This is a genomic window from Allokutzneria sp. NRRL B-24872, assembly GCF_002155965.1.
GTDB lineage: Bacteria > Actinomycetota > Actinomycetes > Mycobacteriales > Pseudonocardiaceae > Allokutzneria.
The window spans coordinates 111,857-166,979 of record NZ_MUMH01000085.1 but is presented as its reverse complement, the minus strand read 5'-3'; the positions used below and the strand labels follow the sequence as shown (position 1 = coordinate 166,979).

57 protein-coding genes and 1 pseudogene (2 of these 58 cut by a window edge) are annotated in these 55,123 nt (G+C 70.0%); 33 read left to right on the top strand and 25 right to left on the bottom strand.

The annotated features are described in order from the left end of the window. Window positions 1-254, top strand: the 3' portion of a protein-coding gene (locus CCN37_RS22610) for a hypothetical protein (protein ID WP_210408154.1). 10 nt of this gene lie to the left of the window's left edge; the window shows 254 of its 264 coding nt (coding positions 11-264); the start codon falls outside the window, past its left edge; its stop codon occupies window positions 252-254. Here CCN37_RS22610 and CCN37_RS22605 read toward each other — a convergent pair. Then, window positions 244-690 (bottom strand): hypothetical protein, encoded by a 447-nt coding sequence (locus tag CCN37_RS22605; protein WP_086824320.1) that lies wholly within the window; start codon window positions 688-690, stop codon window positions 244-246. The genes CCN37_RS22610 and CCN37_RS22605 overlap by 11 nt on opposite strands. Window positions 691-721: 31 nt before the next feature. After that, window positions 722-1,066: a hypothetical protein gene (locus CCN37_RS22600; RefSeq protein ID WP_143261745.1), complete on the bottom strand. Its 345-nt coding sequence runs from the start codon at window positions 1,064-1,066 to the stop codon at window positions 722-724. A 192-nt stretch (window positions 1,067-1,258) separates the two neighbouring features. Here CCN37_RS22600 and CCN37_RS22595 point away from each other — a divergent pair, with 192 nt between their 5' ends. Continuing rightward, window positions 1,259-2,734, top strand: a complete 1,476-nt coding sequence (locus CCN37_RS22595) for an RICIN domain-containing protein (protein WP_168200800.1) — start codon at window positions 1,259-1,261, stop codon at window positions 2,732-2,734. 26 nt (window positions 2,735-2,760) lie between these two features. Here the strand turns inward: CCN37_RS22595 and CCN37_RS22590 are convergent, their stop codons facing one another. Further along, on the bottom strand, window positions 2,761-3,087 hold the full coding sequence (locus CCN37_RS22590; RefSeq protein ID WP_086824365.1) for a cupin domain-containing protein: 327 nt from the start codon (window positions 3,085-3,087) through the stop codon (window positions 2,761-2,763). Window positions 3,088-3,157: 70 nt separating this feature from the next. Here CCN37_RS22590 and CCN37_RS22585 point away from each other — a divergent pair, with 70 nt between their 5' ends. Both CCN37_RS22585 and CCN37_RS22580 read left to right on the top strand, forming a co-directional pair. Next, window positions 3,158-4,108: a helix-turn-helix domain-containing protein gene (locus tag CCN37_RS22585; protein ID WP_086824314.1), complete on the top strand. Its 951-nt coding sequence runs from the start codon at window positions 3,158-3,160 to the stop codon at window positions 4,106-4,108. A gap of 87 nt (window positions 4,109-4,195) precedes the next feature. Then, entirely contained in the window at window positions 4,196-4,534 is a 339-nt protein-coding gene (locus CCN37_RS22580) for a hypothetical protein (protein WP_086824312.1), read from the top strand. Here CCN37_RS22580 and CCN37_RS22575 read toward each other — a convergent pair. Further along, window positions 4,512-6,983 carry an excinuclease ABC subunit UvrA gene (locus CCN37_RS22575; RefSeq protein ID WP_246843228.1) on the bottom strand — a complete coding sequence of 824 codons (2,472 nt, stop codon included), beginning with the start codon at window positions 6,981-6,983 and terminating at the stop codon, window positions 4,512-4,514. The two genes, CCN37_RS22580 and CCN37_RS22575, sit on opposite strands and share 23 nt — an antisense overlap. 76 nt (window positions 6,984-7,059) lie before the next feature. Between CCN37_RS22575 and CCN37_RS22570 the strand changes: the two genes are divergently transcribed. Continuing rightward, the gene (locus CCN37_RS22570; protein ID WP_086824308.1) at window positions 7,060-7,389 is read left to right on the top strand and encodes a helix-turn-helix transcriptional regulator; all 330 of its coding nucleotides are present in this window, start codon (window positions 7,060-7,062) and stop codon (window positions 7,387-7,389) included. Next, on the top strand, window positions 7,386-8,009 hold the full coding sequence (locus CCN37_RS22565; RefSeq protein WP_086824306.1) for a cation transporter: 624 nt from the start codon (window positions 7,386-7,388) through the stop codon (window positions 8,007-8,009). Before CCN37_RS22570 ends, CCN37_RS22565 begins: the two co-directional genes overlap by 4 nt. A 52-nt stretch (window positions 8,010-8,061) precedes the next feature. On the opposite strand, the gene CCN37_RS22560 is transcribed toward CCN37_RS22565, so the two are convergent. Next, window positions 8,062-8,499, bottom strand: coding sequence for an ester cyclase (locus CCN37_RS22560; protein WP_210408153.1), 438 nt, complete (start codon window positions 8,497-8,499; stop codon window positions 8,062-8,064). Window positions 8,500-8,608: 109 nt separating this feature from the next. Here CCN37_RS22560 and CCN37_RS22555 point away from each other — a divergent pair, with 109 nt between their 5' ends. After that, window positions 8,609-9,016: a MarR family winged helix-turn-helix transcriptional regulator gene (locus tag CCN37_RS22555; RefSeq protein WP_210408152.1), complete on the top strand. Its 408-nt coding sequence runs from the start codon at window positions 8,609-8,611 to the stop codon at window positions 9,014-9,016. Between the two features lie 102 nt (window positions 9,017-9,118). Next, window positions 9,119-10,099 carry a BtrH N-terminal domain-containing protein gene (locus tag CCN37_RS22550; protein ID WP_086824304.1) on the top strand — a complete coding sequence of 327 codons (981 nt, stop codon included), beginning with the start codon at window positions 9,119-9,121 and terminating at the stop codon, window positions 10,097-10,099. An 11-nt stretch (window positions 10,100-10,110) separates the two neighbouring features. On the opposite strand, the gene CCN37_RS22545 is transcribed toward CCN37_RS22550, so the two are convergent. Then, the gene (locus CCN37_RS22545) at window positions 10,111-10,524 is read right to left on the bottom strand and encodes an Imm1 family immunity protein (RefSeq protein ID WP_143261744.1); all 414 of its coding nucleotides are present in this window, start codon (window positions 10,522-10,524) and stop codon (window positions 10,111-10,113) included. A 169-nt stretch (window positions 10,525-10,693) separates the two neighbouring features. Here CCN37_RS22545 and CCN37_RS22540 point away from each other — a divergent pair, with 169 nt between their 5' ends. From CCN37_RS22540 to CCN37_RS22525, 4 genes are all read left to right on the top strand, one after another. After that, window positions 10,694-11,362, top strand: a complete 669-nt coding sequence (locus CCN37_RS22540; RefSeq protein WP_371504763.1) for a Crp/Fnr family transcriptional regulator — start codon at window positions 10,694-10,696, stop codon at window positions 11,360-11,362. Between the two features lie 93 nt (window positions 11,363-11,455). Then, the gene (locus CCN37_RS22535; protein WP_143261743.1) at window positions 11,456-12,340 is read left to right on the top strand and encodes a hypothetical protein; all 885 of its coding nucleotides are present in this window, start codon (window positions 11,456-11,458) and stop codon (window positions 12,338-12,340) included. Further along, window positions 12,337-14,316, top strand: coding sequence for a hypothetical protein (locus CCN37_RS22530; protein ID WP_143261742.1), 1,980 nt, complete (start codon window positions 12,337-12,339; stop codon window positions 14,314-14,316). The genes CCN37_RS22535 and CCN37_RS22530 overlap by 4 nt, the downstream gene beginning before the upstream one ends. Beyond that, entirely contained in the window at window positions 14,313-15,566 is a 1,254-nt protein-coding gene (locus CCN37_RS22525; RefSeq protein ID WP_086824296.1) for a hypothetical protein, read from the top strand. The genes CCN37_RS22530 and CCN37_RS22525 overlap by 4 nt, the downstream gene beginning before the upstream one ends. A 91-nt stretch (window positions 15,567-15,657) precedes the next feature. On the opposite strand, the gene CCN37_RS22520 is transcribed toward CCN37_RS22525, so the two are convergent. Both CCN37_RS22520 and CCN37_RS22515 read right to left on the bottom strand, forming a co-directional pair. After that, window positions 15,658-17,424: a carboxypeptidase-like regulatory domain-containing protein gene (locus tag CCN37_RS22520; protein WP_086824294.1), complete on the bottom strand. Its 1,767-nt coding sequence runs from the start codon at window positions 17,422-17,424 to the stop codon at window positions 15,658-15,660. A gap of 107 nt (window positions 17,425-17,531) precedes the next feature. Next, the gene (locus CCN37_RS22515) at window positions 17,532-18,512 is read right to left on the bottom strand and encodes a PHP domain-containing protein (RefSeq protein ID WP_086824292.1); all 981 of its coding nucleotides are present in this window, start codon (window positions 18,510-18,512) and stop codon (window positions 17,532-17,534) included. Window positions 18,513-18,781: 269 nt separating this feature from the next. Here CCN37_RS22515 and CCN37_RS22510 point away from each other — a divergent pair, with 269 nt between their 5' ends. Further along, window positions 18,782-19,030 carry a hypothetical protein gene (locus CCN37_RS22510; protein ID WP_143261741.1) on the top strand — a complete coding sequence of 83 codons (249 nt, stop codon included), beginning with the start codon at window positions 18,782-18,784 and terminating at the stop codon, window positions 19,028-19,030. A 229-nt stretch (window positions 19,031-19,259) separates the two neighbouring features. Here the strand turns inward: CCN37_RS22510 and CCN37_RS22505 are convergent, their stop codons facing one another. Next, a complete protein-coding gene (locus CCN37_RS22505) occupies window positions 19,260-21,116 on the bottom strand; it encodes a Na+/H+ antiporter (protein ID WP_086824287.1) in 1,857 nt (618 codons plus the stop codon). A 28-nt stretch (window positions 21,117-21,144) separates the two neighbouring features. Here CCN37_RS22505 and CCN37_RS22500 point away from each other — a divergent pair, with 28 nt between their 5' ends. Continuing rightward, entirely contained in the window at window positions 21,145-21,837 is a 693-nt protein-coding gene (locus CCN37_RS22500) for a leucine-rich repeat domain-containing protein (protein WP_210408151.1), read from the top strand. On the opposite strand, the gene CCN37_RS22495 is transcribed toward CCN37_RS22500, so the two are convergent. Both CCN37_RS22495 and CCN37_RS22490 read right to left on the bottom strand, forming a co-directional pair. Next, on the bottom strand, window positions 21,824-22,312 hold the full coding sequence (locus CCN37_RS22495; RefSeq protein WP_086824355.1) for a DinB family protein: 489 nt from the start codon (window positions 22,310-22,312) through the stop codon (window positions 21,824-21,826). The two genes, CCN37_RS22500 and CCN37_RS22495, sit on opposite strands and share 14 nt — an antisense overlap. 145 nt (window positions 22,313-22,457) lie before the next feature. Further along, the gene (locus CCN37_RS22490) at window positions 22,458-23,819 is read right to left on the bottom strand and encodes an MFS transporter (RefSeq protein WP_086824285.1); all 1,362 of its coding nucleotides are present in this window, start codon (window positions 23,817-23,819) and stop codon (window positions 22,458-22,460) included. Between the two features lie 54 nt (window positions 23,820-23,873). Between CCN37_RS22490 and CCN37_RS40945 the strand changes: the two are divergent. Further along, window positions 23,874-24,230, top strand: a pseudogene (locus CCN37_RS40945) (MerR family transcriptional regulator); the annotation flags it as partial. A gap of 683 nt (window positions 24,231-24,913) precedes the next feature. Here the strand turns inward: CCN37_RS40945 and CCN37_RS22480 are convergent. After that, the gene (locus tag CCN37_RS22480) at window positions 24,914-25,117 is read right to left on the bottom strand and encodes a cold-shock protein (protein ID WP_086824353.1); all 204 of its coding nucleotides are present in this window, start codon (window positions 25,115-25,117) and stop codon (window positions 24,914-24,916) included. A 345-nt stretch (window positions 25,118-25,462) separates the two neighbouring features. Between CCN37_RS22480 and CCN37_RS22475 the strand changes: the two genes are divergently transcribed. Continuing rightward, window positions 25,463-25,879: a DUF6292 family protein gene (locus CCN37_RS22475; RefSeq protein WP_246843226.1), complete on the top strand. Its 417-nt coding sequence runs from the start codon at window positions 25,463-25,465 to the stop codon at window positions 25,877-25,879. A gap of 3 nt (window positions 25,880-25,882) precedes the next feature. Here CCN37_RS22475 and CCN37_RS22470 read toward each other — a convergent pair whose 3' ends face one another. Next, window positions 25,883-26,101, bottom strand: coding sequence for a hypothetical protein (locus tag CCN37_RS22470; RefSeq protein WP_086824281.1), 219 nt, complete (start codon window positions 26,099-26,101; stop codon window positions 25,883-25,885). Between the two features lie 548 nt (window positions 26,102-26,649). Between CCN37_RS22470 and CCN37_RS22465 the strand changes: the two genes are divergently transcribed. The 6 genes from CCN37_RS22465 to CCN37_RS22440 are packed head-to-tail and all read left to right on the top strand — an operon-like array spanning window position 26,650 to window position 33,529. Next, entirely contained in the window at window positions 26,650-28,296 is a 1,647-nt protein-coding gene (locus CCN37_RS22465; RefSeq protein WP_143261740.1) for a hypothetical protein, read from the top strand. After that, the gene (locus CCN37_RS22460; RefSeq protein WP_086824278.1) at window positions 28,293-29,540 is read left to right on the top strand and encodes an amidohydrolase family protein; all 1,248 of its coding nucleotides are present in this window, start codon (window positions 28,293-28,295) and stop codon (window positions 29,538-29,540) included. Before CCN37_RS22465 ends, CCN37_RS22460 begins: the two co-directional genes overlap by 4 nt. Window positions 29,541-29,542: 2 nt before the next feature. Continuing rightward, window positions 29,543-30,268 (top strand): ABC transporter ATP-binding protein, encoded by a 726-nt coding sequence (locus CCN37_RS22455; RefSeq protein WP_086824351.1) that lies wholly within the window; start codon window positions 29,543-29,545, stop codon window positions 30,266-30,268. Further along, window positions 30,265-31,050: an ABC transporter permease gene (locus tag CCN37_RS22450; RefSeq protein ID WP_246843225.1), complete on the top strand. Its 786-nt coding sequence runs from the start codon at window positions 30,265-30,267 to the stop codon at window positions 31,048-31,050. The genes CCN37_RS22455 and CCN37_RS22450 overlap by 4 nt, the downstream gene beginning before the upstream one ends. A gap of 8 nt (window positions 31,051-31,058) precedes the next feature. Next, a complete protein-coding gene (locus tag CCN37_RS22445; protein WP_086824276.1) occupies window positions 31,059-32,225 on the top strand; it encodes a hypothetical protein in 1,167 nt (388 codons plus the stop codon). Next, window positions 32,222-33,529: an FAD-binding oxidoreductase gene (locus tag CCN37_RS22440; RefSeq protein WP_086824274.1), complete on the top strand. Its 1,308-nt coding sequence runs from the start codon at window positions 32,222-32,224 to the stop codon at window positions 33,527-33,529. The genes CCN37_RS22445 and CCN37_RS22440 overlap by 4 nt, the downstream gene beginning before the upstream one ends. A 64-nt stretch (window positions 33,530-33,593) precedes the next feature. On the opposite strand, the gene CCN37_RS22435 is transcribed toward CCN37_RS22440, so the two are convergent. The 4 genes from CCN37_RS22435 to CCN37_RS22420 all read right to left on the bottom strand — a co-directional run bounded on the left by CCN37_RS22435 (window position 33,594) and on the right by CCN37_RS22420 (window position 35,998). Then, window positions 33,594-34,226 (bottom strand): GGDEF domain-containing protein, encoded by a 633-nt coding sequence (locus CCN37_RS22435; RefSeq protein ID WP_086824272.1) that lies wholly within the window; start codon window positions 34,224-34,226, stop codon window positions 33,594-33,596. A gap of 234 nt (window positions 34,227-34,460) precedes the next feature. Continuing rightward, complete coding sequence (locus tag CCN37_RS22430) at window positions 34,461-34,913, bottom strand: hypothetical protein (protein WP_086824270.1); 453 nt, start codon at window positions 34,911-34,913, stop codon at window positions 34,461-34,463. Window positions 34,914-35,150: 237 nt separating this feature from the next. Then, a complete protein-coding gene (locus CCN37_RS22425; RefSeq protein WP_086824268.1) occupies window positions 35,151-35,582 on the bottom strand; it encodes a hypothetical protein in 432 nt (143 codons plus the stop codon). An 11-nt stretch (window positions 35,583-35,593) separates the two neighbouring features. Further along, entirely contained in the window at window positions 35,594-35,998 is a 405-nt protein-coding gene (locus tag CCN37_RS22420; protein WP_086824266.1) for a hypothetical protein, read from the bottom strand. A gap of 136 nt (window positions 35,999-36,134) precedes the next feature. Between CCN37_RS22420 and CCN37_RS22415 the strand changes: the two genes are divergently transcribed. From CCN37_RS22415 to CCN37_RS22390, 6 genes are all read left to right on the top strand, one after another. Continuing rightward, the gene (locus CCN37_RS22415) at window positions 36,135-38,339 is read left to right on the top strand and encodes a sensor histidine kinase (RefSeq protein WP_086824264.1); all 2,205 of its coding nucleotides are present in this window, start codon (window positions 36,135-36,137) and stop codon (window positions 38,337-38,339) included. Between the two features lie 14 nt (window positions 38,340-38,353). Next, entirely contained in the window at window positions 38,354-38,998 is a 645-nt protein-coding gene (locus CCN37_RS22410) for a response regulator (RefSeq protein ID WP_086824262.1), read from the top strand. Window positions 38,999-39,185: 187 nt separating this feature from the next. Further along, window positions 39,186-39,530: a hypothetical protein gene (locus tag CCN37_RS22405; RefSeq protein WP_086824260.1), complete on the top strand. Its 345-nt coding sequence runs from the start codon at window positions 39,186-39,188 to the stop codon at window positions 39,528-39,530. Beyond that, window positions 39,527-40,852 (top strand): SGNH/GDSL hydrolase family protein, encoded by a 1,326-nt coding sequence (locus CCN37_RS22400; RefSeq protein ID WP_086824258.1) that lies wholly within the window; start codon window positions 39,527-39,529, stop codon window positions 40,850-40,852. The genes CCN37_RS22405 and CCN37_RS22400 overlap by 4 nt, the downstream gene beginning before the upstream one ends. Before the next feature lie 97 nt (window positions 40,853-40,949). Then, window positions 40,950-41,507, top strand: coding sequence for a hypothetical protein (locus tag CCN37_RS22395; protein ID WP_086824256.1), 558 nt, complete (start codon window positions 40,950-40,952; stop codon window positions 41,505-41,507). A gap of 64 nt (window positions 41,508-41,571) precedes the next feature. Then, the gene (locus CCN37_RS22390; protein ID WP_086824254.1) at window positions 41,572-42,186 is read left to right on the top strand and encodes a glyoxalase; all 615 of its coding nucleotides are present in this window, start codon (window positions 41,572-41,574) and stop codon (window positions 42,184-42,186) included. Here the strand turns inward: CCN37_RS22390 and CCN37_RS22385 are convergent. Next, complete coding sequence (locus CCN37_RS22385) at window positions 42,137-43,192, bottom strand: bifunctional NAD(P)H-dependent oxidoreductase/GNAT family N-acetyltransferase (RefSeq protein WP_086824347.1); 1,056 nt, start codon at window positions 43,190-43,192, stop codon at window positions 42,137-42,139. The two genes, CCN37_RS22390 and CCN37_RS22385, sit on opposite strands and share 50 nt — an antisense overlap. A 55-nt stretch (window positions 43,193-43,247) precedes the next feature. Here CCN37_RS22385 and CCN37_RS22380 point away from each other — a divergent pair, with 55 nt between their 5' ends. After that, on the top strand, window positions 43,248-43,697 hold the full coding sequence (locus tag CCN37_RS22380; RefSeq protein ID WP_086824253.1) for a MarR family winged helix-turn-helix transcriptional regulator: 450 nt from the start codon (window positions 43,248-43,250) through the stop codon (window positions 43,695-43,697). Here CCN37_RS22380 and CCN37_RS22375 read toward each other — a convergent pair. Then, entirely contained in the window at window positions 43,686-44,594 is a 909-nt protein-coding gene (locus tag CCN37_RS22375; RefSeq protein WP_086824251.1) for an NAD-dependent epimerase/dehydratase family protein, read from the bottom strand. The two genes, CCN37_RS22380 and CCN37_RS22375, sit on opposite strands and share 12 nt — an antisense overlap. Before the next feature lie 76 nt (window positions 44,595-44,670). Here CCN37_RS22375 and CCN37_RS22370 point away from each other — a divergent pair, with 76 nt between their 5' ends. Next, window positions 44,671-45,588 carry an AraC family transcriptional regulator gene (locus tag CCN37_RS22370; RefSeq protein WP_086824249.1) on the top strand — a complete coding sequence of 306 codons (918 nt, stop codon included), beginning with the start codon at window positions 44,671-44,673 and terminating at the stop codon, window positions 45,586-45,588. A gap of 8 nt (window positions 45,589-45,596) precedes the next feature. Beyond that, window positions 45,597-46,100 carry a GNAT family N-acetyltransferase gene (locus CCN37_RS22365; protein ID WP_086824247.1) on the top strand — a complete coding sequence of 168 codons (504 nt, stop codon included), beginning with the start codon at window positions 45,597-45,599 and terminating at the stop codon, window positions 46,098-46,100. An 18-nt stretch (window positions 46,101-46,118) separates the two neighbouring features. On the opposite strand, the gene CCN37_RS22360 is transcribed toward CCN37_RS22365, so the two are convergent. Beyond that, window positions 46,119-47,375 (bottom strand): Zn-dependent hydrolase, encoded by a 1,257-nt coding sequence (locus tag CCN37_RS22360; RefSeq protein WP_086824245.1) that lies wholly within the window; start codon window positions 47,373-47,375, stop codon window positions 46,119-46,121. 4 nt (window positions 47,376-47,379) lie between these two features. Next, window positions 47,380-48,423: a pyridoxal-phosphate dependent enzyme gene (locus tag CCN37_RS22355; protein WP_210408150.1), complete on the bottom strand. Its 1,044-nt coding sequence runs from the start codon at window positions 48,421-48,423 to the stop codon at window positions 47,380-47,382. Between the two features lie 101 nt (window positions 48,424-48,524). Here CCN37_RS22355 and CCN37_RS22350 point away from each other — a divergent pair, with 101 nt between their 5' ends. Further along, on the top strand, window positions 48,525-49,406 hold the full coding sequence (locus CCN37_RS22350; protein ID WP_086824345.1) for a LysR family transcriptional regulator: 882 nt from the start codon (window positions 48,525-48,527) through the stop codon (window positions 49,404-49,406). Window positions 49,407-49,410: 4 nt separating this feature from the next. Here CCN37_RS22350 and CCN37_RS22345 read toward each other — a convergent pair whose 3' ends face one another. After that, a complete protein-coding gene (locus tag CCN37_RS22345) occupies window positions 49,411-49,812 on the bottom strand; it encodes a hypothetical protein (RefSeq protein WP_086824241.1) in 402 nt (133 codons plus the stop codon). 126 nt (window positions 49,813-49,938) lie between these two features. On the opposite strand from CCN37_RS22345, the gene CCN37_RS22340 reads away from it, so the two are divergent. Further along, a complete protein-coding gene (locus CCN37_RS22340) occupies window positions 49,939-53,283 on the top strand; it encodes a glycosylhydrolase-like jelly roll fold domain-containing protein (RefSeq protein ID WP_086824239.1) in 3,345 nt (1,114 codons plus the stop codon). Here CCN37_RS22340 and CCN37_RS22335 read toward each other — a convergent pair. The 3 genes from CCN37_RS22335 to CCN37_RS22325 all read right to left on the bottom strand — a co-directional run. Beyond that, on the bottom strand, window positions 53,280-53,774 hold the full coding sequence (locus tag CCN37_RS22335; RefSeq protein ID WP_086824238.1) for a hypothetical protein: 495 nt from the start codon (window positions 53,772-53,774) through the stop codon (window positions 53,280-53,282). The two genes, CCN37_RS22340 and CCN37_RS22335, sit on opposite strands and share 4 nt — an antisense overlap. A 75-nt stretch (window positions 53,775-53,849) precedes the next feature. Then, complete coding sequence (locus tag CCN37_RS22330) at window positions 53,850-54,707, bottom strand: alpha/beta fold hydrolase (RefSeq protein ID WP_143261738.1); 858 nt, start codon at window positions 54,705-54,707, stop codon at window positions 53,850-53,852. A gap of 4 nt (window positions 54,708-54,711) precedes the next feature. After that, window positions 54,712-55,123: the 3' portion of a TetR/AcrR family transcriptional regulator gene (locus tag CCN37_RS22325; RefSeq protein WP_086824234.1), read on the bottom strand. 107 nt of this gene lie beyond the right edge of the window; the window shows 412 of its 519 coding nt (coding positions 108-519); its start codon lies off the right edge, out of view; the stop codon is at window positions 54,712-54,714.

Sequence of the window (55,123 nt, the reverse complement as noted above, 5' to 3'; positions counted from 1 at the left end):
GCTTCACGCTCACCGACCGCGCCCTGACCACCCCCGATCTGGGCCAGGATGCGGTCGACGCCGAGTCCGCGAAGACGCCGACGCTGCGGATCTGCACGCCCGAGGACGTCGCCGCCGTGACGGCGTTCCTCGGCTCCGCCGCCAACGGCACGTCAACGGCGAGACGGTCTCGGTCGCGGGCGGACGGCACCTCACCCGGTGAGGCGGTGGCCTCCCGATCGCCCGGGAGGCCACCGCGTCAGCTCACTTCGTGAAGCACCTGGGCTGCGATCCCCAGACGTTCACGCAGAGCGCGACGGCCTTGATCTTCACCCACTCCCCCGCCTTGAACGGATGCTCGTTGACCTTGAACGAGCGGTCGAAGGTGATCGCGTCGACGTCCTGACCACCACCGAGGACCGGGCTCATCGAGTCCGGCCGCACCGAACGGCTCTCGCACCGCCAGTTGCGGCTGAGCACCTTGCCGCCGGTGTCGCGGACGGTGCACGTCGTACCGCCGCTCTTGACGATCGAGGCGATGCGCAAGGTGAAGGTGGTCTTGTTGAACGCGTGGCCGCACCCGATGCCGAAACCACCGATGTTGATCTTGCACTCCCCCGCCGACGCGGTCGCTCCGGCCAGTCCGGTGAGGAACGTGGTCGCGGCGACGACGACGGCGAAGCGACGTGCCCGTGCTGCCGTGCTGGACATGTGCCTGCCCTTCCCTTCGAGGCGAGGTGGATCAGTTCGGGTTGTAGACCCAGCCCGACGCCGGGCCCTTGTCCTCGACGACCCGGACCTTCGCGATCCGCGAGCTCCAGCAGGTCGTCGGCCCCCACTTGCCGTCGGAGCCGCTGCCGTCCCACACCGAGAAGTGCGTGCCGTCGACGAGGTGGACGTCCGCGTAGACCCCGTGGCCGTCGCTCTCGCCGTCGAAGGCCGCCGCGCAGTGCTGGTTCGCCCGGACGAGGTTGCCCCCGGACTGGGCGATGGCCGCGTTCGCCGTGCCGGTCGCGATCATCGTCAGCGCGGTCGCGAGTGCGACGGTCCCGGTCGCCAGGACGCCGGAGCGCGAAGACTTCTTCATGTCGATCATGCCTTTCGTGAGGGCCCCGACGACTGCCGGTGCCGCCCTTCCTGGCTAACGTCTGGCGCTGTCCCACGAACAGGTGTTGACCTTGGTTGAGACAGTGGGACACGCTGAGACACAGGTCAGCCGGGGTAAGTGGGACCGCCGACGGTTGGACCGACGCACAGGGGGAATCAGATGCTCGGGCCGGTGAAGCACGAGAACGAGAGCGGCGCGGGACCCGTTCCACCCGATCCAGCGACGGCGACGGACCTCGCGCAGTACGTCGCGCTGCTGGACGGGCTGCGCGCCGTCGCCGGGTGGCCGGACGCGCCGATCGGCTTCAAGAAGCTCGACGACATGGCGCGCGCCAATCCGGCCGTCGGCCACGGAATGCTGTCGAAGGCGACCGCGCACCGGCTGCTGACCGGTCGCAACGACCTAGCGCTCAGTCGCGATCCGCACCGCTTCGTCAGCGCCTACGTCACGACGCTCGGCATGGACCCGGCGCCGTGGATCGCCGCGCTCGACGTGTTGTTGGAGCAGACGCAGCTCCCCTCGGCCCCGGTTCCTCCGGTCGTCGTCGCCCCGACGCAACAACGGCGACGGCGGCGGTGGCCGCTCGTGACCGCCGCCGTCGCCGGGCTCGCGGTGATCGCGCTCGTGACGTGGCTCGTCGTGCAGCCGGAACCGCCCGTGGAGCACATCGACCTCGCGAAGCCGTCGGTGATCGAAGTCAGCGGAACAGGTCTGCGGCTGGCCATCGACCGCGCGACCGACAACCCCGGCGCGGGCGCTGTGGTGCTCAACGGTGGCTCGGCGCCGGGCGCCGTGTGGGAGTTCGCCACGCCCTACCGCGACAATCCCGAGTTCGTGCAGATCCGCCCGCAGGGCAAGCTCCTGATGTGCCTGGAGGTCGTGAGCGGCAGGCACGACGACCGCGCTCCCGCGCAGCAGTGGGGGTGCAACGGAGAAAGGCACCAGTACTGGCAGGTGCAGCCGCACGGCCCGGGCGCCGCGCAGATCGCGAACCTCAACAGCGGCCTCTGCCTGAGCATGGCCGGGGCCTCGGCTCATGCCGGGATGAACCTCGCTCAACGCCCGTGCGAGAACGGCAAGCGCACGCAGCTGTGGAAGGTCGCCGCGGCTCCTGCCCCGATGACCACGACCGGTGCGGGAGCCGCGCGGGTGAGCCAGGGCGGCGTCGTCGGCACCGATGCCGCCGAGTACCCCGGTGGCGGTAAGGACCGCCCTTGCGACGACGGCCGCGCGGACGTCGACGTCACCGCCGTCGCGTGGGCGGGGCCCCGCATCTTCATCCGCGACACGGACGCCGCGCGCGGGCAGGTGAGCATCGGCCAGGGCACCGCTGGCGCCGCTCAGCTCTTCCGCGACTCGCGCAGCACCGCCGATGGCCGGCGCGAGGAGTTCTACTGGGCCGAGGGCTACGTGAAGTTCAGCCCCGAACGGTTCACCGTCGCTCTCCAGTGGACCGATTCGCGCGTCGAGGGTCGCTGGCACACGTGCTCGAAGCCGTTCCTCCGCGAGCACGAGCGCTCCGTCACCGCGGCGGTCATCCGCGACGCCGACGGCGACGGCAAGGAGGACACGTGGTTCCGCGCCTGCCTGATCCACCTCCCCGAGCGGTCCACCACGCCCGTCGCAGCCTGCACCGGCCGCTACTAGCGCCTGTGCTGCGAATGCGGTGCGGGTCAGCCCTCGGGGTAGAAGAGGAAGAGGGTGCAGCCCGAGGTGGTCTGCGGGACGTGCGACGAGCCCGCGGGGGCGTGGATGAACGAGCCCGCCGGGTAGTCGCGCTCGCCGTCGTTGAAGACCCCGGAGACCACGAAGACCTCCTCCGGGCCGGGCTCGTGCACGTCGATCCCCTGCCAGCTCGTGCGCGGGTCCATCTGGAGCACGTACGCCTTCGCCCCGTTCTCCCCCTGCCACAACGGGCGCAGGCGGATTCCGGGGAAGAGCTCGTGCACCGGGGCGTCCTCGACGGAGGACCACGTGTAGCCAGCCTGTTCGGTCGTCATGGGCCCAGCCTGCTCGGCGACCGGAAGCACGCCGAGTGTCTGGAAAGACATCCTCAGGTACTTTCTGGCCATGCACCGCGTCGTGGCCCTCGTCCGCGCCCCGCAGTCGACCTTCGAGCTGGGCTGCGCGGCACAGGTCTTCGGCGTCGAGCGCCCGGGGCTGCCGACCCGCTACACGTTCAGCGTGTGCGCGGAGGACCCCGGTCCGATCAGCACCCTCGCCGGGTACGACATGCTCGTGACCGAAGGGCTTGACGCGCTCGACCGAGCGGACACCGTGCTCGTCCCCGGGTGGCTTCCCGTGACCGAACCTCCGAGCGCCGCGGTCGTGGAAGCGTTGCGGCGCAATCATTCCCGGGGTGCACGGGTGGTCAGCATCTGCTCAGCGGCATTCGCGCTCGCGCACGCGGGACTGCTGGACGGGCGACGGGCGAGCACGCACTGGAGGCTCACCGACCAGCTCGCCGCGAGCTTCCCGGAGATCGAGGTCGACGCCGACGTGCTCTACGTCGACCACGGCGACGTGGCGACCAGCGCGGGCGCCGGAGCGGGCATCGACCTGTGCCTGCACCTCGTCCGCGGTGATCACGGAGCCGCCCACGCCGCGCACATCGCGCGCACCATGGTCATGCCGCCGCACCGCGAGGGCGGGCAGGCGCAGTACGCGGCGCCGTCGCACCCCGCGCAGATCGAGAGCACGCTCGCGCCGGTGCTGGAGTGGATCACCGAACGCCTCGACCAGGACGTGAGTCTCGATCGCGTCGCCGCGCACGCGGGGGTCTCGCCGCGCACGCTCACCCGGCGCTTCACCGACCAGCTCGGGACCAGCCCCGGGCAGTGGCTGCTCGCACGGCGGATCACCACCGCCCGGGAGCTGCTGGAGTCCTCCGACCTGCCACTGGAGGCCGTCGCCCGCCGCGTCGGGCTGTCCTCGGCGACCAACCTGCGCAGGCGCTTCCTCACCGCGCTGGGCACCACTCCGGGCGCGTACCGGAGAACTTTCCGCGCCAAGCCGCGATGACGAGGGCTTTTCCGTTATGCGCCAAGGCATCGGGGTTTTAGCGAACGGTCAGCGGAGTGCGCGCGGGCTAAGTGATCATCTTCGGCCATGAAGCTCTGGAACGTCCTCACGGCGGCTGCCCTCACGGTCGCCTCGCTGGTCCCGTTCGCCCCCTCCGCCGCCGCGAGCGAGGAGTGCGGCTCGGGGTACTACTGCATCCGCCTCCCCTACGGCCACGAGGTCCGGCTGTACTACATCCCCAAGGACTACGTCTCCGGCCAGGACACCTTCGACAAGTGGGTGTGGCTCGACCGCTCCTCCGACGGCGGCAGGACCTGGAAGCAGATGGGCGGCGGCGCGGGCAACACCGCGAGCTACAAGCACGAGAACTACAAGTGGCGCGCCTGCATCAACGACGGCGGGTTCAAGTGCACGGGCTGGCACTGAGCAGCGGTTCGCCCGCGGCGTAGCGGCGCAGGAACACGGCGGTCGGCGTGTCGGCCTTGGCGACGATCTCGGGCGGGCCCTCCGCGAGGACCGCGCCGCCGTCGGGACCGGCTCCGGGGCCGAGGTCGATGACCCAGTCCGCGGACGCGGCGACGGGGATGTCGTGCTCGGCCACGACGACGGTGTTGCCGGAGTCGAGCAGCACGTCCAATGCGTCCACGACCCGCTGGACGTCGGAGGGGTGCAGGCCGGAGACGGGTTCGTCGACGATGACGAGCCCGGCTCCGCGCCCACCGGCTCCGCGCTGGATCGCCGACGCGAGCTTCAGCCGCTGGGCTTCGCCGCCGGAGAGCTCGGTGGCGCTCTGGCCGAGCTGGAGGTAGCCGAGGCCGACCTGGTTGAGCGCGCCCAGGGTCTCGGCGAGCTGGCGCGGCTCGGTGAAGCGCTCGACGGCCTCGGCGACGGTCAGCTCCAACACCTCGTCGATGGCCAGGCCGAGGTAGCTGATCTCCAGGGCCTCGGGCCGGTAGCGGCGCCCCTCGCACGCGTCGCAGACCACCCACACGTCCGGCAGGAAGTGCATGTCGACGAGCTTGCGGCCGTAGCCGGTGCAGGTGTCGCAGCGCCCGCCGCCCGCCGTGTTGAAGCTGAACCAGGACGCGGTGAGCCCGCGCTCGCGCGCCGCGTCGGTGGCGGCGAAGAGCCCGCGCACGACGTCGAAGGCCTTGCTGTAGGTGGCCGGGTTGGAGCGCGGTGTCCGGCCCAGTGGCTCTTGGTCGACGACGGCCACCCAGCCGAAGCCGTCGAGTCCGCGCACGGAGCGCACCACGTCGGTCGGGGTGTCGTCGAGCGCGGCCTCCACGCCCGTTGCGAGCGCGCTGAGCAGGCTGCTCTTGCCGCTACCGCTCACTCCGGTCAGGCACGTGAGCCGCCCGACGGGAAAGCGCACCAGGTCCGCGACCACGTTGTGCGCGCGCAGACCCCGCAGCTCCACCCAGTCGGTTTCCCCGACCGGGCGCGGGATTCGACGCAGACGCGGACCGGCTCCGGCGAGGTAGCGGCCGGTCAGCGACGAGGGGTGGGCCGCGATGTCGGCGGGCGGGCCGGACACCAGGACCTCGCCGCCGTTGCGGCCCGCGCCGGGACCCATGTCGACCACCCAGTCAGCTCGGGCGATCAGCTCGGGGTCGTGCTCGACGAGCAGCACGGTGTTGCCCGCCTCGCGCAGCTCCAGCGCGATGTCCAGCAGCTGCGCCTTGTCCGCCGGGTGCAGTCCGTTGCCGGGTTCGTCGAGCACGAAGATGATGCCGCTGAGCTCGGTGCTGAGCTGCGCGGCGAGCCGCGTCCGCTGCAGTTCGCCGCCGGAGAGCGTGGCCGCGCTCCTGGACAGTTGCAGGTGCGCGAGGCCGAGCCGGTCGAGGATGCCGAGCCTGCGGTCGAGGTCCTGGACCAGCGGCTCCCCCACCTCGCGCTGCCGCTCGTCCAGCTCGTCGGCGACGCGCCGCGCCCAGTCGCGGACCTCGCGCACCTCCACCTCGATCAGCTCCGGGTAGCTCAGCCCGCCGAGCCGCACGGATCGCGCCGCCGCGTCGAATCCGCTTCCGGCACAGGCGTCGCAGGGCCGCTTGCGCATGTAGCGGAGGTACCGCTGCTTCGCGCTGGAGGTCTTGGCGTTGACGAAGACCCGCTCCACCTCGGCCAGCGCACCCTTCAGCGGCTGGTTCCAGGTGAAGGTCATCTGCGCCGTCTCGTTCTTGTTCGGGACGTCGACGGTGGCGACGATCTTCTCGTCACCGGTGCCGTGGAGCACGCAGCGCCGGAACTCCTCCGGCAGCGACCGCCACGGCTGGCCGAGGTCGACGCCCCGCTTCCGCGCGAGCGCGGGCACGAACGCGTGCTCGCCCGAGCGCCACTTCTCGAACCACGGCGAAGCGCCCTCGAACAGCGGCAACTCGGGGTGCGTGACGATCAGCTCCTCGCGCGCCTGCCAGCGCCCGCCGACGCCGTGGCACTCCGAGCAGCCGCCTTCCGGCGTGTTCCGGTCGAAGTGCGAGGTCGTGAGGTGCGAGTCGCCGTCGATGCCGGGCAGGCGCGAGTACAGCAGCCCCAGGTGCCCGTCGATGCCGGTGATCGTCGCGACCGTGGAGCGCGGGTTGCGGTTGAGGCGGCGCTGGTCGACCGCGAGCGTCGCGCCGAGCCCGAGCACGCGGTCGACCTTCGGCCGGTTCCGCTGGGTGATGTACTGCCGCACGAACGGCGAGAGCCCTTCCAGGTACCGCAGCTGAGCCTCGTTGTGCAGCGTGTCGACGGCGAGCGAGGTCTTGCCGCTGCCGCTCACGCCGGTGAAGGCGACCAGGTGTCCCTTGGGGATGCGCACGGACACGTCACGCAGGTTGTTCGTGCGAGCACCGATCACGTCGATCGTCCCGCTGTTCTCCACGCTTCTCACGGAGGTCATCGTCGACGCGAAACCTGACAACCCGTGTCAGCGTTATTGGTTCAGTTTTCGATGTACTGTTGCGCCTATGCTGAAGTGTGAGACGCGGGAGGACGCGCTCGCCCGCCTGGGCCGGGCACTGGCCGACCCGACGCGCTGCCGCATCCTGGTCGCCCTGCTCGACGGCGTCGTCTACCCCGCGCAGCTGGCCGACCGCCTCGGGCTGAGCCGGTCGAACGTGTCCAACCACCTGTCCTGCCTGCGCGGATGCGGCCTGGTCAGCACGACCTACGAGGGCCGTCAGGTCCGTTACGCCCTGGCCGACGAGCACCTGGAGCGGGCGCTGACCGAGCTGGTGAAGGTGGTCCTCGCCGTCGACACCGCTGAGCCGTGCGTCGATGAGCGGGTGTCGAGGTGAGCTGCGCCGACGCGCCAGCTCTCGATCCGCAGCGCCGAGCCGAGCTGACGCGGCGCGTGCGGCTGCTGGTCGCCGCGACGATCACCTACAACGTCGTCGAGGCCGTGATCGCGTTGGCGGCCGGGACGATCGCCTCGTCCACGGCGCTGATCGGCTTCGGCCTGGACTCGGTGATCGAGGTCGCCTCGGCCACCGCCGTCGCCTGGCAGTTCTCCGGCCGCGACCCGCAGGCCCGGGAACGCTTGGCGCTCAAGGTGATCGCCGTATCGTTCGTCGCGCTCGCCGGCTACGTCACCGTCGAGTCCGCGCGCTCGCTGTTCGGCGCCGAGCCCGCTGAGCACTCCACGGTCGGGATCGTGCTCGCGGCGGTGTCACTGGCGGTCATGCCGTTCCTGTCGGCCGCGCAACGCCGTGCTGGACGCGAACTCGGCTCGGCCAGCGCGGTCGCCGACTCCAAGCAGACGCTGCTGTGCACCTACCTGTCCGGCGTGCTGCTCGTCGGCCTGCTGCTCAACTCCGCTTTCGGTTGGCACTGGGCCGATCCGCTCGCCGCCCTGGTGATCGCGGCGGTCGCGGTCAAGGAAGGGCGCGAGGCCTGGCGGGGCCGGCACTGCTGCTGAGCGCAAGCGACCGCCCGCGCCGACGTGGCACGGGCGGCTCCTCGGGGGAAGATCACTCAGCGGTGATCTGGTGCATCAGATTGCCCATGTCGGGCGCGACCCACTCCTCGGCGACCTTGCCGTCGACGAAGCGGTAGTACTCCACGCTCCAGAAGTCCACCGAGCGCCCAGTGGCCGGGACGCCGCCGAACTCGCCCTTGTGCGTACCGCTGAACCGAGCCCGGACGGCGACCTGGTCCCCGTCTGCGGCCATGTGCTCGACGTCGATCCGCAGGTCCGGGAAGCCCTTCAGCATCGCCTCGGCCCCCATCCGCCACACCTCGCGGCTGCGGACCGGCTCGGGCAGCCCGGGGAGGTTGGCGACGAAGTCCTCGGTCAGCATCTCCACGCACGCGTCCAGGTCCCCGCTGACCAGGGTGGCGTAGGCGGTCCGCATCGCGGCCATGTTCCGCTCGGCGGTGCTGTTGGTGTTGGCGGTGTTGGTGCTCATGCCGATCCCTCCTTCACGACCACCACGCGGTAGCATGGTGAATATGGAACATGATGAATACAGTACATCATCCCCCGGCAAAGGCTTCTCCGAAGCGCTGTCACCCCGTGTGACGTTCAACATGCTGATGCGCGCGACGGAGCTGATCACCGAGGACATGACGGCGGGGCTGCGCGCCGATGGGCTCACGGTGGCCAGGGCCGCGGTGCTGTGGCAGCTCGCCGCCAGCGAACCACGCACTCAGCGCGAACTGGCTGACGCGCTCAACGTCACGCCGCGCAACGTCACGGCCCTGGTCGACGCGCTGGAGGAGGCCGGGTTCGTCGCGCGCGACCCGCACCCCGACGACCGCAGGGCGATCTTGGTCAGCCTCACGGAGAAGGGCGGCGCCACCGTGGCGCGCTTGGACGAGTCCGCCGACGCGCTGGCCGACCGGCTCTTCGACGGGCTCCCGGCCGACGAGCTGGCCGTGGTGACCCGCGTGCTCGCCGATGTGGCAGAGGTCTTCAGAACCTGAGGAGCCGCTGCGCTGGTCAAGGTGCGGGTGTTGACTCTCTCCCGGTGGGAGGGTCGAGCCTGGTGCCCGTCGGACAGGCGCCACGAGCAGAGCAGGAAGCACATGATCATCGAGAACGTCTCGTTCCCCTCCGGGCAGCACTGCGAGACCACCGCGCTCGGCGCGCTGCTGCGCCACGAGGGGATCGAGCTGTCCGAGCCGATGCTGTTCGGCCTCGGCGAAGGGCTCGGCTTCGTCTACTGGGACGCGAAGAACATGGACTTCCCGTTCCTCGGCGGGCGCTCCAAGCCCGCCATGATCACCCGGACCGTGGCCGAACGGCTCGGGCTCGACCTGCGCGTCCAGGAGACCGGCTCCACCCGCAAGGCGTGGCAGAACGTCACCGACGCCCTCGCCGCCGGGCGCCCCGTCGGGCTCCAACTGGACTGCTACCACCTGGAGTACTTCACGTCGAAGGTGCACTTCGGCGGGCACTTCGTCGCGTTGTACGGCCACGACGACACCCGCGCGAACCTCATCGACACCGCTCAGCAGGGCGGCGCCGTGACGACCTCGCTCGCGAGCTTGGAGCGCGCCCGTGCCGAGCGCGGCCCGATGACCGCGCGGAACCTCTCGTTCACCGTCACCGCGCCGGGCCGTCGTCCATCGCTGCGCTCCGCCGTGCTGGAGTCCGTGCGCAACAACGCGCGCGACTTCCTCAACCCGCCCATCGCCAACCTTGGCCACCGCGGCATCGGCAAGGCCGCACGCCAAGTGCTCGGCTGGCTCGACCGCTCCGACGCGCCGTCACGCGATCTCCCTCTCGCCGCGACGCTGATGGAACGCGGCGGCACCGGTGGCGCCCTGTTCCGCGCCCTGTACCGCGACTTCCTCGCCGAGAGCGCTTCGCTTGTCGACGACTCCACCCTCCGCGCCGGGCATCGGCTCTACGCCGAGATCGCTCCACTGTGGACGGAGGTCTCCGCGCACATCGCCGCGGCCGGTTCCTCCGGCGACGCCTCGCACCTCACCCGCGCGTCGAAGCTCCTCACCGACCTCGCGGCACGGGAGCACCACGCCATGCAGGTGCTCAGCTCCGTGTGACCTGGGCTTGGTCAGCGGATCGGGTGCCACACAACAGTTTCCGGGCGCTTTCCAGTAGCGGCGAACTCGTGCAGCACGGCGCGGACCTGAGCCTGCGGGATGACTGCGCTCGCGGGGAGGTCACGTCTGCTCTCCACGTAGTCGTAGGACACTGCCCCTCCCTCAAAATCCCCCGCGCTGCCGCAATGCATTCCATCGCACTGCACGACCCCACCGTCCAAGCCACCGCCGAGGCCGACCAGCATCTCGACCTGCGGCGGGAAGACGTGCAGGTCTTCCGCGCGGAACAACGCCGCCATGACCGCTCGCTCGCCTTCGGCCAACCGGTTGAGGAACGAGTCAATGGCTTCGACTCCGTCGAGCATTCCCTCATCGCGCCTGTCGCTGTGCCCGTTGACGCAGTACCAGAGGCGCAAGTCACTCATGGCGCCATCCTCGCAGAAGACCTGCCACACCGCGGCGATGCGCTTGCGCCCCGTGACGGGTGCAACCTTGCTGGGCACGTGCCTGAGACAACGACATCAGCTGCTCTCTGATCGAGTGATCATCGGCCAGACATCTGGTCAGCGCGCACCGATCCGGTAGGCAGAGCCGATGGACGGCATGTCGTCCCGAGGAGCGCGGGGATTCCGCGCACTGCTGGGAGAGGCGAAATGGCGGGAGCTGCTGAAGCGGGGAGTTGAGCGGGTTCATCGCCGCGGGTCTCTCTTGCTGCAGCAGGGGGAACCCGGCATGAGCGTGCTGGCGTTGATCCGCGGCCGCGTCAAGGTGTTGGGCGCTGAGCCCGACGGAGGGCAGTTGTTGCTGACCTTACGAGGGTCGGGTGATCTGCTCGGTGAGATCGCCGCACGCTCGTCCGCTCCTCGAACGGCGACCGTGCAAGCCGTTGACGAGTGCACGACGCACTCCATCTCGGCGAGATCGTTCAATGCTTTTCTCAGCGAGATCGACGGCCATGCCGCGCTCGCGGACTACGTCGTCTCCAAGTTGTCCCAGACAGTCCCCTATCAGGTTCAACTCATCCACTTCAGCCCTGATCGCAGGATTGCACGCCTACTGTTGGAGATTGTCTCTCTGGCGGAACTCACCGCAGACCCAGCGCGCGTGCCTTTTTCTCAGCAAGAGGTCGCTGACGCTTTGGGCATGGCGCGCAGCACGGTGGCCCACCACCTCCAGCAGCTCAAGGATGCAGGAGCACTGCGCACTGGCCCGCGCATTGTTGTCGCCAGCATTCCCCTGCTCAGACAGGTCGCCGGAGTGTGACACCCATCACCCTCAAACTGTCCGGCGGCGGACAGAACGTCGCGGCGCTGACTACCAAGCTTCTCCTCGCAAGCCGATCGAGGAGGAATCACCGTGGCGCACACCGTCTCAGAACTGCCCCCGTACCACTCGCTACTCGTTGTAGACGTCAAAGACTTCAGCGGTCGCGTTGGGCGTGATCACGCCCAAATCACCGAGGCAATCCCGGTCATTCTGCAGAGTGCTTTCCAGCGATGCGGCCTGACCGACTCGGTGTGGCGGGATCGCCGTTTCGAGGCCACGACGGGCGACGGTTACGCCCTGGGCTTCCCGTCCGCCGTCCTCCCGTTCTTGCTCAACCCCTTCCTGCGCGCCTTGCAGGACGAACTGGACTACCGCGAACAGGTCGCCGCACAACCGGCGGCGCTGCGCATGCGCGTCAGCATCAACGTGGGACCGATGACCAGTTCGACCGCACAGGCCATCAGCGACGGCAGCGGTACGTCCCGGGTTGAGAACCACCGTCTGCTGGACGCGAAGCCGGTCCGCGATCTGCTCGCACGCTCGGGTCCAGCTACCCGGGTCGCCGCAATCGTCTCCGCGCGTGCCTTCCAGGACGCGGTCCTCAGCGGATACGCCGCAGAACCTCCCGAGTTCTACATCGCGGCGCCTGTACAGGTGAAGACCTTCGCCGACACGGCCTATCTTCGTGTCCCCTCCCCTACCGGCGAGCTTCTCCGCACCGGCTTCCTTCCGCCGGAGGCTCACAACCTTGAAGGCTCGGACCAGGAAACCAAGCCCGCAGCAGGCAGCTCCCGCAGCGGCCGGTCGGTGAACAACCGCATCGCCGATGTGCACGGAAATGCCATCCAAGGCGGCGACTACGTCCAACACGGCGATACCACCACCAACCACAACCACGGACCCACCAATACCGGCTCCGGGAACCAGTTCAACGGCGACAGGGTTCGCTACAACGACAAGCGTCGGTCGCAGTGACCTTTCCTGACCCCCCTGAAGGCATCCCAGGAGCGGACAACAGCGCGGCGGACGTGTACGGCGCTGCCGTGCAGGGCGGCGACTACGTCCAACACGGCGATACCACCACCAACCACAACCACGGACCCAGCAACACCGGCTCCGGAAGTCAGATCAATAACTTCTTCAACGAGACACAGCGACGCCGTCGTGAAGCGCGCCGCGTGGCCAACGAGCACGTCCGGTGGCTGGCTGAGCGATTCGTCGCTCCGCAGAGATACCCCGAGAACGCCCTGCAGAGGCCGGGCTCCATCGTCCTGATGGGGGCGAGGGGCACAGGACTGCGCACCGCCGCTCTGATGGTTCTCACCCAGCGCGGCAAGATCGGCCTGGAGCAACTCAGGGAACTGTCCGACGTAGCCGATGGCCCTGGCGAACAAGCACTCGACCAGGGCGGCCTTCGCGATGACGAGCGCCTGCTGCTCGACCTGACCAACACCGATGACGCGAAGATCGTCCTGCTGCGAGCGGAGTTGGACGCCTACCGCGCCGCGGTTGAGAGCAAGCGGGCTCGTCTTGTCGTGGTGATCCGGCGAGATCAGGAACACCTGTTGAGAGGGTCCTTCACCGGTCTCATTGTCGATCTCGAGCCACCGAACGGCAGTCGCCTACTGCAAAGGCATCTTCACGCCGCGAAGATCCACGTGTCGCTTCCCCTGCCTGCCGAGACAGGGACCGAGACCACGCTCGAAGACTATCTCGCGACTGCCTCCGTCCGTGACATCGTCGGTCTGGCACGCCTGACGACGGAGGCCTGTGCCACACAGCCGCGTGGCACGCCGGACACGTGGTTGCAGGCAGCGCTCAACGCACGGTCTGCGCAGGGAGGCAAGGCGGCCGAGCTGTTCCAGCAAAGCAGTGACGGCAACGACCGAGCGTTGTTGGTGGTGGCCGGTTTCCTGGCGGGCAGGCCATTGGAAGCCCTCATCGACGCGGAAGCGAGCTTCCAGCGCCTGGTAGGGCTTCCACCCGACAAGACACACGTCCTGAACGGCCGCTACCTCGCGCAGAGGATGCGCGACATCGGTCTCCGCGCCGAAGGCGAGCGGTCGGTGACCTTCGCCGAATTTGGCTGCGATGGCGCTGTGCGCCACCACTTCTGGACGTACTTCGCCGAACTTCGCCCTCGGATGCCGGACTGGGTCGCGCGCACCGTGGCGCTTCCTGGGTTGACCGCCGTTGACACCTGGACGCTCGTCGATCGTTTCGCCCAGCAGGTTCTCACAACCGGTCCTGTTCATCTCCTCACCGACCTGGCACGGAGGTTGAGCGCCCACAAGACAGAACTCGCCCTGCAGGTGTTCTCCGTTGCGTTGCACCACCACGAGTTGTCAGGCCCTGTCCGCGAACAGATCTACAACTGGGCACGCGATCCCAACTTGCCTTCGCCACTCGCAAAGGTGCTCATCAGTACGTGCATCGAGGAGCTCGCGCCGCATCGACCCACTCAAGCGCTGGTGCGGTTGCGCTGGCTCACTCGACATCGCGACGGAGAGGTCAGTAGTCGTGCGCGCACTGCTCTGCTCGACCTCGTTGTGGACCGCGGTTTCCAGCGGTGGTTGCTCTACCAGTGGGCGAACGCCGCTCTTCGCGATGAGGACCGCGCCACCTTGTTCGAGTTGAACGTCTCCGAGCGCATCGCGAAGGAACGCCAGACCAGGCGCAATCTCATTGCTTGCTGGCGCAAAGTCCTGATCGACGGCTTCCGGGAAGTACCGCCCGAAGCCGTGCACCGCTGGTTGTCACGAGACCCAGAACTGCTGGTAGCAGCGTGCGACAGACGCGTGCCAAGGCTCAACGAGCTGTACCTGCTCGCACGCGAATGGGTGCTCGCGACTCCACGAGGGCCGATGCGCCAGGAAAACCTTGCGCACGTACGGCAGCTCCAGCGCCACATCAACCACGCCGTCGGCACGACCGCCTTGGAGAATCCGTGAGGACCACCGACACATCCACCGCCGCCATCGGCATCGCCCTCTCGCTCGTGCTCGCCATCGGCGCGGGAAGCAGCGCCGGATGGCCGATCTGGCTGATCATGCTGGCCGCCCTCGTGTTGCTGGCTGTCACGGCGTGGGTCGTGCGGCAGCAGCGCTCTCGACGAGAGGAGCACGAACTGCGGGTGGAACACGCTCGCAACGTCTACGAGCAGGAGGCGCGGCCGACACCGCCTCCCCCGCCGCCGCCGGGGGAACGCCGAATCGACTCCGTCACGCTCAGCAGCGCCACTCCCGACTACCCTTTCGTCTTCTCCTGCACCGTGCGGTGGCGTCCTCAGCATCACGCAGCGGGCAACGGGCACGCTGATCCAGGAGCCCTTGCAGCCGAAGCCATCGTGCTGCGGGCGCGTCAGATCACCACAGCACACGCTCCTGAGGACGACACGACCGCCACTGCGCTGGCAGCGGCTTTGGGCCACGCCGTATCCGATCCTCGCCAGCACGTCATCGCATGGGCCACGCAAGTGAGTCTCAAGGTCAGCCAGGAAGATCGCGAACACCTGAGCCGCGCGAGTGCCGTCCGCAAGCACATCCGCCTCTGGGAACAGGAAAAGGCCGTCGAGCAAGCGAAGCGCCGCTACTACGCCGACGACGTGCTTGCCAGCACCGGCAGCACCGTCGTCTGGTGGTTGGCACGCGACGCCGCTCGAGTTCAGGAGACGGTCGAGCTGGTCGGAACGCTTGCGCAGTTGTCAGCCGCTGCGCGCGATACGCACGTAGACGACGCCTTCCAGCATCTCTTGCCAGAGGACCTACGTCGTCCGACACCTCCCGCGCCAGAGCTCGTCGATGCCGCGCAGTACAACGAGGATGACAGTCGCCAGGGGGTCCCTGGTCAGATGACCGCATTCATTGTGGACGGCGATGGTGTGGTGACGAATCACGCTGACGTGATCGGAGGACAGCCCGTCCCACGCATCGACGAGGAACTCCTGCCCGATCCGGAGAACTCCGAGAATTCGCTGTTCGGACACCACCTTGCCGACCTCTTGGACCAGCATGAGCACCACGACCGCGCGCATCGCACTCGCGACCGCTACGGCGTTGAGGACCTCGACGCTGCTGACGAGGACTTCTCTCCAGTGGGAGACGTCGACGTGACGCATCCGCTCGACGATGAGGCGCCGGAGACGAGCACCTCGGCCGACGTCGAGGACCCGCCGCCTCCAGCACCCGACGACGACAAGTAGCCGCGCATCGCGCCCAGGGTTTGCTGTGGTTGAAGACCTTCTGAGCGGGGGTTGGGGGTCGTGAAGACCGCCCGACCCCCGCTCAGGAGGGTCAGCACTCGGTGAGGTCGATGCCCTTCACGATCTGGCCCGCGGTGACGGAGATCGGTGTCGGGTAGGCGCAGGTCTTGTCCTTGATGACGTAGCGGATCTTCACGTCCTGCGTGGCGAGGCTGTTGACCTCGAAGTTGTTGTCGTTGTCGGTGGTGTCCCAGGTGATGATGTCGCCGGTGCGGGCGTTGAAGGTGTAGACGTAGGCGAAGGTGGGTCTGCCGTTGCGGTCCAGAGCACGCCCGGCGATGCGGCCGGAGGGGACGAGCTTGGCATCGGCGACGGTGGTGCCACCGGCGCGCACGGTCACGGGGGTCGCGGCGAAGCGGTCAGCGGCACCGCCGGACCACTGGGTGGCGAGACCACCGGTGTGGTGCAAGAACTCCAGCGGCCACGTGTACGGGCCGAGGCCCCTGATGCGGTACTGGCCCTTGTCGTCGGTGCAGTTCTCCAGGAACCGGAAACCGTTGCGCGGGTCGACGGCGAACGGGAAGACGCAAGCGCCGATCTTCGCGCCGGTGTTGTCGGTGACGGTGCCGGTGATGATGCCGGCAGGGTCGACCTGGATCTGAGGCAGCACAGTGGTTTCGCGGAGCTTGCCGACGCCCTTGTGCGCCTCGCGGAGGTCACCGGTGCCACCGCGCGCGCCGACCCACTGCTGACCGTAGTTCTTGTCGTTGGGCTTGACGTAGAACTGGTAGGTGTTGGGGTCAAGCGGCCCGATGATCAGCGAGCCGGAGTCGTCGGTGCAGTACCAGGAGTAGTCGCGGTCGACGACGCCTTCGACGGGAACCGCGTGCGGCTCAACGCAAACACCGGGCAGCGGGGCCTGCGTCCGCGCGTCCACGACAGTGGTGCGGAACGAGGCGGCGGGCTTGAGCGTGACGCGCAGCTCGGTGGTCTTCCCGGCGACGACGGACGGGCGCAGATCACCGACGGAGTAGTGCGTTCCGGCCGCGTCCCACACAGACGCGGTGTAGTAACCGTTGGCGGGCAAGCGGTTGAACTGCATGATGCCGTCGCCGGAGGAGCAGTCGCGCCGGTCCGGCGGCCCGCCCGCGTAGAGCGCGGCGCACGCGTCGCGGACGGGTGCCCCGGTGACCTCGTCCACGGCGATGAACTTCACCGCGCCGTAGTCCAGAACGGCCTCGTCGACCACCGTGGTCGTGCCGTTGGCGACGTCGAAGGTGTCGGCATCGGGGAAGCTCGACTTCTGGTGGAACCACTGGTAGCGGTCACCGTAGATGACGTTCAGCTTGTACTTGTCGGCGGTGAGGCCGGTGAAGACGTAGGTCCCGTCAGCGGCGGTCTTCACGGTGGAGCGCCACCGCTGGTTCTCATCGGTGATGCTGACCGAGGCGTCCTTCGCGGCGGCCCCCGCGTCGGTGATCTTCCCGCGCACGGTCGCGTTTCCTTGGCGCAGCGCGAAGTTCAGCGCGTGCGGCAGATCGAGCACGTCGGCGGCGAGCGCGCTTCCCGTGTTGTAGGCCCACATCTCGGAGAAGCCGGCCGCGGTCGCGCGGACCTTGTAGTTGGCGTAGGAGATGTTCGGGATGGAGTAGCGGCCCTGCGCGTCAGCGCACGCGGAGCGGACCTCGGCCAGCTCCAGCGTGAACACCGTGACGCAGGCGCCGGCGACGGGCTGCCCGGTCGCGGCGGCGGTCACCAGGCCGTCGACGGACCCCGCGGCGGGCTTGGCGCTCGCGGGCAAGGCGGTCACGGCGACGATGAGCGGAAGGCAGGCAGCAACGAGCGACAAACGTTTCATGAGTGCTCCCCCCAGGGAACGGCCCCCCGGCCGTTCTGCTCCGCTATCGCCGGAGCGCGCGCCCGCGTATCACTTCCCGGCCAAGTGGGGCCGAGCGCAGCAATCGTTTACTCCAGCTGGCGCGCGTTGATGACGCGATCGGCGGTGATCCCGGCGTCCTCGGCGCGGGCGCAGCCGTAGCCGAGCCAGTCGAGCTGCCCGGGGGCGTGCGCGTCGCTGTCAATGGCGAACTCGCAGCCCGCCGCCACGGCCATGCGGAGCAGGCGCATCGGCGGGTCCAGCCGCTCCGGCCGCGAGTTGATCTCCACAGCCACCCCGTTCTCCGCGCACGCGGCGAAGACGGCTTCGGCGTCGAACTCCGACTCGGGCCGCTTCTTGCCGACGCGGAGCCTGCCCGTGCAGTGCCCGAGCACGTCCACGTGCGGATTGGCCACCGCCGCGAGCATCCGCCTGGTCATCGCGGCACGTGGCATGCGGAGTCCTGAGTGGACGCTCGCGACCACCATGTCCAAGCGCGCCAACAACTCCTCGTCCTGGTCCAGCGAGCCGTCGTCGAGGATGTCCACCTCGATCCCGGTCAGCACGCGGAACGGGGCGAGGTCGGCGTTGATCTCCGCGACCACGTCGAGCTGTTGGCGCAGCCGGTCCGCGCTGAGCCCGTTGGCGACCTTGAGGCGCGGTGAGTGGTCGGTCAGCGCGATCCACTCCCGGCCGAGCGCCCGCGCGGCCTCGGCCATCTCGCGCGGCGGGCTGCCGCCGTCGGACCAGTCGGAGTGCGTGTGGCAGTCCCCGCGCAGCGCGGCCAGCAGCTCCTCGCCACCGCTGACCACGGGCGCGGCCCGGCTGAGCAGCTTGGTCAGGTACTCCGGCTCCCGCCCGGCCACCGCCTCGCCGATCACCGTCGCGGTGGTGGCGCCGATCCCGGGCAGGTCCTTGAGGCTGCCCCGCCGCGCGCGCTCGCGGAGCACGTCCGGGTCCAGGCCAGCCACCACCTCGGCGGCTCGGCGGAACGCGCGCACGCGGTAGGTCGGTTCGGCGGCGCGTTCGAGGTGGAATGCGATCTGGCGCAGTGCCCACACCGGGTCCATCCCCTGTGCCTACCCCATTCCGCGCGCGCCCGCACCTCACCCGTAGCCGTTCTCCTTCTGGTACTTCACGGACTCGGCCATCGAGTAACGGTAGCGGCGGCACGCGCACCCGGGAGGTTGTCCGGCTCAAGCCCGAGGCGTTCGGGCGTGTTCCCGTCGCACTGCCGCCAGTCCGAGCCGGTCCTGCCCGCTGCCGCGTACGCACGCGCGATGGTGTCGTAGGCGGTCTCGGAGGAGCTGTACTCGGCCAGCACCCGGTCCCCCAGGATGTGCGTGGGAACGTTGTGCGCCACCGCGAAGCGCCGCGCAGGTCCTTGCGGTGGGCGTGCCGTCTCGGCGAGATCTTGGAGACGTCGCTCCTGCCGTGGACGATCGCCATCTGCCGCACGTACTGGGCGACCTCGCTCGGGTGGTGCCACGACCCCTGCCGCTGGCAGGTGCACAGCCTCGGCCCGCGCAGGAAGCGCTCGCGGTCCATCTTGAAGTACTCGTTGTACACGCCGTCGCAGGAGCGGTAGTCCCCCAGCCGGTACCGAACTTCGAGGTCGACGATCGCGCACGCCAGGAACGGCGTGGTCCCGGAAACGCTCGACATCTTGTCCGCGGTGACGCGCTCGGCGCTCGCGCGGTCGAGCCCAAGGTGCCCGGCGGCGTGCTTGACCAGTTCTTCGAAGATGCCCATGCCCGTCCCTCGCACCGCGCCGGGCCCGCGTTAACGGCTGTTTCCGGCTCGTTGCAAGGGAAGACTCAACCGAGTTGTTGGTCCACGAAGCACCAGCGCCACGTCTCGCCGGGCTCGTGACTGCGCATCACGGGGTGCAGGGTGTCCCTGAAGTGCGCCGTCGCGTGCTTGCCGACCGAGGAGTCGCAGCAGCCCACGTGCCCGCACGACAAGCACATGCGCAGGTGGACCCAGGTTTGCCCGTCCGCGACGCACTCCGCGCACACGGTTGCACTGGGCGCGACTGGCTTCCGTTGTTTGCCAAGGTGTTTGCAGCTCCCGGCGGTTGCGCTCGGCGTGCGCAGCTCCCCCTCGACGGCGTCCTGCTCGTCGGCGGCCTGGTCGAGCATGGACTCCTCGATGTCCAAGGTCTCCAACACCGAGCGCAGCACCGTGTCGTCCGCGCGGCCCTCGTCGCGCGCCTTCAGGAAGACCTCGCGCTCGGCTTCGAGCATTTCCAGGCGCAGCCTCAGGTACGCCTCGCTCGGCGTCTCCGCGAGAGCGCCTTGCCGCCCGAGCCGCTCCCACGCGGAGTCCGCGCGGTGGCTGACGCGGTCGCGCAGCCGGTCCACCACCTCCGGCGGGTCGTCGGGCGTCGCGACCTTCTCCAGGCGGTGCAGCGCCGCGTTGGTCATCTCCTGGAGCAACGCCGCCCGCTGCAACGCGTCCTCGGCCGGATCGGGCGCGGGCAGCTTCAGCCGCCGCACCAGCGCGGGCAGTGTTGTTCCTTGCAGCACAAGGGTTCCCGCCACCACGACGAACGCGCAGAGCAGCAGCACCGGGCGCTGCGGGGTGTCCGGCGGCAGGATGAACGCGGCGGCCAACGTGACCACGCCGCGCATCCCCGCCCAGCCGACGACGGCCGTGTAGCCCCATCGCCACGCCTTCAGCCGGAGCACCCGCCGCACGGTCGCGATGAGCACCATCCACACCATGCGCGTGAGCACCGTCGCGGCGAACACGGCGGCGCAGATCGCGGTCAGCGTGCCCGCGCTGAGCCCGCTCTCCGCGACATCGCGCAGGATCGGCCTGATCTGCAAGCCGATCAGCAGGAAGACCACGTTCTCCAGCAGGAACTGCACGGTCTGCCAGTTCAACCGGCTGGCCAGCCGCGACGGCCCGGACAGCAGCGCGGGCGCGCGGTGACCCATGATCAGCCCGCAGAGCACGACGGCCAGCACTCCCGAGCCGTGCACGGCTTCGGCGGGCAGGTAGGCGATGAACGGCAACGAGAAGGACAGCGCGGTGTCGGTGACCGAGTCGGTCAGCCGCGCCCGGATCATCGACGCCGCGACGCCGACCACGAGCCCGACGAGAATCCCGACCCCGGCCGCGAGCAGGAAGTCCCCGCCGACCTGGAGCAGGGTCACCGATCCGGAGATCGCCGCGATGGCCATGCGCAGAGCGACCAGGGCCGCCGCGTCGTTGACCAGGCTCTCGCCCTCCAGGATGCGCACGATCGTGCGCGGCATCCCGACGCGCCGCGCGACGGCGGAGGCCGCGACGGCGTCCGGCGGCGCGACCACGGCGCCGAGCGCGATCGCCGCCGCGAGCGGGAGCCCGGGCACGACCAGCCACGCCACCAGGCCGACGCCGAAGGTGGTGAACACGACCAGGCCCACCGAGAGCAGCGCGATCGGGCCGCGGTTGGCCCGGAAGTCGCTGACCGAGGTGGAGATCGCCGTCGCGTAGAGCAGCGGCGGCAGCAGCCCGACCAGCACCACCTCCGGCGGCAGGTGCACCTCGGGCACCCCGGGCACGAACGAGGCCAGCACCCCCACGCCGATCAGCACCAACGGCGCGGGCCAGTCGAACTTGCGCGCCGCCGAGGTGACCACGAGAACGGTCACCACCAGCGCCACGATCTCCGCAGCGATCACCACCCGCGCATTATGGGCGTAGGTTGCCGCGGTGGCTGAACTGAACCTGTGGCGGCAGCGGCTCGGGACCGTTCCGGAGTCGGTCTGGGAGCACCGCGGCCTGGACGTGCTGATCCTCGCCGACAACGACCTGACGGAGTTGTCACCGAGGATCGGGGAGCTGGGGCGGCTGCGGACCCTGGACCTCGGGCACAACCTGCTGACGGCTGTGCCCGAGGAGATTCCCCAGGTCACCGACTTCCTCTACCTGCACGACAACCGGCTCACGGAGCTGCCCGGGTCGGTGGCGCGCATGGACCGGCTCCGCTACCTCAACGTCGGTGAGAACCAGCTCTCCGCCCTCGTCGCGCCGTCAGGGCTGGTCGAGCTGCGCGCCCAGCACAATCGCATCACCGAGCTGCCGCAGGACATCGGCCGCCTGGCGTCGCTGCGCGAGGTGTGGTTGGGCGGCAACGAGATCACCCGCCTTCCCGACTCCTTCGCCGAGCTGGGCCACCTGCGCGTGCTGGAGCTGCGCGACACCGCGCTGACCGAGTTCCCGGCCCAGCTCGCCGAGCTCCCCCGGCTGCGGCACGTCGACCTTCGCGGCACCCGCGTGCGCGAGCTGCCGGAGTGGGTCGCGCGGATGCCGTCGCTGGAGAAGCTCGATCTGCGCTGGACCGGCGTCGAGTCCGGCGGCGTGCTCGAAACCCTTGAGCGGCAGGGGTGTTTCACCCTGCGGTGACGTCGAGCTGTTCGCGGAGGATGTCACCGTGACCGGCGTGCCTGGCGAACTCCTCGATCATCGACAGCAGGGTCCACCGCATGCTCACCGTGCCCTCGCGGGGGTTGTGCTTGACGTCGTCGAGGTCGAAGCGCGCGGCGATCTCCCGTGATCGCTGGCTGGCGCGCTCGAACTCGGCGATGACATCGGCAAGCGTCTCGTCGTCGGTGACGGCGAAGGTGCCCACGTCCCGGGCGGAGTACCCGTCGCACTCGTGTTCGCCGAGCCCGGCCCAGAACCGCTGGAACCAGATCCGCTCCGCGGCGGCGGCGTGCTTGATCACCGAGATCGGCGTGGTCAGCGACGTGACGAGCCGTCGCCTGGCGTCGGCCTCGGACAGTCCGCGCGCGGTCGCGATGAGCGCTTCGCGGTTGCGGTCGAGCATGTTCTCGATGATCGCCCGCTCGGCGCCGTTGGTGATTCTGGTGCTGCTCAAGGACTTCACTCCGTTCTGTGGGGTGGTGGCGGCGACCGGCCCAGAGCAGGGCGGAACAGGAACTGCGGGGAAGAAGAGGTGTTCATCGCGCGGGTCTTGACCGACACCGCGGGCCGGGGCCTGTGAGAAGGCCAGCCACCTGGGGTCAGTGTGTCCTAGATCGTGCTTCAGCGCCAGGCCCGACGGGGACGCGGCGCATGCTCAGCGCGAGGCCTCCGGCGGCAGCGGCGGCGGTGATCAGGAACGCGACCTGGAAGTTGCCGTGGCCGGGCGCGGAGCCGAGCGCGAGGGTGAGCACGGCGACGGTCATCGCGCCGGAGAGGTACTGCGAGGTGGTGAGCAGCGCGCCCGCCGTCCCCTGGTGCGCGGCGGGCACGTCGCTGGTGCCGATGGTGAACATCGAGGTGTAGATGGCGCCGTGCCCGAAGCCGCTCAGCAGGATGCCCGGCAGCAGGTGCAGCACGTAGGAATCTCCTTGCAGCGCAAGGGCGATCCACACCAGGCCGACCGTGGCGAAGGCGAAACCGGCGGCCAGCGAGGCCCGTGCTCCGAAGCGGCGCGCGGCGCGTCCCGCGGCGGCGTTGCCCGCGGTGACCATGATGGCCAAGGGCAGGAACGCCAGGCCCGCCTCCAGCGGCGTGTAGCCCTTCATCGCCTGGAGCAGCAGGGTCAGCAGGTAGAACTCCGCGCCGACGCTGGCCATGTACAGCGCGGTCGCCAGCGCCCCGGTGCGCAGTGACGACGTGCGGCGCAGCACGTGCTCGATCAGCACGGCCGTCGACGTCCGCTCGTTGTGGAGGAAGGCCGCGAGCAGCACGACGCCGAGCACGAGGCTGCCGATCGTGAGCGGCGCGCCCCACCCCTGCTCAGCCGCCAACGTCAGCCCGAGCACCAGCGCGAGCACCGCGCCCGTGCCGAGGACGGAGGCGCCGACGGGGATGCGCGCGGTGCTCCGGTCGCTCGTCGGCGCGAACCAGATCACCGCGCCGAGCGCGCACAGCAGCGTCAGCGGCACGTTGATCATGAAGGTGAGCCGCCACGACACGACGGTGAGCAGGCCGCCGAGGATCGCGCCCGCCGCCAGGCCGGAGGCACCGACCGAGCCCCAGACCACCAGCGCCCGGCTGCGCGCGGGTCCCGCCGGGAACGTCGTCCCGATCAGCCCGAGCACGGCGGGTTGCAGCAGCGCGGCCCCGAGCCCCTGGGCGGCGCGCGCGGCGAGCAGCAGGCCGCCGCCCTCCGCGAGCCCGCCCGCCGCGCTGGCCAGGCCGAACCCCGCGATGGCCACGACGAACAGCGGCTTGGCGCCGATCCGGTCGGTCAGCCGCCCGCCGACCACCAGGAAGCCCGCGAAGAGCACCGCGTAGGCGCTGACCACCCACTGCGCGGTCGCGGGCGCGAGGTGCAGTTCGGCGGCGACGCTGGGCAGCGCGATGAAGATGATCGAGTAATCCAGCGCGATGAGGAACTGGGCCAGCGAGAGCAGCGCGAGAATCATGTCGCCCATGCTCGAACCTTCACACTAGTGTGAGGGAAAGCCCTGATCGAGAGGTGGTGCGCAGTGCGCATCGGAGAACTGGCCGACCGCACCCACGTGCCCGCGCGGCTGCTGCGCTACTACGAGGAGCAGGGCCTGCTCGCCCCGCAGCGGGAGGCCAACGGCTACCGCGACTACCCGGAGCCCCTGGTGGAGCGGGTGATCCAGATCCGGGGCCTGCTCGACGCCGGGGTGCCCACGAAGATCATCAAGGACATCCTGCCGTGCCTGGACACGCCGTGCTCCATCCAGGTCACCGACGCCTCGGCGGAGCTGCTGGACACGCTGCGGCGCGAGCGCGACCAGCTCGACGCGCGGGTCAGCTGCCTCGCCCGCAACCGCGACGCCATCACCACCTACCTCAACACCGTGAGCGAGCGGCCGCCCGTGCTGCCCGAGCACCTGGCGCGCTCCGTGGAACTCTCCGTGCAGAGACTGCGCGAGGCTCCGGCGCAGGCGTGGGAGGCGAAGGCGGGCGGTTTGGAGTGGGACTGCTGGGAGACCGTCGAACACCTCAGCGACGACCTGTTCGCCTACGCCGTGCAGCTCGGCCCGGCGACGCCGCCGCTGACCGGGAACGTGCCGTTCGTGTGGGAGGCGCGCAGGCCGGGCGGTCCCCGCAACGCCGTGCACGCCGATCGCGCCGGTGGACCGGAAGGCTTGTTGCAGGTGTTGGAGGCCAGCGGCGCGCTGCTCGTCGCGATGGTCCGCACCGCTCCGTCCGGCAAGCGCGCCTGGCACAGCAACGGCGTCTCCGATCCGGAGGGCTTCGCCGCGATGGGCGTCGTGGAGACGCTCGTGCACACCCACGACCTCGCCGAAGGCCTTGGCCTGTCGTGGAATCCGCCCAGCGGCCTGTGCTCGCGCGCCCTCGCCCGGCTCTTCCCGGAAGCGCCGACGACCACGGTCCCCTGGCCGACCCTGCTCTGGGCGACCGGCCGCGGCGAGCTCCCCGGCCACCCGCGCCGCACCTCGTGGACCTGGCGCAGCGCCCCCCTCGGCTGATCCCGGCACGGCGAAGGGCGCCCACCGTGGTGGACGCCCTTCGCGGAGGTGCTTGCGCCTCAGACGAGGCTGACAGCGGTGGCCTGGGGGCCGCGGTCGCCCTGGGTGACCTCGAACTGCACCCGGGCGTTCTCGTCCAGGCTGCGGTAACCACCCGCGTTGATCGCGGAGAAGTGGACGAACAGGTCGTTACCGCCGTCGTCCGGAGTGATGAAGCCGAAGCCCTTGTCGGCGTTGAACCACTTCACGGTGCCCTGAGTCATGCTGGTGAATCCCATCGCTTCAACGTGCGGCGCCGCTCGACCGAGCGGGCCGGGTGCAAGCGCGTTGAGGGAGGAATTCGATGAACCCGAACACTCTGACACGCTCGCTCAAAAATCCTTGCGAGCGCCAGAAAAGACGACACAAAAACCTTCAACCAAAACCAGTAAAGCACGGACGCGACACAACGTCAAGCGAGGGGAAACCGCGCCGAGCGGAGACGGCCACTCGTTTTCCCTCGTAGCAGGGGGTTCCGCGGTGCGCGGACATCACTTTTCCGACCCGAAGCACGCCGTTTCCGGCGAGGCCGGTCGACCGATTAAGGCGCCGCGCATAGCCTGATGGGCATGGACGACGCCGTGATTTCCAGAACTCCGCTCGACCGTGGACTGGCGGGCTATCTCAACGCCGTGGCCGTCGCGGTCGGAGTTCCGGCGGAAGCGACCTCGTTCGAGATCAGCGACACGGCAACGGCCTACCTGGGGCTGCCGCACCGCTCCCGCGAGCGCCCGGAGCGGGACCTGATGCTGGTGTGGAGCGAGCGCAACGGCTGGGCGGTGGCCGTGGAGACCGATCCGGGCGAGCGCAGCGCGGTGCTGGCCCACCTCGGCAGCGAGCACGTCGCCCCGGAGCCCGCGGTGGTCGCGCGGTTCGTCGGCGAGGTCGTCGCCGGGGGCGCGGCGGGCTCGGCCGAGCCGGCCTTCCCGACGACCACCGAGCGCGACCAGCTCGCCGGGCGGCTGGCGCGGTACGCGACCGACTAGCGGCTAGCGGCGGCCGACCGTGCTGACGCGTTCGGCGCAGCGCGAGCACTTGCGGCCACGCGGGCGGCGGGCGACCACGTCCACGTCGACGTCGTGCAGGGCGGCTCCGCAGCACATCCGCGCGTAGCGGCGGCCGGCGTTGGTCACGGCGTGCCACACGTCGTCGGGCGCGGAGTCGGCCCGGCGCGCCCACCTGGTGGACTGCCCGGTTCCGAGCAGCACATTTTCAAGAAGTCGAAGCAGTCCGCACAACAGGCAGAGCAGTCCGGTCCTTCTCTCACATTTTCGATGCCACCATTCGGACGAACCGACTACGGCGACAATAGCCAGGCAGAAGAGCAGCAAACCGGTGTGCTCAGCCATGGCGGCTCAGCCGACCACCGGAGGAAAGACACCGCAACCCGGGACCGGTATCGTCGGCATCGGCCGAAATCCGGGCGAGCCGAAAAGGCAAGTGTTCAACCACATGCATCCGTCCGTACTGCTGTCCGCACTGCTGTCCGAGCCCCCGTGCGGGGCCGGGGCGACGACGCGCGTCCGCGCTGCTCGCACGGGCACCAGCACCAGGATGGCGGGCCGGGGCCGCGCGGCCTACCCCCGGCGATCATCCTCGGACTACCCCGGCCGGCACGGCCGTGAGCTGCGCGATCGGCACGCGAGGGCGCTCGGGTTACCCCAATTCCCCTCGCCGGTGACCGCGCCGTGGCCCTCGGGCGCCACCAGCCGAGAGGATGTGCGCCGGGCACAGCAACGGCCGGGAGGAGCGGGAGGTGTCGGTTCTCGTGGTCGCGGCTAGCCAGAACAACGGCAACAACGACACCGCGCGCGCTCAGTCACGCGCGAAGAATCTCCGCGAGAAAGGGTTTTCCTGGGCGCAGATCGTCGACGTGCTCGCATTCGACAATCAGGTCAGCCCCCTGCGCCTGTACCGCCTCGCGCACAACCGCAGCGCCTCGCACGTGGTCGACGAGTTCAACCAGCTCGACCCGGCGGCGACCGCGACCCTGCGAGTGCAGCGCCTCTACGACTACGAGATGTGGCCGGACGGCGGGCGCCGTCCCTCGGTGTGGGTGCTGCCGGTGCTGGCGCGGATGTACTGCGCGGCCACCCGCGAGCTGCTCACCGACGCGACCTACGCCAGCTACGGCGCCGAGGACCAGGCCGCGATCGACGCCGCCGACTTCAGCCACCTCGACCAGCACCGCGCCCGCCCCGTCGTTCCCTCCTCCACGCCCGCGGAGCAGCCGCGGCGGTTCACCGACGGGCTGGACCTGCAGGCGCCGGTGAACGGCTTGGACCAGCTGCTGGTGCCGACTCGCGACGAGTCCTTCGAGCTGTTCCGCGCGGTCACCAGGACCGAGCCGGACCCCGGCCGCCAGGAAACGCTGTTCCGGTTGGCCCAGGTCTTCGGCGGGGTGTCCGGGCTGCCCGTGGTCCGCAAGCTGCGGCCGGAGGAGCGCGAACGCCTCGCGACGGCCACCTTCTCCGCGCACCGGCCGGACGCCTCGACCATCGAGATCTTCAAGAACGTCACCGGCATGTGCCGCCACCTCGACGACTCCAAGGGCCCGGAGCCGGTGCTCAAGGCCGTGCTGCGCTACCGCTCGGTGGTCGGCGAGATGCTGGACGGGGTCTCGCGCTCGGCGCTGGAGCGCGACCTGGTGCAGGTCTACGCGGAGCTGTCGCAGCTGGCCGGCTGGCTGCTCTACGACGTGGGCCGCTACCCCGCCGCCGACCGCTGCTTCAAGGAGGGGCTGGCCGCGGCGCACGCGATCAAGGACGTCCGGACGATCACCTTCATCCACTGCTGCCTGGCGCACATGGCGATCTTCCGCGAGCAGATCCCCAAGGCGCTGGACCACGTCTTCGCCGCGCGCGGCTGGGCCGCCCAGTCCGGCAGCGCGCTGCTGGCCACCTACGCCGAGCAGATGGCGGCGTGGGGCTACTCCACCGACGGCCAGGAGATCGCCACCAGCCGGGCGCTGAACCGGGTGGAGAGCCTGCTGCCGGACCGGCTCGCCGACGACGACCCGGAGTACCTGTACTTCGTGGACCAGGGTTTCAGCGTGGGCTTCCAGGCGGGCTCCTGGGTGCGGCTGAACCAGTCCAAGCGCGCGTTGCAGGCCTCGGAGAGCGCGCTGGAGCTGACCGCGCCGGGCCTGGTGCGCAACCGGGGCTTCCGGTTGATCGACCGGGCGAAGGCGCTGGTGCAGCAGAAGGAGATCCCCGAGGCGGTGCGCGTGCTGGAGGAGATCGCCGAGATCGTGGCCGGGCACAGCTCGGTCCGGGTCGGCGAGTGGATGTTCGACGTCCGCCGCAGCCTCCAGCCGTGGGCCCGTTCACCCGAGGTGAAGCAGTTCGACGAGCGCCTGGTCCACTTGGGACTCTCGCCCCGGCAGCCGACCATCAGCACATGACAGAGGAGTTCAGCTTGTTGCTGCGCGGTGTGCGGCTGGCCGACGGCCGAACGGTGGACGTGGGCCTGCGCGGAGGGGAGATCGCCGAGGTCGGCCCGGCCGGGTCGCTGACGGGCTGGCCGGAGGTGCTCGACCTGAGCGGCTACCTGCTGCTGCCCGCGCCCGCCGAACCGCACGCCCACCTGGACAAGGCGCTGACCACCGAGCGGGTGGAGAACCCGGCGGGCGACCTGGTGACCGCGATCGAGCTGTGGCGCGGGTTCAGCCCGTCCATGGAACACGAGGACATCGTCCGGCGGGCCACGGAGGCCGCGCTGATGTCGCTCGCCAGCGGCGCCACCGCGATCCGCACGCACGTCGACGTCGGCGGAGTCGCCGGACTGCGCTGCCTCAAGGCGCTGCTCGAAGTCCGCGAGGCGGTGCGGCACCGGCTGGACCTCCAGCTCGTCGCTTTCGTCGACGTCCCGCTCAGCGGTGAGGCGGGGGCGGAGAACCGGGCGCTGATGCGGACCTCGGTGCAGATGGGCGCGGACGCGGTCGGTGCTTTCCCCTACGCGGACCCGAATCCCGAGGAGTGCCACCGCGTGTGCCTGGCGATCGCCGACGAGTTCGGCGTGCCGGTCGATCTGCACACCGATGAGACCACCGACCCCGACGTGCTCTACCTGGAGCACTACGCGCGGCTGGTCACCGAGACCGGCTTCGCGCACGGGGCCGCGGCCAGCCACTGCGTGAGCCTGGGCATGCAGCCGCCGGAGATCGCGGCACGCGTGGCGGAAAGCGTTGCCGCGGCTGGGATCTCGGTGATCTGCCTGCCGCAGACCAACCTGGGCCTCCAGAGCCGCGAGCACACCGGCGCTCCGGCGCGCGGGCTGACCGCGCTGCGCGAGCTGCTGGCCGCCGGGGTGACCGTCGCGGGCGGCGGTGACAACGTGCAGGACCCGTTCAACCCGATCGGCCGGGGCGATCCCCTGGAGGCCGCCGCGCTGCTGGTCTCGGCCGGGCACCTGAGCCCGCGCGCGGCCTACGACGCGGTCAGCTCCGGCGCCCGCGCCGCGATGGGGCTGCCCGAGGTCCAGGTACGACAAGGGTTTCCGGCCGAGCTGCTGGCGATCCGCGCGACCGGGGTCGCCGACGCCGTCGCCAGGGCCAGCGCCGACCGGGTCGTGATCCACAGGGGACACGTGGTCAGCCGCACCACCGTGACCCACGAACTCCCTCCCCTACCTGGAGAAAGCGCGTGACCATGCTCGGCTTCACCGGTGTGGGCAAGCGTTTCGCGGACGGCACCACCGCGCTCGCGGGCATCGACATCGACGTCGCCCCCGGCGAGTTCGTCAGCGTCGTCGGCCCCTCCGGCTGCGGCAAGACCAGCCTGCTGCGCATCGCCGCCGGGCTCAGCACGGCAAGCGAGGGCACTGTGCGGCGCGAGACCGAGCGCGTCGGCTACGTCTTCCAGGACGCGACGCTGCTGCCGTGGCGCACCGTTCAGTCCAATGTGGAGCTTCTGGCCGAGCTGAAGGACCTGCCGAAGCAGGAACGCCGCAGGCGCGCCGATGAGGCGATCGAGCTGGTGGGGCTCAAGGACTTCGCGAAACATCGTCCCGGCCAGCTCTCCGGCGGGATGCGGATGCGGGTGTCGCTGGCGCGCTCGCTGACGGTGGAGCCGGAGCTGTTCCTCTTCGACGAGCCCTTCGGCGCGCTCGACGAGATCAGCCGTCAGCGCCTCGGCGACGAGCTGCTGCGGCTGTTCACGCTGCGCGGCTTCGCCGGGCTGATGGTGACGCACTCGGTGACCGAGGCCGTGTACCTGTCCACCCGCGTGCTCGTGCTCTCCGACCGCCCAGGGCGGGTGATCGGCGACTTCGCGGTGCCCTTCGCCCTCCCGCGCTCCCCCGAGCTGCGCTTCGAGGACGAGTTCACCCACCTCGCCGGGAAGATCTCGGCCTGCCTTCGCGGAGGTGCCGGGTGATCCGCAAGCTCGCCCCGCCGTTGCTGGTTCTCCTTGCCGCCGTGGGTCTTTGGTACGCGGCGAGCCTGCTGTTGCTCAGCGACCAGGAGCGCTTCCTGATGCCGTTGCCGCACGACGTGCTCGCGATCGGCTTCGGCGATCCGGACAACCTCGTCGAGCTGCTGACCGCGCTCGCGCTCTCCGCCCAGGTCGCGCTCGTCGGCCTGGTGGTGGCCTTCGTGATCGGCGTTGGCCTCGCGGTGGCGATGAGCCAGGCGAAGTGGGTGGAGCGCTCGCTCTACCCGTACGCCGTGCTGCTGCAGACGATTCCGGTGCTGGCGCTGGTGCCGCTGTTCGGTTTCTGGTTCGGCTTCGGCTTCGGCAGCCGGGTGCTGGTGTGCGTGCTGATCGCGCTGTTCCCGTTGATCGCCAACACGTTGTTCGGCCTGCGCTCGGTCACCAGCGCGCAGCTGGACCTGTTCGCGCTGCACGGCGCCGGGCGCTGGCGGACGCTGTGGAAGCTCCAGTTCCCCGCCGCGCTGCCGTCGATCTTCACCGGCCTGCGGATCTCGGCGGGGCTGTCGGTGATCGGCGCGGTGGTCGGCGACTTCTTCTTCAAGCAGGGCGAGCCCGGCATCGGCATCCTCATCGACCTGTACCGCTCGCGGTTGCAGTCGGAGCAGATGTTCGCCGCGGTGCTGTTGGCCTCGGCGCTGGGCATCACCGTGTTCTGGTTCTTCGGTTTTCTGGCAGGACGAGTGGTGGGGTCGTGGCACGAGTCCGTGCGCGAACCGCGAACGTGAGGAGTCGGATGGACAGGGGCAGCACCACACTGAGGCTCGCGACGGGCGGGCTCGTGGCCGCGCTGGCGCTCTCGGCCTGCGGCGGCACGCCGGACAAGGCGCCCGCGCAGCTGTCCTCGGCAACGGGTGAGCAGGTGCTCAAGGGCGTCTGCCCGGACACCGTCGTGCTCCAGACCGACTGGACCCCGCAGGCCGAGCACGGCGCGAGCTACCAGCTGCTGGGCCCGGACCCGGTGATCGACGCCGACCGCAAGCGGATCACCGGGCGCCTGGTCACCGGCGGCGCCGACACCGGGGTGAAGCTGGAGATCCGCGCGGGCGGCCCGGCGATCGGCTTCCAGACCGTGACCTCGTTGCTGTACCAGGACCCCACGATCACCCTCGGGCAGATCAGCACCGACGAGGCCGCGATGCTCGCGGGCACGCAGCCGACGACCGGGGTGGTCGCGCCGCTGGACATCGGCCCGCACATGATCATGTGGGACCCGCAGAAGCACCCCGCCATCACCAGCATCGCCGATCTGGGGCGCACCGACACCAAGGTGCTCTACTACTCCTCTGCGACGATGATGGACTACCTGACCGGCTCGGGAACCCTCAAGCGCGGCCAGGTCGACGGCAGCTACGACGGCTCCCCCGCCGCGTTCGTGGCAGCTGGCGGAGCGGTGGCGCAGCAGGGTTTCGCCACGATGGAGCCGTTCCTGTACGAGAAGCAGCTCTCGCAGTGGCGCAAACCGGTGAAGTTCCAGTTGCTGCACGACGCCGGGTTCCCGATCTACCCCGAGGCGCTGTCCATCCGCGCCAACCGCAAGGCCGAACTGGCGCCGTGCCTGAAGAAGCTCGTGCCGATGGTGCAGCGGGCGCAGGTCGACTACCTGCGCTCGCCCGAGGCCGTGAACAAGCTCATCGTGGACGTGACCCGCAAGTACCGCGCCGGTGTCGCCTACACCGCCGAGCAGGCCGCGTTCAGCACCGAGCAGCAGCTGAAGCTGAAGATCGCCGGCAACGGCCACAACGCCACCATCGGTGACTTCCAGGCCGAGCGGGTGCGGCGGATCATCGACGTGGTCTCGCCGATCGCGGCCGGTCAGCGCAAGCCCCTGCCGCAGAAGCTCGCCGTCGAGGACATCGCGACCAACGAGTTCGTCGACCCGGCCATCGGCCTGAAACCGTGACCGGGCTCGCCGCGCTCATCGCCGACCTGGAGGACCTGCTTGGCGCGAACGGGGTGTCGGTGGACGCCACCGCGCGCCGCGTCGCCTCCACGGACTGGGCGCACATGTCGCCGATCCTCGCCGCTCGGCTGCCCGCGGGCCTCGCCGACGTCGTGGCCTACCCGAGCACTCCCGAGCAGATCGCCGGCACCGTGCGGCTCGCGCACGAGCATCGCGTTCCGGTCACTCCGCGCGGGCAGGGCACCGGCAACTACGGCCAGGGAATCCCGTTGCGCGACGGGCTGGTCATCGACACGAGCCGGTGCGCGCGCATCCTCGACATGGGGCCGGGATGGGTCCGCGCGGAGGCCGGGGTGTCGCTGGCCGCGATCGAGGCGGCCGCCCGGCGCGACGGCCAGGAGATCGCGATCATGCCGTCCACGGTGGGCAGCGCGGTCGCGGGGTTCATCGCGGGCGGCTCCGGTGGCACGGGCTCGGTGGAGAACGGCTACACCTGGGACGAGTACGTGCACGCCATGGACATCGCGCCGTGCACCGACGAGGGTGCGCTGATCACTGTCGACAGTGGACAGTGCGCTCCGCACATCCACGCCTACGGGGTGACCGGGGTGATCGCGACCGCGACCGTGACCCTGGTGCCGCGCAGGGACTGGATCGGGGTGTTCGCCTCCTTCGCCGAGGAGACGGCTGCCTTGGCGGCCGCGCACGAACTCCTGCGCCTCGACCCGGCTCCGCGCATCCTGTCCATCGACGAGCCCGGAGTGCTGGCGACCCTCCCGAAGGACAAGGCCATCCCCGAGGGGCGCTTCAGCGTCCGCGCCGTGGTCGACCGCTCGTGCGCCACCTCCGCGAGCGCGACGGTGACCTCGCACGGCGGAGTCGTGGAAGCCGTGCGGGACAAGGGAGCCGCGTACCTGGCGTCGTTGTCGTTCAACCACGTCACGCACCGCGCCCGCAAGGCCCGCCCGGAGCTGTGCCACCTCCAGGTCTACGGTCCCGGGCTGACCGAGCGGCCGGACGACGTGCGCGCGGTGCTGCCGGAAACGTTGCTGCACATGGATGGCTTCCGCGTGGACCGCTCGGCGGGCGTCGACGGGCGCGGGCTCGTCGGCATGCTGCTGTGCCGCTTCGACGGCGAGGAGCGGTTGTACGCCGGGATCGAGGGGCTCAACGCCGTGGGCGTCGACGTGCACGACCCGCACACGTGGTTGCTGCACAACGAGAACTTGGACGAGATCCGCGAGGCGGCCGCGCGCTTCGACCCGGAGGGGCTGTTGAACCCGGGCAAGCTCCCGCCGCGCTAGATCCTCTCGACGAAGGAACAGTCCGGATCGCCGACCAGGGCAACAAGGCCGTGGGCGGACGGCCTCAGTCGGCGATCCGGACCTGGTCCCGCCCCTGGCGCTTGGCGGCCAGCAGTGCGGAGTCCGCGCGCAGCAACAGATCGCGCAGCTCCCGCCCGTGCTCGGGGGAGGCCGCCAGGCCGATGGAGGCGGAGTGCCGTCCGATGGTGGTTCCGGTGAGCCCCAACGGGATCAGCACGCTCAGTCCGCGCACCGCGGCGCCGACGCGTTCGGCGACCGCCATGGCCTCGTCGAGGGTGGTCTCGGGCATCAGCACGGCGAACTCGTCGCCGCCGAGCCTGCTCACCACGTCCCCGGCGCGGGTGCTCTCCAGCAGCACCTTGCCCATGGCTGTCAGCACCGCGTCCCCTGCCAGGTGCCCGTGCAGGTCGTTGACCTGCTTGAAGTGGTCGAAGTCGATCACCAGCAGCGCGGAGCCGTACCCGCGCTCGGCGGAGCGGGCCAGCGCGCTCGGCGCCTGCTCGTCCCAGCCCCAGCGGTCGAGCAGCCCGGTCAGCTTGTCGGTGGCCCAGAAGCCCACCGGCTGCCCGCAGGCGTGACAGCGCGGCTTCCCGTGCCCGTTGCGCTCCACCTCGGTCACGCCGAGTTCATGGCCGCGAAGGGTGGTCGCTCCCCTGTCGTGCTGCTGCCGGTGCATGTGATCCAGGTTCGCGCTCCCGCCAGCCGGGGCCTACCTCCGGCTCTCCCCCACCGATTACCCCGGCCATCCGCACCGTGACCTGCATGTTCTTCGCTTCGGCCGCACGGTTTACCCCAGCCACGTCGGAGTGGTCCTCCCACCGCTTCCTCGCGGAGAGCGCTCGACGCTCGGAAATCGACGGGTAACCGACCGTAATCGCGTTGCGAACTGCAAATCTCACACATCGAGACCTCAGTCCGGAGCGGGCCGGTTCGCGTTGCGGAACAAGATCGTGTCGCGCTGCGTGAGCATCCGGTCGATCAGCTCGGCCGCCCCGCGCATTGCTTCCTGCGAGTCCATCTCGTACTCGCGGTCCCAGGACCCCGGGCTCGCCCAGGCGAGTTCCGCGTCCGAGCCCACCGCGCTCGCGCGCAGCCACGCCACCGTTGCCTCGATCATCTCGTCCAACTGCTTCACCCGGGCGTTGAGCCCACCGCCGCCCTCCAGCGGCTCCGCGAACCGGCTCGGCTCGTCGCCCACCCGCTCGCGCGCCACGTCCTCGGAGATCTCCGTGCAGCCGCGCGGAACCCGGCGCGCGAGCACCCAACGACCGTCCACCCAGGACTCCACCATGGTGATCGCGGAGTACCCGTGCAGCGTCGTGGTGCGGTGGACGATCCCGTTCTCGCAGAGGTGAAAGCTCACCCCCGCACCCTAGTTCGCCCGGAAGTCGGTGCCACTGCGCCCGGAGCCGACCGATCGCCGAGCACTTCGCGGAAGTAGCCCGACTTCCGCGGTGCGGCAGTCATGTCCGAGCCCGATGACCTGTCACCGGAGTTGGGGACGCGAACGGGGACGCCACCCGGCAACGTCAGGTTTGTGGCGGTCAACGATGATCGTCAGAGGGGTTCGGCGGTCGTGAAGACGGCCCGACCTCGGCTGTCAGACGGCTCCGGGGGCGATGCCGAACTTCTCCTCGACCATGCGCCAGAACGCGGGCACGGCCTCGGCGACCGGGTGCTGCTCGATCATCTCGCGCCCGTGCTTGCGCTTCTTGCGGCCGAAGAAGGTCAGCACGAAGCACCCGGGCTCGACCTGGGTCAGCGGGCCGGGGGCGTGCACCTTGATCGTCTCGTAGAACCCGTTCGCCGCCTCCAGCGACACCACGACGAGGTCGTGCATCGACGTGGTCACGCCCAGGCGGTCAGCCACCCCGCTGTCGAGCACGCTGGCCACGATGTCCCGTACGTACTGGTGCGCGGCGAAGTCCTCGTTCTCCTGGCGCAGCTCGTCGAAACGCCGAGCCACGGCATCCCAGCTCTTGCCCGAGAACTCACCCTGAATCCGCGCGAACGCCATCGGGAAGGACTTCATGCCGCACCACCCTAGGCGCCGGACCGCGGCCAGATCGCCAGCACCAGTGCGACCACCGCGAACGGCACGCCCGACAGGAACAGCGACCACGGCATCCCCACTGCGGTGATCAAGCCCAACCGCCACGTGAGCACCAGCAGCACGCCTCCGACTCCCGTGATGACCGTCGTCCACCACACGCGCATACCCGGCTCAGCGGTCATCGCTGAGCTTGACGCGGTCGCAGCCCCAACACCCAGCAGCAGCGCCATTCCCACCGCGATCACCAGCAAACCGACGAGGAGGAACAACGGCGCACCACTGAATGCCGCCCCGAACACCACCGGCAGGCCGAGCGCTGCCGTCGCCGAAGTCACCAACCACACTCCGCCCACCTGCGTCGCCACCGCGGTGAACGTCCTCGCGTCCGCACTCATGCGGTAACCGTGCCAGACGCCTGTGACCGGTGACGGCGTTATGGTGATCGCTTCTCTGTTTCCTAGTCGGGGGTCGCGTCGGATGGCTGTTGCCCCGCAAAGGTTTTCGGATTCGGCGGGGACCTTCGCCGGTGTGATGCGCGAGGGGACGACGCTGGCCGTCGGCTTCCGGCACGGCATCTGCTTGCTGATCGGCGCCATGTGGTTGGCGTTCCCGCCCCGGCCCGTTCCCGTCGCGATCGCCACGGTCGTGCTGATGGTGTGGTCCGCCATCAGGCTGTGGGATCGACGTGCGGGTCCGGTGTGGGTGACCGCCGACCTGCTGGTTTTGGCCGCGTACCTGGCAGTCCCGGCGAACGAGGTCGCCACGTCGGTGTCCGCCATCGGCGGCACGACGCAGCTGAAGCTGGCCTTCGCGGTGATCATCTCGTTCGGGATCGAGCAGCGCGTGCGGTGGTCGGCGGTCAGCCTCGCCGTGCTGCTGGCCGCGTTGTACGTGGGCTTCCGCAACGTCCCTGACCTGGCCCCGGACGCGTTTCTCAGCAAGTTCACCGTGCAGTACCTCTTCGTGTTGTGGGCGATGGCGGTCGGCGCGCGGCTGGTGGTGCTGCGTGCCGCGGACGGCGTCGACGTGTCGCGGGAGGCCTTGGCCCGGACGCGCGTGCTGGCCGCGGTGACGGGGGCGCGGCGGCGTTACGAGCGCGAGCAGATGGCGTTGATGCACGACACCGCCGCGTCCACGTTGCTGATGGTGAGCACGGGCGGTGTCGCGGACGGGCGGGCCTTGGCCGTGCAGGCGCGTCGAGACCTGGCGGTTCTTGAAGCCGGAGTGCCCGTGTTCGACGAGAACGACGTGGATCTGGTGGGGTTGCTGGCAGACGTCGCGAGTGACTGCCGCACACCGTCGGCGCTGGTGGGGCTCACGAGCCTGCGAGTCCGCCAAGCGGTCGCCTGGGCGGTCACGTCGGCGGTTCGCGAGGCGTTGACCAACGTCGACCGGCACGCCCAGGCCCGTTCGGTGGTGGTCGAGGTCCGCGAGCGCGGCGTCCTGGTCATCGACGACGGGGTTGGGCTGGGCAGGCGGGACGCGGGCACGGGCAGGCACGGAATTCGACGCTCGATCATCGAGCGGATGCGCGGGATCGGCGGCGACGCGTCCGTGACGGGCGTGCTGGGCGGCGGCACGCGGGTCGAGTTGACGTGGACCTCGTCCTCGGGTGCGGATGCGGATACGGCCGAGGACGGTGCGGGCACGTCGCACTTCGCCGGTGGCATCGAAGGACTCGAACGCAAGCTCGGGGTGGTCCTCGCCGGTGTCGCGATCGCCGACGTCACGTTGCAGTCGTCGCGCGTGTGGCCGGAACCCGCGCCGACGCCGCCCGTGTGGGCGCATGTCGTTCTGGCCGCAGTGATCGTGGTGTGCGCGTTGACGGCGATGCTCGCTGTGCGCCGGAATCGGTCGACGACGGCCGTCCTGATGGTGGTCGCGGTGTCGGTGTCGGTGCTGCTCTGTCTGCTGTTGCCAGCGGAGGAAATGCTCGGAGTGCAGAACTGGAGCGTCGGCGCCACAGGCTGGGCGCTTGTCGCACTCGGATTCCGCGCGCCGAGATGCGTGACCATGACCGCGCTGGGCGGGTGGTGGCTCCTGGTCTGCGCAACCACGATGGCCCGCGTGCCGACGAGCGACACGGTCGCCCTTCTCGGCCACGTCACCTCGACGATCCTGTGCACGCAGGTGCTGATCACGTTGTTCGCCGCCACGGTGCACCGGGCCGTGCTGGTCGCCGCCGAGCGCGACAGCGAGCGGCGAACTATCGAGCTGGCCCTGGCCGTCGACCGCGTGCTCAAGCAGGAGTGCCAGCAGCGCTACCGCGACCAGCTCCGGTCCGTGGTGCCGGTGCTCCGCAGTCTCGCTGAGGGAACGATGTCGTCGACCGTCGTGGAGCTCGCGCGGGTCGAGCACAGCAGGCTGCGGCGCCTGTTCGACCACGCGGACCGGATGGACCACTGGCTGCTGAACGACTTGAGCGCGCAGATGCACGATATGGAGGCGCGTGGCGTGCGCGTCACCGCAGAGGCGGCGAGCGGCCTTCCGGCCATCTCCGATGAGGCACGTGCCAGTGTGCGGGCAGCGGTGGTGCCCCTGTTGGCGGCGAGCGCGACGAGCGCTCGAATAGTGTTGACGGCCGAACCCGGGCACCTGGTCGTCAGCGTCGTGTGCGACGCCGCCGGCGCCACGTCGGGCGAGACTGAACTCAGGGGCGGGGTGGAGTCGGACATGGTCGTCGACGAGGAGTCGGAGACGGTCTGGTTGCGCCTGCGTTGTCCGCACTCGGCCTAGGAAGGGGTCCGCGAGTGATCACAGTCGCGGTCGTCGACGACCACCCGCTCATCCACGGCGGCGTCCGGGAGTGGTGCCGGGACAGCGAACCGCCGATCGAGATCACGACCACGTGGGAGAGTCCCGGCGCGTTCCTCGCCGCCGACCCGCGCCCGGAAGCGGACGCGGTGACCCTCGACCTCCAGTTCGGCAACGCGGCCCCGGACGTGGTCTCGCTCCGGGAGATCTGCAAGCGCGGCTACCGGGTCGTCGTGCTCTCGCACTACACGGAACCGGACCTCGTGCTGGACTGCCTGGACCGAGGCGTGGCCAGCTACCTGTCCAAGGGCGAGAAGCCAGCGAACGTGGTGGCCGCCCTGCACGCGGCGGCAGCCGATCGTCCGTACCACAGCACGACCATGGCGAAGGCCATGCACCTGGGGCGGTCGGCGAATCGGCCACGGCTGTCCGGCATGGAGCTCAAGGTCCTGCTGCACTGGTTCCAGACCGAGTCGAAGGCGCTCGTCGCCAAACAGCTGCACATCACGGTCGGCACCATCGACACGTACCTGGCCCGCATCCGGACGAAGTACGCGGCGGTCGGGCGGCCCGCCCCGTCGAAGGCGGCGCTCGTGGCGCGAGCCATCCAGGACGAACTGGTCACTGCCGACGAGCTGTGAATGTCCGGTGATCACCGGACAGACGGCCCGGCGATCATCCCGCGACACTCGGTGATCTCTGTTCGCCGACGCGGGATTGGACCGTGCAGTGAAACAACGTCTTGTCCTGGTAGCAGCCTCAATCCTGGTGTTGGCGTCGTGCGGTCCGAGCCCGAGCGCTCCACCGAGCGCGGCGAAGCAGAACGCCGTGGCCACCCTCGCGTGGATACGGGGTGAGGGGCGGGCGGCGGTCGCGGCGCACGACGCCGTCCGGTCGCTGCTCTCGGCGGAGATCACGACGGACCGCTGCGACGCCGCTGTCGACGCCCTCGACCGGACGTCCACGCCCATCTCCACGGCGGAGATGATCAGCAAGGTCCCGAACGAGGATCTCCGCACGGCGCTTGAGGAGGAGCAGGGTCGGTTCCACGCCGTCGTGAGCGCCACGCTGCAAGGGCGCCAGCCCGACCCGGACATGGGCGTGGACCAGCTCCGCGTCGTGGCCGACGCCGTGACCGCGCTGATCCGTCGTCTTGAGGAGCTGGCGCGATGAGGTTCCTCTTGGCCGTCGTGTGCTTGCTGAGCCTGCTCTCCGCGCCCGAAGCGGTTGCGGCCCTACCGCCTCCGGCGCGGACGTGGCTCGTCCTGGGGGACTCCTATTCCTCCGGCGAGGGCATCCAGGACACCGCGACCCCGACCGAGCACCAGCCGCCCGACTCCAACGGGAAGCTCCGGGATTGTCGACGGGCCGACGGCATCGGAGGCAACGCGACCGCGTGGGCACCGAGCGCGCGCCGCGAGGTCGCCGCGGAGCTGCGCATCTCCCGGATGGACTTCATGGCGTGCACCGGCGCCATCACCGATGAGATCCCCAGCCAGATCGCCGAGGCGCGCGAGAGGTTCGGCATCGACAAGTGGGACATCGTTACGTTCAGCATCGGCGGCAACAACATCAAGTTCGCCGACGTCATCAAGGACTGCGTCAACCTCGCGTCGACGTGGCGGGTGCTCGTGGGTCAGCCCGACGGCTGCAAGATCACCTCCGACGAGCTCAGGGCGCGGGTGGACATGCTGGCCGGGAGCGCCGAGATCGAACCGGGCCGGTACCGGGGACGCACGTCGCTGCCGGAGATCTACGAGGAAGTCGCACAGCACGTCAAACCCGGCGGTCACGTCGTCGTTCTCGGCTATCCGAACATCATCGAGGACGCCGACCTGTGGCAACCCGTGCGAGACCCCGTCACGGGCGTCAAGCGCAGGCGCGACATCTGCGGATTCATCTGGCGGAAGGACGTCCCGCTGCTCCGCGCCGGTGCCGCCTACCTCAACCAGCGAATCCAGCACGTGGTGAAGGACGCCGCTCAGAGATACGAGAGCGTCGGAATCCAGTTCGATTTCCTGAACATCTCCCAGAAACCGTACGAGGACCCTTCGACCGGTCGGCACAGCGTCTGCTCCGGCGACACGTGGCTGTACGACGTCAAGTTCGACGGCGAGCTCCAGCTGGGCAAGTCGCGCGACGAATACCTCAGGAAGTCGTTCCACCCCAACCAACGCGGCCACGACGCGACCGGGAAGGTGCTCGCCGACCACCTCCGCGAGCGCCTCCGGCCGAAGGACATCGTGCAGTCCTGCCCCGATATCGGGTTCACCCCGAACTCCGGCAACGGCACCTTCGACATCAGTTCGGCAGGCGTGCCGTGCACCGAGATCGAGTCGACGCTCCGCGAGGTCTACGACTCCATCGGCTTCTCCCACCGTTTCCAGGTGAACGGATTCGACTGCTGGGCGACCGGTACGCGCACTGACGGCCTGATCACTCGGATCTTCCGCTGCGCGAAGGACCGACAGTGGTTCACGTTCCGCCGCGAGTGACGACCGGTGTCCTGTGATCACCGGACAGACGCCGCGTGATCTTCCTCGGACACTTGTCCCACCGAGCCACGACAATCACTGACCGAGGAGAACAACAATGCCGAACCTCCAGTTCGCACCCGGGGAAGAGAACATCACCGAGCAGAGCTTCAGCCCGTCGATCGTCCTGTTCTGGCTGAAGACCAGGATGGGGGTCTCCAACACCCGCATCGCGACCACCTCGTCGAACACGCTCCTCGGCGTCATCCCCCTCGGGTACGGGGACTCGATGTACCCGCTCGCCAACGTCGCCGGGGTCAGCGTGGACACCAAGCTCTCGGTTTCCCGACTCGTGTTCGGGTTGGTGTTGCTCGCGATGGCGTCGGCGGCGAGCTCCGCCGCAGCGGTGGGCTTCGTTCTGCTGGTGTTCGCGGTCAGCATGCTCGCGAACGCGATGAGCGCGACCTTGAAGATCACCAACAACGCCGGTGTGGTCTCGACCGTTGCCGTGTCGATCCTGGAGAAGGCGAAGCTCGAACGGTTCCGGGAGCAGATCAACCAGCGGCTGTTCGCCGACCGCGCGGCGCTGCGCCACGACGAGCACATGCAGGTGCAGAAGCAGCAGTTGCTCGCCCAACAGCAGCGGCTGGAGTCCGAGGCCGACCAGCAGCCGTGACGCCGCGCGGACCGGTCAGGAATCGAGAAGCGGGCGGGGCGGGGTCGGACCTAGCGTCTCGGGCATGGCGAGCATCGAATCCATCACCCTTGACGTGGCCGACCCCGAGGCCGCGAAGTTGTTCTACACCACCGCTTTCGGCCTCGACGGGCAGGTCGGTCTGCGAGCGTCCGAGGAGCCCACGAGCGGGTTCCGCGGCTTCACGCTCTCCCTCACCGTGGCCCGGCCAGCCGACGTCGCCAGCCTCGTGGCCTCGGCGGTGGCGGCCGGGGCCACGACGGTGAAGCCGGTGGCGAAGTCGTTCTGGGGCTACGGCGGCGTGGTCCGCGCGCCGGACGGCACGATCTGGAAGATCGCGACCTCGGCGAAGAAGGACACCGGACCGGCGACGCGGCGCATCGAGAGCGTCGTGCTGCTGCTCGGTGTGCAGGATGTGGCCGCCAGCAAGCGGTTCTACATCGATCAGGGGCTCACGGTGGCGAAGAGCTTCGGCCGCTCCTACGCGGAGTTCGTCACGGGATCGGGCCCGATCACGCTCGGCCTCTACCGCCGCCGCGCGCTCGCGAAGACCGCAGGGGTCGACGCGGAGGGCACGGGGTCGCACCGGATCACGGTCGGCGGCGGAGCTTTCACCGACCCGGACGGCTTCGTGTGGGAGCCGAGTCGCGTGGCCGCGTAAGGGAAACGCTCAGCTCGTCGACCGGAGCGAGGGTGTACCCGGCGCGCTGGTAGAACGCGATGTTGCGGGTGCTGCGGCGGCCGGTGTGCAGGGAGTAGTGGTCGATGTCCTCAGGTGCCTGCGCCTCGACGTGCGCGAGCAGCCAGGCTCCGATGCCCTGACCGGCTTGGTCGGGGGCGACCATGAGGCGGCCGATCTCCCACGCGGATTCGACCCGGCGAGCCCTAGCGGCGGCGATGAGGCGGCCGTCCCGGCGCACGCACCACTGCCGCCAGGTCGAGCCGCTCGCGCGCAGGTCCGCCAGGCTCTCTCGCAGCGGGGCGAGGTCGAGCGTCTCGTTCGCGAACGCCTCCTGCACCCAGCAACACCGTTGCAGCACAAGGAGTTCAGGCATGTCCTCCGGCTCGGCGGCGGTCAGCGCCAAGCCGTCGACCGGACCGGGGGTTTCGCGGGAGCGCAGGGGCCGCGTCGCCCTGGCCACCTTCGCGACCTCGCGCAGCACCCCTCGAGCTGCGGCGTCGCGATCGGCGGACGGGATGACCTGGCCGTCGCGGGTGCTCTCGGCCAGGCGCAGCGCGACGGTCGCACCGACCGGCACCATGCGCAGGCTGGTCGCGACCTGCTTGGCCATCTGCACGGCGCGCGTGCCCGCGGAGGTGTTGCCGTAGCTGACGAAACCGATCGGCTTCCACGCCCACTCGCGGTAGAGCACGTCGAAGGCGTTCTTCAGCGTCGCGGGCATCCCGGAGTTGTACTCGGGGGTGATCACCACGACGGCGTCGGCGGCGTCCACGCGGCGGCTCCACGCGCGGGTGTGCTCGTGGACGTACTCGCCGGACGAGGGGTGGTCCGGCTCGTCGAGCATCGGCAGGCCGATCTCGGCGAGGTCGGCGACATCGACGGCCACGCCCTCGGAGGCGATGGCGCGCACGAACCAGTCGGCGATGGCGGGTCCGATGCGACCCGGGCGGGTGCTCGCGACGAGCACGAGGAGTTTCGTTGACATGTCATCGAACATAGCCGGGGTTTCGATGACATGTCAATGAAGCTAGGGTGAGGCGGTGGACACGGCCTGGCTGAACGACGACGAGGACATGGCGTGGCGTGCTTTCCGGCGCCTGCTCACCGCACTGCCCGCGCGGATCGGCCGCGACCTGGCCGCGGATTCGGGGCTCTCCTCGGCGGACTACGAGGTGCTGAGCACGCTGTCGGAGAACCCCGAACGCCGACGCGCGCTCAAGGACCTGGCTGCCAAGATGGAGTGGTCGCGCAGCCGCCTGTCCCACCACGCCTCGCGCATGGAGGCGCGCGGGCTGATCGAGAAGGAACCCGATCCGCAGGACGCGCGCGGATGCGTGCTCCGCTTGACAGACAAGGGTTTCGGAGTGCTGGAGGAAGCGGCACCGCACCACCTCGCATCGGTGCGCTCCCGCTTCCTCGACCACCTCAGCCCGGAGGAGCTGGCCGTGCTCGGCGCGCTGTCGGCCAGGATCGCCGACCTAGCCGACTGATTCGGCCAGCACCTCCGCCAGCGGTGTCGCTTCGACGCCCAACACGTCGGCGCTGCGCGCGAAGTCGACGACGGCAGAGCGCTGGTAGAGGTACTGCATCTCCAAGCCCTCAGCCATGATCGGGTCGGCCAGCGCGGCGGAGTGCAGCTCCAGCGGGGTCATCTCGCGGATCGCGGGCGCGGCGAGCCCGGCCACGGCGGCGAAGCGCTCCGCGATCTCCCGCACGGACGCGTCCGAGGTCTGCGGGGTGTGCCAGGCGCGCCCCCACGAACGCTCCGAGCGGGCCACCGCGACGAGCGTGCTCGCGACGTCGCCGGTGTAGGTCCAGCTGTGCGGCACGTCGAGGTCGGCGGGGAACACGACCTCCTCCCCCGCCAGGACCTGCGGGCCGATGAGGAAGTTGAACATCGCGCCCGCGCCGACGCCGAGGTAGTCGCCGGGCCGGACCTCGGCGAAGCGCAGCCGTCCCGCTTCGTGCGCGGCGAGTCCGTCCAGGAACATCCGCGCCCGCACCCGCCCTTTGATCGTGGTGGGCCGCAACGGCAGGTCCTCGTGGAGGGGGCCGTCGACCGGGCCGTACGCGTAGCAGTTGCTGAGGTTGAGGTAGGCGGCGCCGGTGCGCTCAGCGGCCGTGATCAGTGCTTCGGAGAGCGCGGGCGTCTCCTCCGGCCAGCGGTCGTAGGAGGGCATCGCGCAGTTGACCAGGGTCGCGGCGGAGGTGGTGAGCGCGGTGAGCTGCTCGGCGTTCGAGGCGTCGGCGGCCACGAGGGTGATCGCGGGGTGCTCCGGCCCGGTCCCGCGCCTGGTGACCACCACGACCTCATCGCCGGAGTTCGCGAGCTTCAGGGCCGTCGCCGTGCCGGTCGGTCCGGCGCCGACCACAACGTGAGATGTCATGCCGTGAACGCTAGGTGCACTCACGAAGACCCTGAATAGCTCATGATCCGCAAAAGATGTCTTAGAGTCTTTCACCATGGACGTGCTCAGTGACGTGCTGATCGCCATGCGCACGGGTCGGCCCGGTGCCGCGCGGACGTCGAGCCAGGCGCCGTGGGGAGTCCGCTTCCACCCGGGCCAGGCCGCCGGGTGCCACGTCGTGCTCTCTGGCTCGTGCTGGCTGCTGTCGGCGGAGAGCGAGCCGGTCGCGCTCACCGTCGGCGACGTGCTCTTCACGCCGCACGGCAACGGCTACGCGCTCGCCGACCACCCCGGCAGCCCGCTGACCGACTTCGCGCCGCTGGCCACCGAGTCGGGGCCGTTGGAGGAGATGCGCATCGACGGCTCCGGCGCGGTGACCGAGCTGCTGTGCGCCAACTACACCTTCGACCCGGCGCGCCCGCACCCGCTGCTCGCGGACCTCCCCGCGTTCGTCCACCTCAAGCCCGAGGTCGGGCAGCACTCGTCGTTGCGCAGCGCGGTCGAACTCCTCGGCAACGAGCTGCGTGATCCGCGCGCCGGGACCGAGGCCGCCCTGCCCGCGCTGGTGGACATGCTGCTGCTGTACGTGCTCCGCGCGTGGTTGGACGACCAGCCAGCCGATCGCGCCGGGTGGGCCAGCGCGCTGCGCGATCCGGCGATCACGTTGGCGCTGCGCCAGATCCACCGCCACCCGGAGCGACCGTGGACCGTCGCCACGCTCGCCGAGCGCGCCGGGTTGTCGCGAGCTGCCTTCGCCAAGCGCTTCACGGCGATCGTCGGTGACACTCCGCTCGCGTACTTGACGTGGTGGCGGATGACCACGGCCGCGCGCATGCTCCGCGACAGCACGAAGTCGTTGCGGGCCATCGCCGAGAGCTGTGGCTACGGCTCGGAGTACGCCTTCGCCAAGGCCTTCAAGCGCGCGTACGACGTGGCTCCCGGAAGGTATCGCTCAGCCCTTTCGGAGCAGTAGAATTCCTTGTGCCACAACTGATCTCGCCCACGACTGACCTGCACGGAGCCTGGCTCGACGCACACGCGGAGTGGGGGCCGGGGCAGCACGAGGACGGCTTCGGGCTGGCTCCGGAGGACGAGGTGCGCTCGCCCGCCGGCTTCGCCGCCTGGGTGGCTCGCCTGGACGGCGAATCGGACAAGACCGCGTACTGGTGGATCGTCGAGGACGGCCGCGTGCTCGGTGGAGTCGCTTTGCGCCACAAGGAAACCGACTACGTTCGCTGGGCCGGGCACATCGGTTTCGGCGTGTGCCCGAGCGCGCGACGGCGCGGTCTGGCCTCGTGGGCGCTGAACCTGGTGCTCGCCGAGGCGCGGGCGCGCGGTGTCACGCAGGTCCTGATCGTCTGCGCAACCGACAACACCGCTTCCGCGAGGACGATCGAGCGCGCGGGCGGGGTCTTCGAGGAGGTCCGGGACACCGAGCACGGCCCGGTGCGCCGATACCGGCTCTGCTCGCGCGAGGAGACCTGAACGGCTGCGTACCCAATATCAGCGCTGATCGGCCAGGCGCAGCACCGTGGTGGCCAGGACGGCGATCCCCCGCGCGCAGTCCTCGGGCGTGGAGTACTCGCGCGGGTTGTGGCTGATCCCGTCGTACTGGCCGCGCACGAAAATCATGGCGGTCGGCGCGACGGCCGCGATCTCCTGCGCGTCGTGGCCCGCGCCGGACATCAGCGCGAGGTGGTCGAGCCCATGGTCCTCGACGGCTTGGGCAATGGTCTTCTGCACGCCCTCGTCGAAGGGCACGTGCCGGGTCCTGGCCATCCGCTCGGCGGTGATCCTGAGCCCGGGCTGCCGCTCGCACAGCGAGTCCAGGAACTCGGCGAGGTCGCGCTCCGCCCTGATCATGTGCTCGTCGTCGGGGTTGCGCAGGTCCACGGTCAGCTCGGCCAGCTCCGGCACGACGCTCGGCAGTCCCGGTGACGTGCGCAGATGCCCGACCGTACCGCGAAGTCGGCCGTAGTCCTCGGAATCGACCATCTCGCGAATCCAGCACACGATCTGCGCGGCGGCCAGACCCGCGTCCACGCGCAGCTCCGTCGGTGTGGTCCCCGCGTGCGCGGCACGGCCCCGGACGGTGATCTTCTGCCACGAGATGGCCTGCACGCCGGTGACCACGCCGAGCGGCACTCCGGCGTCGGCGAGCACCGGCCCCTGCTCGATGTGGCACTCCACGTAGGCGTGCGGCGGGCTCAAGCGGACGTCGTGCGGACCGAGGAAACCGATGCGCTCCAGCTCGTCGCCGAAGCGCAGCCCGTCCTGGTCGGTCAGATCATGGGCCTGCTCCAAGGAGATCCGCCCGGCGGCCACCGCGCTGCCGAGCATGTCGGTGCCGAAGCGGACGCCTTCCTCCTCGGTGAACGCGGCGATCTCGACGGGGCGGAGGGTGGAGATGCCGCGCTCGTTGAGCGTGCGGACGACCTCCAGCGCGCCGAGCACGCCGAGGCAGCCGTCGAAGGCGCCCGCGGTGGCGACGCTGTCGATGTGCGAAGCGGCCATGACGGGCGCCGCGGTCGGGTCGGAGCCCTCGCGGCGGCCGAAGATGTTGCCCATGCGGTCGACGCGCACGCTCAGCCCGGCCTCGGTGAACCACGACACGAGCAGCCGCCTGCCCGCGGCGTCCTCGTCGGTGAGCGACTGCCGGTTCACGCCGCGCAGGCCGGTGCTCGGGTCCTCGTAGGCACCGATCTCGGCCAGCGTCATCAGGGAGGCCCAGAGCCGGTCGGCGTTGATCTCGATGAGCATCTGGTCAGTTCTCCTTGATGTGCGCCGGATTCGCGGCCGTGCCTTCGGTGTTGAGCAGGACGACGGTCGAGCCCGCGTCGACGCCGAGCTGGCGCCTGCGGTCGTCATCGCCCAGCGCCGCGCGGACACCCGCCAGCGACGCGGCTCCGCACGGTCCCGCCGACACCCCGAGCGCGGCCAAGGTGGTCGCGGCGGCTTCGCTGTCGAGGTCGGTGACGCTGACCGCGGCATCCAGTCCCCTGTGGAGCAGCGGCCACGCCGAGGCGGACGGAGTACCACAATTGAGCCCGGCCATGGACGTGCCCGGCGTGGGCACGCTGACGAGTTCGCCCGCGTTGAGGCTGGCCAGCAGGCACGCCGCGGTGTCCGGCTCGACCGCGAGCAACGCCGTCCTGCCAGTCGCGCAGGTCCCCCGGTGGTGCACGACGGCGGCCTGGGCGAGCGACCCGACGCCGACCGGGACCACGAGCAGGTCGGGTGTGAGGTGTTCGCCGATCTCGCGGAACAGGGTCGAGTAGCCCTCGACTATCCACTGTGGAACGTCGTGGTGGCCGGGCACGTCGGTGTCCTGCACGAGCACGTGCGCCGGTGCCTTCGCGATGCGGACAGCGCAGTCCACGGCCTCGTCGTAGGCGCCGTCGAGCTGCCGCACCTGCGCGCCCTCGGCGATGATCGCCGCGACGGCCTCCGGGTGGACTCCTCGGGGCACAACGACGTGCGCGTCGAGCCCGTGCTGGCGCGCGGTTCTGGCGACCGCGCGGCCGTGGTTCCCGTCGGTGGCGGTGACGAGCACCTTCGCGTCGGGGTGCTCGGCAACGACCTTGTGCACCGCCCAGGACACGCCGAGGACCTTGAACGCGGGCAGGCCGAAACGGGCCGACTCGTCCTTGACCACGACCCGGCGCACACCGAGTTCCTCGGCCAGTGCGGGCAGGTCCACCAGCGCGGTCGGCCGGTAGCCGTCGACGCCGCGGTGGAACCGGAAGGCCGCCTCAGGCGCAGGGGCGTGTCGCCATGCGCGTGCGGTCGGCCGGAAGAACCAGGTCATGGACTCACGGTAGGAACGGCCGAGCATGTGGTCCAGCGAATGTTTTCGAGCGATAATCGTCAGGATTCCTGAACGGTTGTGTGAAGGACGGAGGGCGCGGCGTGTACGACCTGCACCGGCTTCGGCTGCTCCGCGAGCTCAAGGCGCGCGGCACCCTGGCCGCGGTGGCGAAGGCGTTGTCCTACAGCCCCTCCTCGGTGTCCCAGCAGCTGTCCCAGCTCGAAGCCGAGGTCGGCGTCCCGCTGCTGGAGCACGTCGGCCGCGGCGTGCGGTTGACCGCGCACGCCGAGATCCTCGTCGAGCACACCGACGCGATCATGCGGCGCATGGAGCTGGCGCAGACCGACCTCGCGCGCGCCTCCGTCGAGGTCGTCGGAACCCTGCGGATCGGCGCGTTCCAGACCGCCGCGCTGGCGTTCGTGCCCGAGGCGCTGACCGCGCTGCGCGAGCGGCACCCGCGACTGCGCGTGCACGTCGTCCACATCGAGGCCGAGCTGGTCCTGCCCGCGCTGCTGACCCGCGAGTTCGATCTCGTCATCGCCGAGGAGTACCCCGGCAACGCGCTGCCCCGGCCCGCCGGGATCGAGCGCCGCGAGCTGTGCCGGGACCCGCTCCGGCTCGCGCTCCCACCCGGCTCCGGCCCGCCGCGCCTGTCCGACCTCGCGACGCGGCCGTGGGCGATGGAGCCCGAGGGCACCGTCGCGCGGTTGTGGGCCGTGACCGTGTGCCGCAACGCCGGGTTCGAGCCCGACGTCCGCTTCGAGTCGGCCGACGTCCTGTTCCACGTGCACATCGTCGAGCAGGGGCACGCCGTCGCCCTCGTCCCCGACCTGGTGTGGCGCAGCACCACGACCTCCGCGGTACTGCGTCCCATGCCGGGCGGGCCGCATCTGCGCACGTTGTTCACCGCGGTCCGAACTGGAACCGAGTCCCACCCGGCCATCACAGCCTGCCGCGACGCCCTCGCCGCCGCCGTCCGCTGACCGCTCAGACCAGGTAGGGGTGGAGCGCGACCTTCTCGGCGAGAACGCGGACCTCCACCCAGGGATCGGGCAGGTCCGTCGGCATCCCTTCGACCCAGCCCAGGTCGATGACCGAGCCAGCGAGTTCCAGGTGCACCAACGACGGCTCCTCGTCGGCCAGGTGCGACCGGCCGCGGAAGATGATCTCGCGCTGGTGCTGGCGCAGCCACTCCGACCGGCCCTCGACCCGCCGGACGTCGTGTCCCCAGCGGAAGTCCGCGTCAAGCTCCCACTCGACCTCGTGCGCGCCCACCGACGGCTCTTGGTCGCCGCACCACCGCACCGTGACCGCGCCGACCGGGGTCCGCACCTCCGCCAGCACCGCGCCACGCTCGCCCACGACGGTGCCCACCACCTCAACCAGCACCGGGCAATCGTGCCAGCCCGCTTCGGAGCGCAACTGCTGCCTTGACGGGCACCGGGTGATCACCATAATCTCGCGCGCTTGAATCGTTTCAATCTAGCGCTCGGAGACCGAGAGTTGGAGTGTTGAATGAACGACCGAGCCCCACGGCTGTCGCGGCGCGCCGTGCTCGCGCTGAGCACCATGGCCGCGCTCACCCCGGAGATGCCCGCCTTCGCCGCCCCGAATCCGTTGCCGGACAGCGGATTCCTCGCTCAGCGCTTCGCCGGGCCTCGCCCGGACAGCACGCCGAGCCTGCTGTGGTTCTGGAACGGCACGGTCACGACGGACCTGGTGACCACGCAGCTGGCCGACATCCGTGACAAGGGTGTGCGCGAGGTGCTGGTCTTCCCCTTCGACACCAAGGCTTTACGGCCCGCGTTCTTCACCGAGGAATGGTTCTCGCTCATCGAGTTCACCCTCCGCGAGGCCCAGCGCCACGGGATGCGCCTGTGGCTGTTCAACGACGACTACTTCCCCAGCGGCCGGGGCGGCGGCTTCGTGGTGAACGGCGGCAAGGTGGGCGAGCGCGTCTACCCGCCGCGCCCGGAGCTGGGCATGAAGGGCGTGGGGCACCAGCCGACAACGGTCACCGGCGGCGCTCCGGTGAGGGTCGTGGCGCGCGGAATCTCGGTCTGGGACGGCAAGTTGGAGGCGGACGCGGCGATCCGCGACGGTGTCACGTTGCTCCGCGAGGGCGCGCAATGGCGGGACTACGACGTCGTGGCGCGGGTGCGGGTGAACCGGCACACGGCTGGCTTGGTGGTGCGCTGCGCCGACGAGGGGCACTGTCTGCTGGCGGACCTGCGCACGGACGGTGCGGTGGACATCTGGCGCCTGGAGGGCACCAAGTACACCCTTGTGCGGCCTGGGACCCCGGTCAGCGGCTTCGATCCGAAGGCCTTCCACGAGCTGAAGATTGGCGTGCGCGGCTCGCGGGTCAGCGTGATCGTGGACGGTCTGCCGCAGCCGCACGCGGAGGACGCAACGTTTCTCACCGGCCGTGTCGGTGTGCGCGCGGTCGCCACGCAGAAGTCCTCCTGGGACAGCCTCACCGTGCTCGACCCGAGCGGGAACGTGCTCTTCGGCGAGCGCTTCGACACCTCGGCGGCGCTCGATTCCTTCGAGTTGCCAACGACTCCGCTCCCGCTGGTCGCCGCGTCGGCTCGGCCGATGGGCAGCTCCGATCCCGCATCGGTGATCGACCTGACCGAGATCGCACGCGCTGGCGGCGAGTGGAGCGCTCCGCCCGGCCAATGGCGACTGGACCTGTTCACGCTGCGCACGTTCGCGGCCGCGTCTGGCGCCTTGCGCGGCTACCTGGACCTGATGGACGACACGGCGGTGAGCAGTTTCCTCGACGTGGTGCCGGGCGAGTACCTGCGCCGCTTCCCCTGGGCGGTCGGCACGGTCCTGCGGGGCTTCGCCGACGACGAGCCGTTCCTGGCCGCCACCAAGGACTACGGCCCGTCTGGTACCGCGCCCTGGTCGGCGTCGCTGGACGGAGAGCTGGCCAGGCTCAAGGTGCAGCCGGGGATCGCGTTGACCGCCGTGCACGACGACCTCGGTCCGGAGGGCCTGCGGCTGCGCGGAGCCTTCTGGCGCGCGGTGTCCAACCGGGTCGCCGCGGCCTACCACCGCGGTCAGGGCGAGTGGATGGCCCGCAACAGGCTGGAGTTCGTCTCCAATCCCATGTGGGACGAGTTCGGTCCGGGACGGCAGGTCAAGGGCACCGGCAACCTGAACACCGCGAACCAGTGGGCTCAGGTACCGGGTACCGACTTGGTCTTCGACCAGTACCAGAAGGGACTCCATCGCATTCTGCCGCGGTGGCCCGCCAGCACGGCGCACCAGCTGCGACTGGAGCGCGTGTACCTGGAGGCGATGGGCGCCACTGGCTGGCAGGTCTCCCCCGCGCTGACCCGGGAGGTCATCGGCGCGTTCGCCGCGCGCGGGGTCAACCACACCATGCTGCACGCCGCCTTCACCGACTCCGGGCAGATCGTGTACCCGCCGCCGTTCCAGCCGGTCAACCCGTGGTGGGGCGTGTCCCGACCGCTCACCGAGTGGATCGGCCGGCTGATGGAGGCGTGCCGGGCCCCAGTTCCAGTGCGGACCGCGATCCTCCAGCCGCAGCGCGCCGCCGAGTCCTATCAGGACACCGCCGAGCTGGCCGGGATCGACGCCGCGTTCGTCACCGCGACGCACGCGCTCGAAGATGTGCAGGTCGACTTCGACTACCTCGACGAGGGCGCGCTGGACGCGGACCCCGCCCTGCGCGAGCACGCCAAGCCCACCGGGCCCCGGCTCGCGGTGGGGCGGCAGGCGTACCGGATCGTCGTGCTGCCGCAAACTCCCATGATCGCGCTCGGTGCGGTGCGGACGCTGACGCGGTTCGCGCGCGGCGGCGGAATGGTGATCGCCATCGGCCAGCGGCCGTCCCGCGAAGCGGGCGGGGACCACGCGGGACTGAGTCGCGCGCTCAACGACCTCCTCACCACGGCCGTCCGCGTCGACAACCCGGTCGCGGCAGCGAAAGCGGTGGTTGCGGCGGGTGGAGCGGCGGCGGTGCTGAACCCGCCGACAGCGCAGGTCCGCGTTCTACGATTGGAGCGCGACGGGCAACGTGCCTTCGTCGTGATGAATGAGCGCGCTGTGGCCGCAGACCTCACCGCGACGTTCCCGGCGACCGGGTCTCCGGAGATCTGGGACCCCGATACCGGCACGGCGAAGCCCGCACTTGTCTGGGACACAACGACTTTCCCCGGCGAACGCGAGGGCGGAACCGCCGTGTCGCTGCGGATCGAGCCCAAGGCGACGCTCGTGGTGGTGTTCAAGCCGGGACGGCCGGGCGCTCACGCGATCTCCTCGTCCGCGCCGGTGGAGCGGGTGCGCATCGACGAGCACGGCGCGAGCGCCACAGTGCGTGCGACCGCACCCGGTTCGGTCGCGGTGGTCGCGACCGACGGCCGAAACCGGTTTCAGGGCACCACGAACGTGGTCGGCCAGTTCGCCGCGATCCCGCTCGACGGCGACTGGTCGTTCCGCTTCGATCGTCCGGGCGCACCCGCGACGACCCGCCCGCTCGGCTCGTGGACCACTGTGGACGGTGCGCACTCCGGCTCCGCGTGGTACGAGAGAGCCTTTGACATCAAGGTGAACGTGCTCGACGGCCGCCGGTGGACGCTCGATCTCGGCACGGTGCACGAGGTGGCCGAGATCGTCGTCAACGGGACGACGATCTCGGCACGCCTGTGGGCGCCGTACCGGGTGGAGGTGACGGACGCACTGCTGTCAGGCCGCAACAGGGTGCGCGTTCGCGTCACCAACACCGGCGCCAACGCACGGGGCCAGGTCGTCCTTTCAGGACTGATCGGCCCTGTTTCCCTTGTCCCCCACGGCTTTGTCGACGTGCCACTGACCCGAGCGCGTTAGCAGCCCGCGCGGTCGTTCAGCTCAAGGACGAAGCTGTCCACGACGCCGTCGTACACGACGAAGCGGTACTTGGCGCTGGGGTTTCCGGGAGCGGGCGTGAAGTAGATCCAGTCGGAGCCCGGGTCCTGCACCAGCTGCGGGTAGTGCTGCTGGAGCGACTGCAACGACGCACCCTCGGTGATGCCCTCCGCCGTCCGCATCCGCGACGTGCCACCGATCAACGTCACACCTCGCAGGCCGGAGATCCACACACCGCTGGCCCTTGGCGAGCTGCCTTCCGAGGGGGTGAAGTAGTACCTGCGGCAGACCTGGTCGCCTTCACCGTCCACCAGGAGCCCGGTTTCCACGGCCGCCTGCTCCGACTGGCCGAGCTTCAGGTCGTTGTAGCCGAACGGGCCGAGCGTGGTGTCACCGTCCGCGTGGGCGGTTCCGGCGAAACCGGCGACGGCGAAGGCGGCGGCGACCGCAGCCGCGGCGAACCTGGTCCTCATGGTGTTCTCCCCTGGGTGTTGGAACTTCAAGTACCCAGTAGACGAACGACGACACCCCCGGGTTGTCCCGGAGCTTCAGGCGGTGTGCGCCAGGATCTCCTTCGCCACAAGGTCCTGCCGCTCACGCGGCATGTCGTGCCCGACCCCGGGCAGCGGGAGCAGTCGAGCGTTCGGCACCAGTCGAACCATCTCCTCGGCGTGGACGAACGGGATGATCGGGTCCTCGGTCCCGTGCACGACGAGCGTCGGGATCGTCAAGCCCCGCAGCAGGTCCCACCGCTCGCGCGAGGACGCGGCCGCGAGGCTGTGGTTCGTCGTGGCGTCGCGCCCGTCGGCGCGGTCGATGTCCCGCTCGATGAACTGGCGCACAGCCACCTCGTCGAAGTCCGCGCCGCCGCCGGTCGCCGCGCGGGCGAGCCGCACCATGAACTCCACGCGCTCCTCGCGGGTGGCCGGCAGACCGTCCGCCATCTCCGCGACGAGCGGGGCCATCTCGGCGCGCCTTCCCGGGAGCACCCTCCAGTCCATCGTGGACGGATCCGGGGTGTCCGGACTGGACATCCACGAGGTCAGCGAGAGCACGCGCGCCGGGCGCTCGATCGCCATCTCCTGCGCCACCATGCCGCCCATCGACACCCCGACCACGTGCGCGGCCTCGATGCCGAGCGCGTCCAGCACCCCGAAGGCATCGGCCGCCATGTCGGTCACCGTGTACGGGGCAGCCGCGAAGTCGACGGTGTCGGACCTGCCGGTGTCGCGGCTGTCGAAGCGCACCACGTGCCTGCCGCCTTCGACCAGCGCCGAGCAGAACGCCTCGTTCCACGACGTGCCCTGCGCGCCGAGCCCCATCACCAGCAGCACCGCCGGATCATCCGGATCGCCGAAGTCCTCGCACCACAGCGTGATCCCGTTGCTGTTCACCAAACGTTGCACAGTCTCATACCTCGATTCCGTCGATCCCGAGCAGGTCCGCCGCCGCACGCACCATCGCCGCACGCACGGTGTCGTGGTCGGCCCCGGTCGTGCGCGCCGTGAAGATCACGCCCCACAGGGCCATGTCGACGCGGACCCCGGCCTCCGGTCCGTCGTCCGCGCGCAGGAACTCGCGCAGCCGCATCCCGGCTTCGGCCAGCACGCGGAACTCGGCGTGCGCGCCGGAGAGGTCCAGCAGCACACCCAGCTCCGAGCGCGTCAAGGCCAGGTCGACGTAGCGTTCGACGGCCTGCGACCTGTCGGCGCTGTCGGCGATCTCCGCGATCGCCCCCGCCGCCTCCGTCAGCACCGCCGCGAGCAGCGCGTCCTTCGACGGGAAGTGGTAGAGCACCGCCGCCTTGGAGTAGCCCATGGCG

What these genes read in the sequence shown, in the direction of transcription:
- CCN37_RS22605 (WP_086824320.1), bottom strand. Translation starts at nt 690, where the DNA reads ATGTCCAGCACGGCAGCACGGGCACGTCGCTTCGCCGTCGTCGTCGCC.
- CCN37_RS22600 (WP_143261745.1), bottom strand. Translation starts at nt 1,066, where the DNA reads ATGAAGAAGTCTTCGCGCTCCGGCGTCCTGGCGACCGGGACCGTCGCA.
- CCN37_RS22590 (WP_086824365.1), bottom strand. Translation starts at nt 3,087, where the DNA reads ATGACGACCGAACAGGCTGGCTACACGTGGTCCTCCGTCGAGGACGCC.
- CCN37_RS22585 (WP_086824314.1), top strand. Translation starts at nt 3,158, where the DNA reads ATGCACCGCGTCGTGGCCCTCGTCCGCGCCCCGCAGTCGACCTTCGAG.
- CCN37_RS22580 (WP_086824312.1), top strand. Translation starts at nt 4,196, where the DNA reads ATGAAGCTCTGGAACGTCCTCACGGCGGCTGCCCTCACGGTCGCCTCG.
- CCN37_RS22570 (WP_086824308.1), top strand. Translation starts at nt 7,060, where the DNA reads ATGCTGAAGTGTGAGACGCGGGAGGACGCGCTCGCCCGCCTGGGCCGG.
- CCN37_RS22560 (WP_210408153.1), bottom strand. Translation starts at nt 8,499, where the DNA reads ATGAGCACCAACACCGCCAACACCAACAGCACCGCCGAGCGGAACATG.
- CCN37_RS22550 (WP_086824304.1), top strand. Translation starts at nt 9,119, where the DNA reads ATGATCATCGAGAACGTCTCGTTCCCCTCCGGGCAGCACTGCGAGACC.
- CCN37_RS22545 (WP_143261744.1), bottom strand. Translation starts at nt 10,524, where the DNA reads ATGAGTGACTTGCGCCTCTGGTACTGCGTCAACGGGCACAGCGACAGG.
- CCN37_RS22540 (WP_371504763.1), top strand. Translation starts at nt 10,694, where the DNA reads ATGGACGGCATGTCGTCCCGAGGAGCGCGGGGATTCCGCGCACTGCTG.
- CCN37_RS22520 (WP_086824294.1), bottom strand. Translation starts at nt 17,424, where the DNA reads ATGAAACGTTTGTCGCTCGTTGCTGCCTGCCTTCCGCTCATCGTCGCC.
- CCN37_RS22515 (WP_086824292.1), bottom strand. Translation starts at nt 18,512, where the DNA reads ATGGACCCGGTGTGGGCACTGCGCCAGATCGCATTCCACCTCGAACGC.
- CCN37_RS22490 (WP_086824285.1), bottom strand. Translation starts at nt 23,819, where the DNA reads ATGGGCGACATGATTCTCGCGCTGCTCTCGCTGGCCCAGTTCCTCATC.
- CCN37_RS22480 (WP_086824353.1), bottom strand. Translation starts at nt 25,117, where the DNA reads ATGACTCAGGGCACCGTGAAGTGGTTCAACGCCGACAAGGGCTTCGGC.
- CCN37_RS22475 (WP_246843226.1), top strand. Translation starts at nt 25,463, where the DNA reads ATGGACGACGCCGTGATTTCCAGAACTCCGCTCGACCGTGGACTGGCG.
- CCN37_RS22460 (WP_086824278.1), top strand. Translation starts at nt 28,293, where the DNA reads ATGACAGAGGAGTTCAGCTTGTTGCTGCGCGGTGTGCGGCTGGCCGAC.
- CCN37_RS22455 (WP_086824351.1), top strand. Translation starts at nt 29,543, where the DNA reads ATGCTCGGCTTCACCGGTGTGGGCAAGCGTTTCGCGGACGGCACCACC.
- CCN37_RS22445 (WP_086824276.1), top strand. Translation starts at nt 31,059, where the DNA reads ATGGACAGGGGCAGCACCACACTGAGGCTCGCGACGGGCGGGCTCGTG.
- CCN37_RS22435 (WP_086824272.1), bottom strand. Translation starts at nt 34,226, where the DNA reads ATGCACCGGCAGCAGCACGACAGGGGAGCGACCACCCTTCGCGGCCAT.
- CCN37_RS22425 (WP_086824268.1), bottom strand. Translation starts at nt 35,582, where the DNA reads ATGAAGTCCTTCCCGATGGCGTTCGCGCGGATTCAGGGTGAGTTCTCG.
- CCN37_RS22420 (WP_086824266.1), bottom strand. Translation starts at nt 35,998, where the DNA reads ATGAGTGCGGACGCGAGGACGTTCACCGCGGTGGCGACGCAGGTGGGC.
- CCN37_RS22415 (WP_086824264.1), top strand. Translation starts at nt 36,135, where the DNA reads ATGCGCGAGGGGACGACGCTGGCCGTCGGCTTCCGGCACGGCATCTGC.
- CCN37_RS22400 (WP_086824258.1), top strand. Translation starts at nt 39,527, where the DNA reads ATGAGGTTCCTCTTGGCCGTCGTGTGCTTGCTGAGCCTGCTCTCCGCG.
- CCN37_RS22395 (WP_086824256.1), top strand. Translation starts at nt 40,950, where the DNA reads ATGCCGAACCTCCAGTTCGCACCCGGGGAAGAGAACATCACCGAGCAG.
- CCN37_RS22390 (WP_086824254.1), top strand. Translation starts at nt 41,572, where the DNA reads ATGGCGAGCATCGAATCCATCACCCTTGACGTGGCCGACCCCGAGGCC.
- CCN37_RS22385 (WP_086824347.1), bottom strand. Translation starts at nt 43,192, where the DNA reads ATGTCAACGAAACTCCTCGTGCTCGTCGCGAGCACCCGCCCGGGTCGC.
- CCN37_RS22375 (WP_086824251.1), bottom strand. Translation starts at nt 44,594, where the DNA reads ATGACATCTCACGTTGTGGTCGGCGCCGGACCGACCGGCACGGCGACG.
- CCN37_RS22370 (WP_086824249.1), top strand. Translation starts at nt 44,671, where the DNA reads ATGGACGTGCTCAGTGACGTGCTGATCGCCATGCGCACGGGTCGGCCC.
- CCN37_RS22360 (WP_086824245.1), bottom strand. Translation starts at nt 47,375, where the DNA reads ATGCTCATCGAGATCAACGCCGACCGGCTCTGGGCCTCCCTGATGACG.
- CCN37_RS22355 (WP_210408150.1), bottom strand. Translation starts at nt 48,423, where the DNA reads ATGACCTGGTTCTTCCGGCCGACCGCACGCGCATGGCGACACGCCCCT.
- CCN37_RS22340 (WP_086824239.1), top strand. Translation starts at nt 49,939, where the DNA reads ATGAACGACCGAGCCCCACGGCTGTCGCGGCGCGCCGTGCTCGCGCTG.
- CCN37_RS22335 (WP_086824238.1), bottom strand. Translation starts at nt 53,774, where the DNA reads ATGAGGACCAGGTTCGCCGCGGCTGCGGTCGCCGCCGCCTTCGCCGTC.